At 73.1% G+C, this 54,355-nt stretch carries 51 protein-coding genes and 3 pseudogenes (1 of these 54 running past the window's edge); 28 read left to right on the forward strand and 26 right to left on the reverse strand.

Annotated elements, in window-relative coordinates; genetic code table 11:
* Positions 1 to 1,098 (forward strand): hypothetical protein (locus ACZ4M3_RS18980; protein WP_467734036.1); only part of this gene is annotated, 1,098 nt, incomplete at its 5' end.
* Positions 1,099 to 1,377: 279 nt separating this feature from the next.
* Here the strand turns inward: ACZ4M3_RS18980 and ACZ4M3_RS18985 are convergent.
* Complete coding sequence (locus ACZ4M3_RS18985; protein WP_467734734.1) at positions 1,378 to 2,031, reverse strand: dTDP-4-dehydrorhamnose 3,5-epimerase family protein; 654 nt, start codon at positions 2,029 to 2,031, stop codon at positions 1,378 to 1,380.
* A 2-nt stretch (positions 2,032 to 2,033) separates the two neighbouring features.
* A complete protein-coding gene (rfbA, locus tag ACZ4M3_RS18990) occupies positions 2,034 to 2,906 on the reverse strand; it encodes a glucose-1-phosphate thymidylyltransferase RfbA (protein WP_467734038.1) in 873 nt (290 codons plus the stop codon).
* Between the two features lie 66 nt (positions 2,907 to 2,972).
* On the opposite strand from rfbA, the gene rfbB reads away from it, so the two are divergent.
* Complete coding sequence (gene rfbB, locus ACZ4M3_RS18995; RefSeq protein WP_467734040.1) at positions 2,973 to 3,947, forward strand: dTDP-glucose 4,6-dehydratase; 975 nt, start codon at positions 2,973 to 2,975, stop codon at positions 3,945 to 3,947.
* A gap of 29 nt (positions 3,948 to 3,976) precedes the next feature.
* Positions 3,977 to 4,810, forward strand: a complete 834-nt coding sequence (gene rfbD / locus ACZ4M3_RS19000) for a dTDP-4-dehydrorhamnose reductase (protein ID WP_467734736.1) — start codon at positions 3,977 to 3,979, stop codon at positions 4,808 to 4,810.
* Between the two features lie 229 nt (positions 4,811 to 5,039).
* On the opposite strand, the gene ACZ4M3_RS19005 is transcribed toward rfbD, so the two are convergent.
* The gene (locus tag ACZ4M3_RS19005; RefSeq protein ID WP_467734042.1) at positions 5,040 to 5,690 is read right to left on the reverse strand and encodes a DUF4360 domain-containing protein; all 651 of its coding nucleotides are present in this window, start codon (positions 5,688 to 5,690) and stop codon (positions 5,040 to 5,042) included.
* Between the two features lie 231 nt (positions 5,691 to 5,921).
* Between ACZ4M3_RS19005 and ACZ4M3_RS19010 the strand changes: the two genes are divergently transcribed.
* Positions 5,922 to 7,154, forward strand: a complete 1,233-nt coding sequence (locus ACZ4M3_RS19010) for a cytochrome P450 family protein (RefSeq protein ID WP_467734044.1) — start codon at positions 5,922 to 5,924, stop codon at positions 7,152 to 7,154.
* Here ACZ4M3_RS19010 and ACZ4M3_RS19015 read toward each other — a convergent pair.
* Together ACZ4M3_RS19015 and ACZ4M3_RS19020 are read right to left on the reverse strand one after the other, a co-directional pair.
* Complete coding sequence (locus tag ACZ4M3_RS19015) at positions 7,151 to 9,238, reverse strand: SpoIIE family protein phosphatase (protein WP_467734046.1); 2,088 nt, start codon at positions 9,236 to 9,238, stop codon at positions 7,151 to 7,153. The genes ACZ4M3_RS19010 and ACZ4M3_RS19015 overlap by 4 nt on opposite strands.
* 115 nt (positions 9,239 to 9,353) lie before the next feature.
* Positions 9,354 to 10,043 (reverse strand): aspartate/glutamate racemase family protein, encoded by a 690-nt coding sequence (locus tag ACZ4M3_RS19020; protein WP_467734048.1) that lies wholly within the window; start codon positions 10,041 to 10,043, stop codon positions 9,354 to 9,356.
* 150 nt (positions 10,044 to 10,193) lie between these two features.
* On the opposite strand from ACZ4M3_RS19020, the gene ACZ4M3_RS19025 reads away from it, so the two are divergent.
* Positions 10,194 to 11,495, forward strand: a complete 1,302-nt coding sequence (locus ACZ4M3_RS19025; RefSeq protein ID WP_467734049.1) for an MFS transporter — start codon at positions 10,194 to 10,196, stop codon at positions 11,493 to 11,495.
* Positions 11,492 to 12,682 carry an anhydro-N-acetylmuramic acid kinase gene (locus ACZ4M3_RS19030; protein WP_467734051.1) on the forward strand — a complete coding sequence of 397 codons (1,191 nt, stop codon included), beginning with the start codon at positions 11,492 to 11,494 and terminating at the stop codon, positions 12,680 to 12,682. Before ACZ4M3_RS19025 ends, ACZ4M3_RS19030 begins: the two co-directional genes overlap by 4 nt.
* 11 nt (positions 12,683 to 12,693) lie before the next feature.
* Here the strand turns inward: ACZ4M3_RS19030 and ACZ4M3_RS19035 are convergent, their stop codons facing one another.
* The 3 genes from ACZ4M3_RS19035 to ACZ4M3_RS19045 all read right to left on the reverse strand — a co-directional run bounded on the left by ACZ4M3_RS19035 (position 12,694) and on the right by ACZ4M3_RS19045 (position 14,914).
* Complete coding sequence (locus ACZ4M3_RS19035) at positions 12,694 to 13,284, reverse strand: hypothetical protein (RefSeq protein WP_467734053.1); 591 nt, start codon at positions 13,282 to 13,284, stop codon at positions 12,694 to 12,696.
* 149 nt (positions 13,285 to 13,433) lie between these two features.
* On the reverse strand, positions 13,434 to 13,661 hold the full coding sequence (locus tag ACZ4M3_RS19040; RefSeq protein WP_467734055.1) for an acyl-CoA carboxylase subunit epsilon: 228 nt from the start codon (positions 13,659 to 13,661) through the stop codon (positions 13,434 to 13,436).
* On the reverse strand, positions 13,658 to 14,914 hold the full coding sequence (locus ACZ4M3_RS19045) for a cytochrome P450 (RefSeq protein ID WP_467734057.1): 1,257 nt from the start codon (positions 14,912 to 14,914) through the stop codon (positions 13,658 to 13,660). Before ACZ4M3_RS19045 ends, ACZ4M3_RS19040 begins: the two co-directional genes overlap by 4 nt.
* Before the next feature lie 204 nt (positions 14,915 to 15,118).
* Here ACZ4M3_RS19045 and ACZ4M3_RS19050 point away from each other — a divergent pair, with 204 nt between their 5' ends.
* The 4 genes from ACZ4M3_RS19050 to ACZ4M3_RS19065 all read left to right on the forward strand — a co-directional run bounded on the left by ACZ4M3_RS19050 (position 15,119) and on the right by ACZ4M3_RS19065 (position 18,841).
* Positions 15,119 to 16,180: a type III polyketide synthase gene (locus ACZ4M3_RS19050; protein ID WP_467734059.1), complete on the forward strand. Its 1,062-nt coding sequence runs from the start codon at positions 15,119 to 15,121 to the stop codon at positions 16,178 to 16,180.
* Between the two features lie 16 nt (positions 16,181 to 16,196).
* A complete protein-coding gene (locus ACZ4M3_RS19055; protein WP_467734061.1) occupies positions 16,197 to 17,429 on the forward strand; it encodes a cytochrome P450 in 1,233 nt (410 codons plus the stop codon).
* A complete protein-coding gene (locus tag ACZ4M3_RS19060) occupies positions 17,426 to 17,962 on the forward strand; it encodes a cupin domain-containing protein (protein WP_467734063.1) in 537 nt (178 codons plus the stop codon). Before ACZ4M3_RS19055 ends, ACZ4M3_RS19060 begins: the two co-directional genes overlap by 4 nt.
* 78 nt (positions 17,963 to 18,040) lie before the next feature.
* Positions 18,041 to 18,841, forward strand: coding sequence for a hypothetical protein (locus tag ACZ4M3_RS19065; RefSeq protein ID WP_467734065.1), 801 nt, complete (start codon positions 18,041 to 18,043; stop codon positions 18,839 to 18,841).
* Here ACZ4M3_RS19065 and ACZ4M3_RS19070 read toward each other — a convergent pair.
* On the reverse strand, positions 18,821 to 20,350 hold the full coding sequence (locus tag ACZ4M3_RS19070) for a DHA2 family efflux MFS transporter permease subunit (RefSeq protein WP_467734067.1): 1,530 nt from the start codon (positions 20,348 to 20,350) through the stop codon (positions 18,821 to 18,823). The genes ACZ4M3_RS19065 and ACZ4M3_RS19070 overlap by 21 nt on opposite strands.
* A 211-nt stretch (positions 20,351 to 20,561) precedes the next feature.
* Between ACZ4M3_RS19070 and ACZ4M3_RS19075 the strand changes: the two genes are divergently transcribed.
* Positions 20,562 to 21,182, forward strand: coding sequence for an L-threonylcarbamoyladenylate synthase (locus ACZ4M3_RS19075; protein WP_467734069.1), 621 nt, complete (start codon positions 20,562 to 20,564; stop codon positions 21,180 to 21,182).
* Positions 21,183 to 21,220: 38 nt separating this feature from the next.
* Here ACZ4M3_RS19075 and ACZ4M3_RS19080 read toward each other — a convergent pair whose 3' ends face one another.
* A complete protein-coding gene (locus ACZ4M3_RS19080; RefSeq protein WP_467734071.1) occupies positions 21,221 to 23,122 on the reverse strand; it encodes a galactose oxidase-like domain-containing protein in 1,902 nt (633 codons plus the stop codon).
* Positions 23,123 to 23,377: 255 nt separating this feature from the next.
* Here ACZ4M3_RS19080 and ACZ4M3_RS19085 point away from each other — a divergent pair, with 255 nt between their 5' ends.
* Positions 23,378 to 24,934, forward strand: a complete 1,557-nt coding sequence (locus tag ACZ4M3_RS19085) for an alpha/beta hydrolase (protein ID WP_467734073.1) — start codon at positions 23,378 to 23,380, stop codon at positions 24,932 to 24,934.
* 22 nt (positions 24,935 to 24,956) lie between these two features.
* Here ACZ4M3_RS19085 and ACZ4M3_RS19090 read toward each other — a convergent pair whose 3' ends face one another.
* Both ACZ4M3_RS19090 and ACZ4M3_RS19095 read right to left on the reverse strand, forming a co-directional pair.
* Positions 24,957 to 26,150 carry a cytochrome P450 family protein gene (locus tag ACZ4M3_RS19090; RefSeq protein WP_467734075.1) on the reverse strand — a complete coding sequence of 398 codons (1,194 nt, stop codon included), beginning with the start codon at positions 26,148 to 26,150 and terminating at the stop codon, positions 24,957 to 24,959.
* Positions 26,151 to 26,238: 88 nt separating this feature from the next.
* Positions 26,239 to 26,931 (reverse strand): annotated as a pseudogene (locus tag ACZ4M3_RS19095) (MBL fold metallo-hydrolase); the annotation flags it as partial.
* Here ACZ4M3_RS19095 and ACZ4M3_RS19100 point away from each other — a divergent pair.
* Positions 26,853 to 27,494 (forward strand): annotated as a pseudogene (locus ACZ4M3_RS19100) (AraC family transcriptional regulator); the annotation flags it as partial. The pseudogenes ACZ4M3_RS19095 and ACZ4M3_RS19100 sit on opposite strands and share 79 nt — an antisense overlap.
* On the opposite strand, the gene ACZ4M3_RS19105 reads toward ACZ4M3_RS19100, so the two are convergent.
* Both ACZ4M3_RS19105 and ACZ4M3_RS19110 read right to left on the reverse strand, forming a co-directional pair.
* Complete coding sequence (locus tag ACZ4M3_RS19105; RefSeq protein ID WP_467734076.1) at positions 27,491 to 28,246, reverse strand: carbonic anhydrase; 756 nt, start codon at positions 28,244 to 28,246, stop codon at positions 27,491 to 27,493. The pseudogene ACZ4M3_RS19100 and the gene ACZ4M3_RS19105 overlap by 4 nt on opposite strands.
* 155 nt (positions 28,247 to 28,401) lie before the next feature.
* Positions 28,402 to 29,052, reverse strand: a complete 651-nt coding sequence (locus ACZ4M3_RS19110; RefSeq protein WP_467734078.1) for a DUF4360 domain-containing protein — start codon at positions 29,050 to 29,052, stop codon at positions 28,402 to 28,404.
* A gap of 182 nt (positions 29,053 to 29,234) precedes the next feature.
* Here ACZ4M3_RS19110 and ACZ4M3_RS19115 point away from each other — a divergent pair, with 182 nt between their 5' ends.
* The 4 genes from ACZ4M3_RS19115 (at position 29,235) to ACZ4M3_RS19130 (ending at position 33,204) form a co-directional block, all read left to right on the forward strand.
* Complete coding sequence (locus ACZ4M3_RS19115) at positions 29,235 to 29,594, forward strand: DUF6204 family protein (RefSeq protein ID WP_467734080.1); 360 nt, start codon at positions 29,235 to 29,237, stop codon at positions 29,592 to 29,594.
* 116 nt (positions 29,595 to 29,710) lie between these two features.
* Entirely contained in the window at positions 29,711 to 30,448 is a 738-nt protein-coding gene (locus ACZ4M3_RS19120; protein ID WP_467734082.1) for an SAM-dependent methyltransferase, read from the forward strand.
* Positions 30,449 to 30,665: 217 nt separating this feature from the next.
* Positions 30,666 to 32,078: a glycoside hydrolase family 16 protein gene (locus ACZ4M3_RS19125; protein ID WP_467734084.1), complete on the forward strand. Its 1,413-nt coding sequence runs from the start codon at positions 30,666 to 30,668 to the stop codon at positions 32,076 to 32,078.
* An 88-nt stretch (positions 32,079 to 32,166) separates the two neighbouring features.
* Positions 32,167 to 33,204 carry a LacI family DNA-binding transcriptional regulator gene (locus ACZ4M3_RS19130; RefSeq protein WP_467734086.1) on the forward strand — a complete coding sequence of 346 codons (1,038 nt, stop codon included), beginning with the start codon at positions 32,167 to 32,169 and terminating at the stop codon, positions 33,202 to 33,204.
* 70 nt (positions 33,205 to 33,274) lie between these two features.
* Here the strand turns inward: ACZ4M3_RS19130 and ACZ4M3_RS19135 are convergent, their stop codons facing one another.
* From ACZ4M3_RS19135 to ACZ4M3_RS19145, 3 genes are read right to left on the reverse strand one after another with little or no spacing between them, the layout of a single operon-like run.
* A complete protein-coding gene (locus tag ACZ4M3_RS19135; RefSeq protein WP_467734088.1) occupies positions 33,275 to 34,147 on the reverse strand; it encodes a hypothetical protein in 873 nt (290 codons plus the stop codon).
* Positions 34,144 to 34,800, reverse strand: coding sequence for a response regulator (locus tag ACZ4M3_RS19140; RefSeq protein ID WP_467734090.1), 657 nt, complete (start codon positions 34,798 to 34,800; stop codon positions 34,144 to 34,146). The genes ACZ4M3_RS19135 and ACZ4M3_RS19140 overlap by 4 nt, the downstream gene beginning before the upstream one ends.
* Positions 34,788 to 36,053, reverse strand: a complete 1,266-nt coding sequence (locus ACZ4M3_RS19145) for a sensor histidine kinase (protein ID WP_467734092.1) — start codon at positions 36,051 to 36,053, stop codon at positions 34,788 to 34,790. The genes ACZ4M3_RS19140 and ACZ4M3_RS19145 overlap by 13 nt, the downstream gene beginning before the upstream one ends.
* Positions 36,054 to 36,229: 176 nt before the next feature.
* Between ACZ4M3_RS19145 and ACZ4M3_RS19150 the strand changes: the two genes are divergently transcribed.
* The gene (locus tag ACZ4M3_RS19150; protein WP_467734094.1) at positions 36,230 to 36,673 is read left to right on the forward strand and encodes a hypothetical protein; all 444 of its coding nucleotides are present in this window, start codon (positions 36,230 to 36,232) and stop codon (positions 36,671 to 36,673) included.
* Positions 36,674 to 36,725: 52 nt separating this feature from the next.
* On the opposite strand, the gene ACZ4M3_RS19155 is transcribed toward ACZ4M3_RS19150, so the two are convergent.
* Complete coding sequence (locus ACZ4M3_RS19155; RefSeq protein WP_467734096.1) at positions 36,726 to 37,112, reverse strand: hypothetical protein; 387 nt, start codon at positions 37,110 to 37,112, stop codon at positions 36,726 to 36,728.
* A gap of 173 nt (positions 37,113 to 37,285) precedes the next feature.
* Positions 37,286 to 37,696 (reverse strand): organic hydroperoxide resistance protein, encoded by a 411-nt coding sequence (locus tag ACZ4M3_RS19160; protein ID WP_453356433.1) that lies wholly within the window; start codon positions 37,694 to 37,696, stop codon positions 37,286 to 37,288.
* A 141-nt stretch (positions 37,697 to 37,837) separates the two neighbouring features.
* Between ACZ4M3_RS19160 and ACZ4M3_RS19165 the strand changes: the two genes are divergently transcribed.
* A complete protein-coding gene (locus ACZ4M3_RS19165) occupies positions 37,838 to 38,317 on the forward strand; it encodes a MarR family winged helix-turn-helix transcriptional regulator (protein ID WP_467734098.1) in 480 nt (159 codons plus the stop codon).
* A gap of 31 nt (positions 38,318 to 38,348) precedes the next feature.
* Here ACZ4M3_RS19165 and ACZ4M3_RS19170 read toward each other — a convergent pair whose 3' ends face one another.
* Positions 38,349 to 38,801 (reverse strand): MarR family winged helix-turn-helix transcriptional regulator, encoded by a 453-nt coding sequence (locus ACZ4M3_RS19170; protein WP_467734100.1) that lies wholly within the window; start codon positions 38,799 to 38,801, stop codon positions 38,349 to 38,351.
* 136 nt (positions 38,802 to 38,937) lie between these two features.
* Here ACZ4M3_RS19170 and ACZ4M3_RS19175 point away from each other — a divergent pair, with 136 nt between their 5' ends.
* The 6 genes from ACZ4M3_RS19175 to ACZ4M3_RS19200 all read left to right on the forward strand — a co-directional run bounded on the left by ACZ4M3_RS19175 (position 38,938) and on the right by ACZ4M3_RS19200 (position 43,572).
* Positions 38,938 to 40,449, forward strand: coding sequence for an MFS transporter (locus ACZ4M3_RS19175; protein ID WP_467734102.1), 1,512 nt, complete (start codon positions 38,938 to 38,940; stop codon positions 40,447 to 40,449).
* Positions 40,450 to 40,623: 174 nt separating this feature from the next.
* Complete coding sequence (locus tag ACZ4M3_RS19180) at positions 40,624 to 41,331, forward strand: GmrSD restriction endonuclease domain-containing protein (RefSeq protein WP_467734104.1); 708 nt, start codon at positions 40,624 to 40,626, stop codon at positions 41,329 to 41,331.
* The gene (locus ACZ4M3_RS19185; RefSeq protein WP_467734106.1) at positions 41,328 to 41,603 is read left to right on the forward strand and encodes a hypothetical protein; all 276 of its coding nucleotides are present in this window, start codon (positions 41,328 to 41,330) and stop codon (positions 41,601 to 41,603) included. The genes ACZ4M3_RS19180 and ACZ4M3_RS19185 overlap by 4 nt, the downstream gene beginning before the upstream one ends.
* A gap of 89 nt (positions 41,604 to 41,692) precedes the next feature.
* Positions 41,693 to 41,884: a DUF5302 domain-containing protein gene (locus ACZ4M3_RS19190; protein WP_329192845.1), complete on the forward strand. Its 192-nt coding sequence runs from the start codon at positions 41,693 to 41,695 to the stop codon at positions 41,882 to 41,884.
* Positions 41,885 to 42,061: 177 nt separating this feature from the next.
* Positions 42,062 to 42,472 carry a rodlin gene (locus tag ACZ4M3_RS19195; RefSeq protein ID WP_467734108.1) on the forward strand — a complete coding sequence of 137 codons (411 nt, stop codon included), beginning with the start codon at positions 42,062 to 42,064 and terminating at the stop codon, positions 42,470 to 42,472.
* Positions 42,473 to 42,684: 212 nt separating this feature from the next.
* Positions 42,685 to 43,572: a glycoside hydrolase family 19 protein gene (locus ACZ4M3_RS19200; RefSeq protein WP_467734738.1), complete on the forward strand. Its 888-nt coding sequence runs from the start codon at positions 42,685 to 42,687 to the stop codon at positions 43,570 to 43,572.
* An 18-nt stretch (positions 43,573 to 43,590) separates the two neighbouring features.
* On the opposite strand, the gene ACZ4M3_RS19205 is transcribed toward ACZ4M3_RS19200, so the two are convergent.
* The 3 genes from ACZ4M3_RS19205 to ACZ4M3_RS19215 form a co-directional block, all read right to left on the reverse strand.
* Positions 43,591 to 46,374 carry a helix-turn-helix transcriptional regulator gene (locus ACZ4M3_RS19205; RefSeq protein ID WP_467734110.1) on the reverse strand — a complete coding sequence of 928 codons (2,784 nt, stop codon included), beginning with the start codon at positions 46,372 to 46,374 and terminating at the stop codon, positions 43,591 to 43,593.
* Between the two features lie 247 nt (positions 46,375 to 46,621).
* On the reverse strand, positions 46,622 to 48,397 hold the full coding sequence (locus tag ACZ4M3_RS19210) for a S8 family serine peptidase (RefSeq protein WP_467734740.1): 1,776 nt from the start codon (positions 48,395 to 48,397) through the stop codon (positions 46,622 to 46,624).
* A 370-nt stretch (positions 48,398 to 48,767) separates the two neighbouring features.
* Positions 48,768 to 49,505 carry a DUF1838 family protein gene (locus ACZ4M3_RS19215; RefSeq protein ID WP_467734112.1) on the reverse strand — a complete coding sequence of 246 codons (738 nt, stop codon included), beginning with the start codon at positions 49,503 to 49,505 and terminating at the stop codon, positions 48,768 to 48,770.
* A 227-nt stretch (positions 49,506 to 49,732) separates the two neighbouring features.
* On the opposite strand from ACZ4M3_RS19215, the gene ACZ4M3_RS19220 reads away from it, so the two are divergent.
* From ACZ4M3_RS19220 to ACZ4M3_RS19230, 3 genes are all read left to right on the forward strand, one after another.
* Positions 49,733 to 50,716, forward strand: coding sequence for a DUF1996 domain-containing protein (locus ACZ4M3_RS19220; protein WP_467734114.1), 984 nt, complete (start codon positions 49,733 to 49,735; stop codon positions 50,714 to 50,716).
* Between the two features lie 104 nt (positions 50,717 to 50,820).
* A complete protein-coding gene (locus ACZ4M3_RS19225) occupies positions 50,821 to 51,423 on the forward strand; it encodes a sigma-70 family RNA polymerase sigma factor (RefSeq protein ID WP_467734116.1) in 603 nt (200 codons plus the stop codon).
* A complete protein-coding gene (locus ACZ4M3_RS19230; RefSeq protein WP_467734118.1) occupies positions 51,420 to 52,148 on the forward strand; it encodes an anti-sigma factor family protein in 729 nt (242 codons plus the stop codon). The genes ACZ4M3_RS19225 and ACZ4M3_RS19230 overlap by 4 nt, the downstream gene beginning before the upstream one ends.
* 162 nt (positions 52,149 to 52,310) lie before the next feature.
* Here the strand turns inward: ACZ4M3_RS19230 and ACZ4M3_RS19235 are convergent.
* The 3 genes and pseudogenes from ACZ4M3_RS19235 to ACZ4M3_RS19245 all read right to left on the reverse strand — a co-directional run.
* Positions 52,311 to 52,643 (reverse strand): annotated as a pseudogene (locus ACZ4M3_RS19235) (DUF7873 family protein); the annotation flags it as partial.
* Between the two features lie 82 nt (positions 52,644 to 52,725).
* The gene (locus tag ACZ4M3_RS19240; protein WP_467734120.1) at positions 52,726 to 53,961 is read right to left on the reverse strand and encodes a cytochrome P450 family protein; all 1,236 of its coding nucleotides are present in this window, start codon (positions 53,959 to 53,961) and stop codon (positions 52,726 to 52,728) included.
* Positions 53,958 to 54,355: the end of a cytochrome P450 gene (locus tag ACZ4M3_RS19245; protein ID WP_467734122.1), read on the reverse strand. Its footprint extends 841 nt past the window's final position; only the last 398 of its 1,239 coding nucleotides appear in the window; the start codon falls outside the window, past its right edge — the gene reads right to left on this strand; the stop codon is at positions 53,958 to 53,960. Before ACZ4M3_RS19245 ends, ACZ4M3_RS19240 begins: the two co-directional genes overlap by 4 nt.

The following is a 54,355-nucleotide window of genomic DNA, read 5'->3' on the forward strand; positions in this document are numbered from 1 at the left end:
ACCACCCTGGCTGCCCTGACTGCCCTGGGCTCCGGTACCGCCCTGGTTGCCCTGCGCCCCGGCACCGCCCTGATTTCCTTGGCTGCCCTGGGTTCCCGCAGTCCCCTGATTTCCCTGCGCCCCGGCGTCCCCTTGACTGCCCTGCGCCCCGAGACCACCCTGACTGCCCTGGGCACCGGTACCACCCTGGCTGCCCTGACTGCCCTGGGCTCCGGTACCGCCCTGGTTGCCCTGCGCCCCGGCACCGCCCTGATTTCCTTGGCTGCCCTGGGTTCCGGCGACCCCCTGACTTCCCTGCGGGCCTGCCCCGCCCTGATTGCCCTGGGCCCCGGTTCCCTGAGAACCCTGGCTGCCTTGGGAGCCCTGAATGCCTTGGGAGCCCTGGGACCCGGTGCCCTGGCTGCCCTGCGTGCCCTGGAATCCTTGCGTGCCCTGAAAGCCCTGGCTGCCCTGGGAGCCCTGAGTGCCCTGGGACCCGGTGCCCTGGGAGCCCTGAGTGCCCTGGAATCCTTGCGTGCCTTGGAACCCCTGTGTGCCCTGAAAGCCCTGGCTGCCCTGCGTGCCCTGGAACCCCTGCGTGCCCTGGAACCCCTGTGTGCCCTGAAAGCCCTGGCTGCCCTGCGTGCCCTGGAACCCCTGCGTGCCCTGGTTGCCTTGGGGGCCCTGGGGGCCTGGTGGGTGGGGGTGCGGGCGCGGGTGGTCATGAGGCTTGCCATTGCCCGTCCCATGACCGCCGTCGTCACCATGGCCACCATGGCCACCGTCATCACCAGGCCCGCCTGGTTCGTCAGCATGGCCACCATGACCGCCGTCGTCACCGTGGCCACCGTCACCAGGGCCGCCTGGTTCGTCGCCATGGCCACCGTCGTCACCATGGCCACCATGGCCACCGTCGTCCCGAGGCCCGCCTGGTTCGTCACCGTGGCCACCGTCGTCACCATGGTCCCCATGACCACCGTCGTCACCGTGACCGCCGTCTTCATCGGCCCCCCGCGGTGGGCGGGGCTCGAAGGCGGCACTCACAGCACCGTTCGAGCCTGGCACACCGATGGAGTAATCGACGGACGTGGCTGTCGCGTTGGCCGGAGCGGTCGTTGACGAACCGAGATTGACGAGCAAGCCAAGAGTTCCCGACGCCGCGAGCGTAGTGACGGCCCGGACCCACGATCTACGAAGAGACTGACGCTTCATGACGGAACCTTCCCGCAGGCTGAAAACCGATACGCCGAGGGGGGGTGACGGGTCACACGGGCATGCCACACCATCACGTCGGACGGCATGAATGAGCGCCCAGGCTGTGGCGCAGACGTGCCAGCAGCAGTGTGCCGGGACCCGATTCCACGCCGACCGTTGACAGCGCATGTCGCCGCACTTCATTCAATTGGCGTACGGGCCTGCATTCGGGCTGCTCGTCCTTCGCTCCTGAGGTCTGTCCGGGGCTGAACGACAGGAATAGATGCCCTCCGCCGGGCATGCGTCGTCCGACGGCAGCATCCCCCCCGCCACCACCTCGGCCCACGACGGCGCCGCCGCGTCCCTGTCGGAGAGCAGCGGTGCGTCGGTCGGCCACTGGATGCCCAGGTCAGGATCGAGCGGATGGACCGCGTGCTCGGCGGTCGGCCGGTACGTCGTCGAGCACAGGTACGTCAGGGTCGCGTCGTCGGTGAGTGCGCAGAAACCATGGCCCAGCCCCTCCGAGAGATAGACCGCCCGACGCTCGATGTCGTCCAGCCGGATGCCCTCCCAACGGCCGAAGGTGGCCGAGCCGACCCTCAGGTCGACCACCACGTCCCACACCGCACCGCGCACACAGGTGACGTACTTGGCCTGCCCGGGCGGCACGTCGGCGAAGTGGATGCCGCGCACCACGCCCTTGGCGGATACCGAGAGATTGGCCTGGGCCAGTGGTAGCGGCCTGCCCACCGCCTCCGCCAGCCGGTCGAAGCGGTACCACTCGGTGAACAGCCCGCGCTGGTCGCCGTGCACCTGCGGGACGATCTCGAACGCGCCGGCGATCGTCAACTCGCGGATCTTCACCGCTCACCCTCATCAAGCAGCCCGAGAAGGTACTGGCCGTAGCCGCTGTGGAGCAGCGGTTTTGCCAGCAGGCGCAGTTGGGAGTCGCCGACGAGTCCGGACCGCCAGACCGTCTCTTCGACGCAGCCGACCTTGAGGCCCTGCCGCTCTTCGATCACCCGGACGAACTCCGAGGCCTGCACCATCGAGGCGAAGGTTCCGGTGTCCAGCCAGGCCGTGCCCCGGTCGAGCGGGGTGACGTAGAGCTCACCGGTGTCCAGATAGGCCCGGTTGACCTCCGTGATCTCCAACTCCCCACGAGCGCTGGGGCGAAGGCCCTGGGCGATCTCCACCGCCCGGTTGTCGTAGAAGTACAGTCCGGGCACCGCGTACCTGGATCGCGGACGGGCCGGCTTCTCCTCGATGCTCAGCACCTGGCCCAGCTCGTCGAACTCCACCACCCCGTACGCCGACGGATCGGCGACGGGGTAGGCGAACACCCTGCCCCCCTTCATGTCGGAGTGTTGGGCGAGCCTGGTGCCGAGGCCGCTGCCGTGGAAGATGTTGTCGCCAAGGATCAGCGCGACAGGGCCGTCCCCGATGAAATCCGCACCGAGCACGAGGGCTTGCGCGATGCCCTCCGGGCGTGCCTGCACCGCGTACTCAAGGCGGAGGCCCCATTGGCTGCCGTCGCCGAGCAGGCGGTAGAACTGGGGCTGGTCGTCGGCCGTGGTGACGATCAGGATTTCACTGATGCCGGCCATGACCAGGGTAGAAATAGGATAGTAAATCATCGGTTTGTCGAAGACCGGCAGCAGTTGTTTGGATACCGATCGAGTAAGCGGCCACAAGCGGGAACCAGTGCCACCGGCCAACAGAATGCCTCGCATGGCGACAGCGTATGACTTTGACGGTCGATTCGGCCGCAAGCCGAGTGGCGCTAGAATCTGCCCACTATGCGCATCCTGGTTACCGGCGGCGCCGGGTTTATCGGTTCCGAGTTCGTTCGCTCCGTGCTGAGTGCGGACTCCGAGAGCAGAATTACCGTCCTGGACAACTTCACCTACTCGGGCGTCGAGGAAAACCTCGCGCCGGTGGCTCACCATCCCGGGTACGCCTGCGTGCGCGGTGACATCTGCGACGTGGAGACGGTGGACGCCGTGATGCCGGGCCACGACGCGGTGGTCCACTTCGCCGCCGAGTCCCACGTGGACCGCTCGATCGACGGCGCGGCAGCGTTCGTACGGACCAACGTGACCGGCACCCAGGTGCTGCTGGATGCCGCCCGCAGGCACGGCGTCGGCCGGTTCGTGCACGTCTCCACCGACGAGGTGTACGGCTCGATCGGCAAGGGCTCATGGACGGAGGAGTCGCCGCTCGCCCCCAACTCGCCGTACTCCGCGTCAAAGGCCGGCTCCGACCTGCTGGCCCTCGCCTGCCATCGCACGCACGGCCTGGATGTGGTGGTGACCCGCTGCTCCAACAACTACGGGTCCCACCAGTTCCCGGAGAAGGTCATCCCCCTCTTCACCACGCACCTGCTCGAGGGGAAGAAGGTGCCACTGTACGGGGACGGTGGCAACGTCCGCGACTGGCTGCACGTCTCCGACCACTGCCACGCCATCGAACTGGTGCTCCGCGGAGGCCGGGCCGGCGAGGTCTACCACATCGGCGGCGGAAGCGAGATCACGAACAAGGAGCTCACCGGCATGCTGCTCGAGGCGACCGGAAACGGCTGGGACATGGTCCGGCACGTGCCCGACCGCAAGGGACACGACCGGCGCTACTCCCTCGACATCACCAAGATCCAACGAGAGTTGGGCTACCGGCCGCGGATCTCCTTCGCGGACGGCCTGGCCGCGACCGTCGATTGGTATCGCGACAACCGTGCCTGGTGGGAGCCGCTGAAGAGCCGGGCGGCACTGTCGTGACCCGCTGGCTGGTCACCGGCTCCGGCGGGATGCTCGGTCGCGACGTGCGGACCCTGCTGACAGACCGGCAGTTCACCGCGCTCGATCACGCCGCCCTCGACATCACCGACCCGGAGGCCGTCCGCACCGCAGTCTCCGGTCACGACGTGGTGATCAACTGCGCCGCCTGGACGGACGTCGACGGCGCCGAGGCCGCCGAGGCCACCGCCACCGCCGTCAACGGAACGGGTGTGCGCCACCTGGCTCACGCCTGCCGGGACAGCGGCGCTCGACTGCTGCATGTCTCCACCGACTACGTCCTGCCGGGAGACGGCACCGAGCCGTACTCCGAGTCGGCCCCGACCGGGCCGGTCAACGCGTACGGCCGCAGCAAGCTGGCCGGCGAACGGGCGGTTGCCGAACTTCTGCCCGATACCGGCTACATCGTGCGTACCGCCTGGCTGTACGGCGAGCACGGCCGAAACTTCGTCGCCACCCTGCTCGGCCTGGCCGCCCGCAGGAGTACCGTCGAAGTCGTCAACGACCAGTACGGGCAGCCAACTTGGACGCACGATCTGGCTGGTCTCCTGGTGATGCTCGGCCACGCCGACAAGGCCCCGCCAGGTGTCTACCACGCCACCGCGACCGGCCGCACCACCTGGTACGGCCTGGCCCGCGCGGCATACGAACTCAGCGGACTCGATCCGGACCGCATCCGCCCGACCGCATCGGCGGCGTTCCCGCGCCCTGCCCGCCGGCCCGCCTTCAGCGTCCTCGGCCACGCCCGCTGGGCCGCGGCGGGCCTGCCCGTTCTCCCGCACTGGCGCACATCACTCGCCGAGGCCCTGCACCGACCCTCGTTCACCGCCCTCGTGCACCAGTAGGCGCCGGGAAGAGCGGCGGCGCGGAACTCAGCCTTTGGTCAGGACGAGCTCCGTGTTCCGGCCCTCCGCGGTGCCCGACGGCGTCGACCGGGCGCCCGGTGCGTTGCAGCCCAGTTCCCGGTAGAGCGCCGCCTGGCCCGTCTGGGCGAAGACTGTCGGCCGGACGGACGGCCGGGCACGCCGGGCCGGGGGCCCGGATGCCCGGCCGCCACAGCCGGCCGACGGGAGATCAGCGCTCGGGACAGGTCTTCCAGGCGAAGTGGTAGACGGTCCGGATGTCACCGTCCGCTGAGTCCATCGCGACGAAGCTGTTGGTCTTCGCCGGGTCGGAGGTGCCCGCGTTGACGCGCAGTTCGGTGTTGATGTTGAAGTTGCGCTGCACGCCGCACGGCGCCCACACCAGTTGGTCCCAGTCGGTGGAGTCCGTCACCTGCCAGTCGTTGTCGAACGCGCCGTTGAACGTGTGCGTCCTGCTCGCCGTGTCGGGCGACCCCTGGAAGTAGTAGGACGCCTTCTGCGTCGCTCGCGCGCCGCGCTCCAGATGCGCGTAACCGCGGTAGTCGGCGCTCGCGACGGCGTAGGAGTAGCCCTGCGGGACGTGGACGATCAGGTTGATCTGGCAGTTCTTGCGGAAGTCGGTCGGCTGGGCGCCTACGCCCACCTGCGCCAGGTACTGGCTGTAGGTGACCGTGAAGGCGGTGTGGTCGGGGGCGAGGGCGACCGCCGCGGTGCCGAGCGGGCAGCCGGAGCCGTTGACGGACGCGACGTCGATCACGATCTTGTCGGGCGGCGGGGTGAAGGGGGTGGGAGCGGCCGGGGCCAGTGCTGAGCCGGCGAGGAGCGCGGCGGTCGCACCGCCCACGAATAAGACACCGGGCATGATGCTCCGATCGGTTGTCGGTGGCCTTGCCTGATGTGGGGGACGTCCGGCCGCGTGGCGGAGCGGGTTGCGGACCGCTTCGGATAGTAGGGAGCAAGTCACCGGCGCAGTAGGGCGGATACCGGCCGAAGAACCGGCCCGGGCGCGGTGGTCGCGGGGCCGGCTGTCAAGATCGACGGCATGGACGACCGGTCCGCGATCCGCCGTCCCGGCGGAACAGGAGGAAAGCACATGACGCGGCACACCCACGACGGCCCGCGGACGGACGGGGCGGCTCTCCCCCGGCCCTTCGACGGGGCGTTCGCGGCGGATCCCCACGCCGTGTACCGGCGGCTGCGCGAACAGGGATCGGTCCACCGGATCGCGCTGCCCGACGGCTCGCCGGTATGGCTGGTCACCCACGAGGCGGACGTCCGGGAGGGCCTCGCCGACCCCCGGCTGTCCGTCAACAAGCGTCACTCCACCACCGGTTACACGGGCTTCTCGCTGCCCTCCGCGCTCGACCGCAACCTGCTGAACATCGATCCGGAGGATCACCGGCGGCTGCGCCGCCTCGTGTCCCACGGCTTCACCCCCCGCCGCGTCGAGCAGCTGCGGGACAGCGTGCGGGCCATCGTGGACGACCTGCTGACGGGGCTGGCGGCGGAGCTGGATGCCCGCGGCGAGGCGGATGCCGTCGCCGCCTTCGCCAAACCGCTCCCGCTGCGCGTGATCGGTTCGCTGCTGGGGGTGCCGGACGCCGACCAGGACCGGTTCTCGGGCTGGGTCACCGGCATGCTCGCGCCGCGCGGGCGCGAGGAACTCGTGGAGGCGATCGGCCGGATCCACCGGTTCCTGATCGCTCTCGTGGCCGGCCGCCGCTCCGGTCCCGGGGACGACATGCTCTCCGACCTGATCGCCGCGCGCGACGAGGGGGACCGGCTCAGCGAGGACGAACTCGTCTCGCTGGCCTTCCTGATCCTGCTGGCCGGCAGCGAGAACGTCCAGCACGTCATCGCCAACGGCCTGCTCACCCTGCTCGCGCACCCGGACCAGCTGGCCGAACTGCGCGAGCGGCCCGACCTGTTCCCCGCCGCGGTGGAGGAACTCCTGCGCCACGCCCAGCCCATCCAGACGACCATCCGGCGCTTCGCCACCGAGCCCGTCGAGTTCGGCGGCGTCCTGATCCCGGCCGGGGACACGGTGCTGCTCTGCCTGGCGTCGGCCCACCGGGACCCGGCCCGGTACCCGGACCCCGACCGCTTCGACATCCACCGGGCGGACCCGGCCCACCTGGCCCTCGGGCAGGGCATGCACTACTGCCTCGGCGCCCCGCTCGCCCGGCTCCAGATCACCCTCGCCCTGCGCACCCTGCTCGACCGCTTCCCCGCGCTGCGCACGGCCCGCCCGGCCGGACAGCTCCGCTGGACGACGACGTTCCGCTTCCACGCCCTGCGGGAACTGCCGGTCACGACCGCCCCTTAGGGAGTGTCCGGGTCCACCGGGAGCATCCGGGCCATCAGCAGGGCGACGTCGTCGTGGTCGCCGGGGCGGCGCAGCGCCCGTAGCAGCAGGTCACAGGTGTCCTCCAGGGGGCGGTGCGGGCCGGCCAGGAGGCTGAGCAGGAGATCGAGGCGCTCGTCGAGGGACTGGTCGCGGGTCTCCACGAGCCCGTCGGTGTACAGGACCAGCTGGTCGTCGGGGGCGAGGGCGAGCCGGGTGGTGTGGAAGGGGACGCCACCGACCCCGAGCGGCGCGCCGGTGGGCAGGTCGAGCAGTTCCGGCAGCCGGCCGGGGCGCATCAGGACCGGTGGCAGGTGCCCGGCGAGCGAGATGTGGCATTCGGCGCGCAGCGGGTCGTAGACGGCGTAGGCGCAGGTGGTGATCGTGTGCTCCATCCCGGCGGCGGCCTGGTCGAGGTACTGCAGCACCAGCGCGGGGTCGAGGTCGAGCTGGGTCAGGGTCCGGGTGGCGGTGCGCAGCTGCCCCATCGTGGCGGCGGCCGCGATGCCGCTGCCCATGACGTCACCGATGACGAGGGCGGTCTTCTCGTCGGCCAGCGGGATGACGTCGAACCAGTCGCCGCCGATCTCGCTGGTGGCCCCGGACGGCTGGTAGCGGTGGGCGATCTCCAGGCCCAGCCGGTTCGCCGGCTGGTGCGGAAGCAGGTTGCGCTGGAGGGTGAGGGCGGCGTGCCGCTGGTTCTGGAACAGCCGGGCGTTGTCGACGCAGACGGCCGCGCGGGCGGCCAGTTCGACCGCCAGGGTGACGTCGTCGTCGTCGAACGGGGCGGGCGTACGGGCGCGCATCAGGCCGACGGCGCCGATCACCTCGCCGCGGGCCACCAGCGGCACCGCCAGGTAGGAGTGCAGCCCCGCCGCGGCCAGCAGGGCGGCCGCGTTGTCGTCCCGGGCGATACGGCGCAGGTCCGGTCCGGTCACCCGGGCCACGAGGACGGGGCGGCCGGTGTTCACGCACTTGGTCACCACCCGGTCGGTGTCGTACTGGGCGAGTTCGCCGGTCTGGTCGGTGGCCTGCGCCGCCCCGGTGGGGTAGGCGGCGACCACCGCCAGGGCCCGGAACCGGGCCGGTCCGGCCGGTTCGCCGGTGGTGCGGCGGCCGTGCAGGACGCTGTCGAGGACGTCCACCGTGGCGACGTCGGCGAGCTGCGGAACGCACACCTCGGCCAGTTCCCGTGCGGTCTGTTCCAGGTCGAGGGTGGTGCCGATGCGTACGGAGGCGTCCGCCACCACCGCGAGGCGCCGACGGGCGCGGGCGGCGTCCGCGGCCGCCCGGTGCTGATCGGTCACGTCGACCACGGAGACCGCCACGCCGAGGACGTGCCCGGCCGGGTCGTCGAGCCGGTAGTAGGACACGGACCACGCCCGGTCCTGCGGGTCGGCCGGGGTACGGCCGACCACGAACTGGTCCAGCAGCGGCACGCCCGTGGTGAGCACCTGCCGCATGTCGGACTCGATGGCCTCCGCGTCCAGGAACGGCAGCGCCTCGCCGACGGTCCGGCCGAGGTGCTCGGCGGCGGGCAGGCCGTTGATGTGCTCCAGGGCCGGGTTGACCAGCACGTACCGCAGCTCGGTGTCGGTGACGCCGAGGCCGATCGGGGACTGGGAGACCAGCCGCAGGGAGAGCGCCAGATCGCGCTCGACGCGCCGGAGCGTGGGGTGGTCGGTGGCGATGCCGAGGGCGTAGAAGTCTCCCAGGTCGTCCTGGAGCCGCATGTTGCGGAACTCCACCAGCCGGGTGCTGCCGTCCTTGTGCCGGACGGGGAAGCTCCCGGCCCAGCGCCGGCCGCTCTTCATCACCTGGGTGAACAGCTCGACCACCAGGCCGCGGTTCTCCGTCGACACCAGCAGCGCGGCCGCGGGCCGGCCGAGCGCCTCCTCGGCCGAGAAGCCGAATAGGTCCTCGGCCTGCGGGCTCCAGAACACGATGCGGCCGCGGGCGTCCAGGACCACCGCGGCGAGGCTCAGTACGTCGAGCAGGCCGCCCGGTGCCGCCGGATCCGCCTCCGTGCTGTGGATCTCGGCCCGGAACGCGTCGGACGTGCTCATGGCCCGAACCCTTTCCGCTCACTCCCTGGCGCACCGTGTGCCGGCCCAGACCACCGGCTCCGCTCCTCCAAACCCTCCCACCGTCTCTCCGTACCGGCGACCCGGCTCCCGGCCGTCAGGCCAGTGCCGCCCGGACCGCGGCCTCGGCGTGGATGCGCGCGGTCGGGAAGACCGGTACGGGGCTGTCCTGCGGGCCGATGAGCAGCTCGATCTCGGTGCAGCCGAGCACGATCCCCTGGGCGCCGGCGGCGACCAGTTCCCCGATCACGTTCCGGTACGCCGTCCGTGACTCCGCGCGCACGATGCCCCGGCAGAGCTCCTCGTAGATGACCCGGTGGACCAGGTCCCGTCCGGCGGCGTCGGGGACGAGGACCTGGAGGCCGCCCGCTTCGAGCCGGCCGCGGTAGAAGTCCTGCTCCATGGTGAAGGCGGTCCCCAGCAGCCCGACCCGGCGCGGCCCCTGCTCCCGGACGGCGTCGGCGGTGGCGTCGGCCAGGTGGAGCAGGGGCACGCTGAGCGCCTGCTGGATGCGGTCGGCGACCTTGTGCATGGTGTTCGTGCACAGGAGCACCAGGTCGGCCCCGGCCGCCTCAAGGGACCGGGCGGCCGCTGCGAGGAGTTCGCCCGCGTCGTCCCAGCGGGCCTGCGCCTGGAGTTCCTCGATCTCCGCGAAGTCCACCGAGTAGACGACGCACCGCGCCGAGTGGAGGCCGCCGAAGCGGTCGCGGGTCAGCTCGTTGAGCAGCCGGTAGTACTCGGCGGTCGATTCCCAGCTCATGCCGCCGAGCAACCCGATGGTCTTCATCCGCGTACTCCCGTGCCCGCAGTGGAATCCATAAGGCTGAGAGCGTAACAACCCTCTGTTTATAAGCATCCCTTTGGGATGGGTGCTGCTTTCTGCTGAACCGGCCCGCCGCCCGGCGTCGCGGGTCCGCCCGGCGGGCACGCAGCACGCGTGACCCCTCTCGCCCTGCGCCCGGCGGCCCCGCTCCGCACCGCCTCCCGCCGCGCGCTGCTCGCCGGCTCGGCGGGCAACCTCGTCGAGTGGTACGAGTTCGGGGTCTACGGCTGCTTCGCGACCGTGATCGCGGCCCAGTTCTTCACCCCGCGGGCGGGAACCGCGGCGGGCGCCCCGGCACTGGTGGCGACCTACGCCTCCTTCGCCCTCGCGTTCTTCTTCCGGCCCGTCGGAGCGCTGCTGTTCGGCCGGCTGGGAGACCGGCTCGGCCGGCGGCCCGTGCTGGTCCTGGTGGTGGGCCTCATGACGCTGGCCACCACCTTGATCGGGCTGCTGCCCACCCGGGCCGCCATCGGTCCCGCCGCGCCCTGGCTGCTCACGCTGCTGCGGGTGCTGCAAGGGCTGTCCGCGGGCGGGGAGTTCGGCGGCGCCGTGGCGCTGATGACGGAGTCCGCCCCGTCGGGCCGGCGCGGGCTGTACGGGGCGTGGCAGTCCTTCACGGTCGCCCTCGGGCTGCTCGCGGGCGCGGCGACGGCCGCCGCCGTGGCCTCCGCACTGCCCGGCGAGGCCCTGAACGCGTGGGGGTGGCGGATCCCGTTCCTGCTCGCCCTGCCGCTCGGCGGGGTCGCGCTGTGGCTGCGTACGGCGCTGGAGGAGCCGCCGCCCGCAGCCGCGCCGACGGTGACGGGGGCGCGGGCGCGCCGGGAGCGGCCCGCGCGCGCCGTGGCACTCGCCGTCGCCCGGGTGATGGGGTGGTCGGCGGCCGGGTACACCTTCCTCGTCGTCCTGCCCTCCTACCTCCAGTCCGTCCTGGGCTCCTCGGTACGCGAGGCCCTGGTCGCCACCGCCCTCGCGAACCTCGGCTTCGCGGCCTGCGTACTGCCCGCGGGGCGGCTCAGCGACCGGACCGGCCGGCGGCCGGTGATGCTCGGCGGGGCGCTGGCCGTCGTACTGCTGGCGTTCCCGCTGTTGCACCTGCTGCGCGACCCCGCCCTTCCCCCCGCGGCGCGGGCCGGCTCCCTGTTGGTGGCGGGCGCGCTCGTCGGCCTGATGGCCGGGCCGGGACCGGCGATGCTGGCCGAGATGTTCCCGCGCGACGTGCGCTGCACCGGACTGGGGCTGGCCTACTCGCTCGCCAACGCGGTGTTCTCGGGCTGCGCCGGTCTCGTCATCACCGCGGCCGTCGCGGCGACGGGCGATGCCTCCGTACCGGCCTGGTACGCCGCCTCGGCGTGCGCGGTCAGCGCGCTCGCCCTGTCCACCCTGAGCGCCGACGGCCACCGGGAGCCGCTGCGATGAGGGTGATCGGCCTGATGTCGGGGACCTCGTACGACGCCGTCGACGCCGCGGCCGCCGACCTCGGGCCTGACCGCGGGGACGGGATCCTGCACCTGACACCGCTGGGCATGATCAGCGAACCGTACGCCGCGGACCTACGGGCGGAGCTGGCGGCCGCACTGCCGCCCGCGGCGACCACGATGGCCGGCGTCTGCCGCCTGGACACCCGCATCGGGCAGGCCTTCGCCCGGCTCGCGGTCCGCGCCGACCGGGAACTGTGCGACGGACGGGCGGAGTTGATCGCCTCGCACGGCCAGACCGGGTACCACTGGGTGCAGGACGGCCGGGTGCGCGGCACGCTCCAGCTCGGCGAGCCGGCCTGGATCGCCGAGAGCAGCGGCTGCCCCGTCGTCTCGGGCTTCCGTCCGCGGGACGTGGCGGCGGGCGGTCAGGGCGCACCCCTGGTGAGCCTGGTCGACCTGATGCTGCTGCGCGGGCGGCCCGGCGTCCCGGCCGCACTGAACATCGGGGGGATCGCGAACCTGACGGTGATCCCGCCGGGCGGGGACCCGGTGGCCTTCGACACCGGCCCGGGCAACGCGCTGATCGACGCCGCGGTGCGCGAGCTGAGCGGCGGCCGGCTGGCGTACGACGAGGACGGCGCCCTCGCCGCGGCCGGGCGCGTCCAGCTGCCCCTGCTGGAGCGGCTGCTGGACGAGCCGTACTATGCGATGCCCTGGCCCAAGACGACCGGCAAGGAACTCTTCCACCACGCCTACCTGCGCCGCGCGCTGGCCGGCGCGGGCATCCGCGAGCTCCTGCCCGAGGACCTCGTGGCCACGCTGACCCGGCTCACCGCCACGACGATCGCCGCCGCGCTGCGCCCGTTGGGCGCCACGGAGGTGTTCGCCTCGGGAGGGGGCGTCCGCAATCCGACGCTGACGGCGATGCTGCGGACGGAACTGGGTCCCGTCGCGCTGCGCACCTCGCAGGAGCTGGGCCTGCCGGCCGCGGCGAAGGAGGCGTACGCGTTCGCGGTGCTGGGATACCTCACGCTGCACGGGCTGCCCGGCAACGCTCCCCGGTGCACGGGGGCGGCCGGCCCGCGCGTCCTGGGGTCGATCACCCCGGGCCGCCGCGCCCTGCGCCTGCCCCCGGCCCCGGTGGCCGTCCCGCACTCCCTGGTCGTGCACCCGCCGCGCGCGTGACGGGCCGGGGGTCAGAGGGCCGGCTCGGTGCGGGCGGCCCGGCCGAGGGGGGCGAGGGCGAGCAGGAAGAGCAGGCCGCCCACCGGCAGCAGGTCCAGGCTGACCGCCATGGCCACGACGCCCGCCACGATCAGCGCCGGACGCCGGGCTTCGGTCCGCCGCAGCGCCGCCAGCCACGTCGTCAGCAGCACGAGGCCCACGTAGAAGAGCAGCGGGCCGACGGAGTAGACGGCGGGCGTGACCCCCGGATGGCTCTGCACCCTGTCGAAGAGCTCGTTCATGGCGTCCCGGTCCGCGCTCAGGAAGCCGACGACGAGGTCGATCACGGCTTGCGCCGTGACCGCCACGACACCGGCCAGCCCGGCCGCCGCGCCGGCGCCGGCGAACCACCGGCCGGCCGGCCCGCGCCCGTGGGCCGACCGCCGGCGCAGTTCCAGGAAGACGGGGGCGAAGGCGAGGACGCCCGCGAGGAGGGCGAGATGACCCGCGGACCAGGCGAGGCCGGGGCCGTGGACGTCGTCGGTGAGCCGGATCAGCCCGTAGAGGGTCATGCAGAGCGGTCCTACGGCGAATGCGGCCCCCGGCCACTTGTTCTTGGTCATGCACTGATCATCTTGGGCACGTCCGGACCTCGCGTCGGGGAAGCCCCGGGGCCGACCCCGAGACGTCCCCGAGCCCTCCCGGGGCGGTACCCCCGAGGCCTGCCCCGAAGCCGCGGTACGGGGGCCCGGCGCTCATCTCCTACCGCCCCTCACATCCCGTCCCGCCGCGACGTGTTGAGCGGGGGCCGGGCGCGCCAGGAGTGCGCGGGGTGGACGAGGGGCCAGTGGTGGTCCCAGTGGGCGCGGCGGCGGTGGCGGCCGTGGTGGTGTTCGTGGCGGGCGGGGGCGCTGCGCGCCAGGATGACCAGGGCGGCCGTGAGGGCCGCCAGTTCTATGTGGTCCGGGCGGCCGCGGACCACCTTGATCCGGCGTATCACCAGGTCACCGGGAGGGTCTTGGGTCCGCGGATCAGGGCGCCCGGCTGCCATTGCATCTGCTCCGGCGGCACCGCCAGCGCGAGCTTCGGGTAGCGGTCGAGGAGGGTGGCGACGATGATCTCGGACTCCATCCGGGCCAGCATCGAGCCGACGCAGTGGTGGGGGCCGTTGCCGAAGGCCATGTGCGCGATGGGGCCGCGGTCGAAGTCCAGCGTGTCGGGGTCCGGGAAGACCTCCGGGTCGCGGTTGGCGGCGAGGTACGAGGAGTAGACGACCTCGCCCTGCCGGATCAGCACCCCGCCCAGCTCGACGTCCCGCGTGGCGACCCTCGGGATGCCGACGCCGCTGCGGTGCGGGATGTAGCGCAGCAGTTCGTCGACGGCCTGCGGGATCAGCTCCGGTTCGGCGCGCAGCCGGGCGAGGTGGTCCGGATGGGTGAGCAGGGCGTAGATCATGTTGGCGCTGTTGTTGCGCACCGCGTGGGCCCCGCTCACCAGGATCGCGGTGGCGAGGGAGACCGCCTCCGCCTCGGTGATCTCCCCGGCGTCGGCGGCCGAGGCGAGGACGGCGGCGAGGTCCTCGCCCGGCTCGTCGGCCGGCTCCGCGCGGCGCAGCGCGAGGAGGGCGACGACGCTCTCGCGGACGGTCTTCATCGCGTCGGCGCTGCGCTCCGGGGCCGGACCGGGCGTCATGATCACGTTCGCCCAGGAGGTCATGCCCTCGCGCATGTCCTGCGGCATTCCGAGGAGGTCGGCGACGGCCGCGAGCGGGAAGGGCCCGTGCAGGTGCTCAACGAGGTCGGCGGGCGAGCCGTGGCGTTCCATCTCGTCCAGCAGCCGGTCGGCGGTGGCCTGCACGGTGGGCCGCAGCCGCTGCATGCTCTTGCCGGTGAAGGCCCGCGCCACCACGCGGCGCATGTCGTTCAGGCGCGGGGGGTCGGCGTAGTTCAGGGACGCCTGCTGCGAGGCGATCGCGTGCGGCGAGGAGCTGGTGATCGTGCGCCCGACCAGTTCCTGTCTGCTGAAGCGCGGGTCGGTGGTGGCCGCCTTGACGTCGGCGTAGCGCGCCATCAGCCAGGCGCTGCCCTCACCGAACGGCAACCGCACCCGGGCGGCCTTGCCCTCCCGGAGCCGGGCGTGCAGGAACGGGTCGAATTCCAGGGCTTCGAGGTCATCCAGCTTCCAGCAGTGCACCGGACCGTCCGGAACCGGGTCCGCACGCGTCCCCAGGGCCGTGTCGGGGTCTGTCGTCATGGTTCTCTCCCAGCCTTGATGTCACTCCTGGTAGGCGAATGCGCCGGGGAATCCGGCTCACGATCCCTTCCCGGCACCGGCTCGCTCCGCTGCCTGCGCCCGCGACTCTCACCGCAATGGCCCACGTCACCCGCGGGTCAGTCCGACGAGCGGAACCGGCACGGGTCCGTGAGGCTTTGTCGGGAAATGAAAGGAGAGCCGACTGTGGCGACTCTGTGCAGGCCAACGGTGCACGTGCCCGAGCACGTGATCACCATGGAGCAGACCCTGGATCTGGCCCGGTCCGTTCACGCCGATCACCCGCAGCTCGATCTGGCCCTGCGACTGATCCGGAACACCGGCGTCGAGAAGCGGCACATCGTGCGCCCCATCGAGGAGACCTTGCAGCACCCGGGCCTCGAACAGCGCAACGCCGTGTACGAGGCCGAGGCCAAGGCGCGGGTACCGGCGGTGGTCCGCGCGGCCCTCGACGACGCGCAGCTGCGTCCCCACGACATCGATCTGATCATCTTCGTGTCGTGCACCGGCTTCCTGATGCCGTCGCTGACCGCCTGGATGATCAACTCGATGGGCTTCCGCACCGATACCCGGCAGCTCCCCATCGCCCAGCTGGGGTGCGCGGCGGGCGGTGCGGCGGTGAACCGGGCGCACGACTTCTGCACCGCCTACCCGGAGGCGAACGCGCTCATCGTCTCCTGCGAGTTCTGCTCGCTCTGCTACCAGCCGAGCGACCTGGAGGTCGGCAACCTGCTCTCCAACGGCCTCTTCGGCGACGGCGTCGGCGCCGCCGCCGTCCGCGGCCGGGGCGGCACGGGCGTGGACCTCCACCGCAACGGGTCGTACATCATCCCGGAGACGGAGGACTGGATCATGTACGACGTCAAGGCCACCGGGTTCCACTTCAAGCTCGACCGGCGCGTTCCGGGAACGATGGAACCGCTCGCCCCGTCACTCAAACGCCTCGCCAAGGCACACGGGTGGGACGCCGCCGCACTGGATTTCTACATCATCCACGCAGGTGGCCCAAGGATCCTGGACGACCTCAGCAAGTACCTCGGTGTGCCTGCCGAAGCATTCCGCTTCAGTCGGGCCACACTGACCGAATACGGCAACATCGCAAGCGCCGTGGTCCTGGACGCCCTGCGCCGGCTCTTCGACGAGAACGGCACCGTGGACGCCGCCAAGGGCATGCTCGCCGGGTTCGGGCCCGGCATCACCGCCGAGATCTCACTCGGGAGCTGGGTTTCGGAGCCCGCGGTCCCGTGAGGGAGGAATCCGAACGATGCTGAAGGACGGCCCCGCCACCTCTAGGCCACCCGTCACGCACTGGCCCGCCCTGGACCTGGCCGGGGTCGACTTCGACCCCGTCCTCGCCGAGCTGATGCGCGCGGGGCCGATCACCCGTATCAAACTGCCCAACGGAACCGGGTGGGCCTGGCTCGTCTGCCGGTACGACGACGTGCGGATGGTCGCCAACGACCCCCGGTTCAGCCGCAAGCTCGTCATGGAGCACGACGTCACCCGGCTGGCCCCCCACTTCATTCCGGCTCCCGGCGCGGTCGGTCTCGAGGACCCGCCCGACCACACCCGGCTGCGCCGCACCGTCGCCGCCGCGTTCACCACCGCGGGGGTGGAGCGCCTGCGGGCCCGGGCGCAGCGGATGCTGGACGAACTCGTCGGCGCCATCCTGCGCGACGGCCCGCCCGCGGACCTCACGGAGCGGCTGCTTGCGCCGTTCCCGCTCGCGGTGGTCTGCGAGCTGATGGGCGTTCCGGCCGAGGACCGCCCGCAGGTCCACGAATGGACCACGATGATCCTGTCCTCCGCGCACGGCGCGGAGCGCAGCGAGCAGGCGAAGACGCGGATGTGCGGTTACCTGGGCGAGCGGCTGCGGGCCGGCCGCGGCGCCACCGGCGACGGCGACGAGGCCGGCGACGTGATCGGCCTGCTGGCGGGGGCGGTCGAGGCCGGCGAGGTCACCGAGGAGGAGGCCGTCGGGGTGGCCCTGCTCCTGCAGATCGGCGGCGAGGCCGTCACCAACAACGCCGGCAACATGGTGTACATCCTGCTCACCCGGCCGGAGCTGATGGACAGGCTGCGCGCCGAGCCGGACCTGCGGCCCACCGCGATCAACGAACTCCTGCGCTACATCCCGCACCGCAACTCGGTCGGACTCTCCCGGATCGCCCTGGAGGACGTCGAGGTCGCCGGTCAGGTCATCCGCGCGGGCGAGGCGGTGTACGTCTCCTACCTCGCCGCGAACCGGGACCCGGAGGTCTTCCCAGACCCCGACGAGATCCGGCCGGACCGTACGCCCAACGCACACGTCGCCTTCGGCTACGGGCCGCACTTCTGCCCCGGCAACATGCTGGCCCGGCTGGAGTCCGAGCTCCTCCTGAACGCGCTGCTGGACCGTTTCCCCGACCCGCGGTTCGCGGTGCCGGTGGAGGAACTGGGCTGGCGGCCGGGTGCACTCATCCGCGGCCCCGAGGCGCTGCCGGTGACCTGGTCGTGACGGCGCACGTGGCCCGGGACGGGCTGCTGGTGCCGCCCGGGCACGGCCGCACCCTGCACACCGCCGCCCAGCAGGTCACCTTCAAGGTCACGGGCGAGGACTCACGGGTCGCCTCCAGCTTCGAGGTCGTCGTACCGCCCGGATTCGACGTCGGGGCGCACCTCCACACCCGCAGCGAGGAGCTGTTCTACGTCCTGGAGGGTGAACTCGACGTGATGGCGTTCGAGCCTCGCGTCCGTTCCGGCGACGACTGGCGACGCTGGGAGTCGCTCGACGGCCGCCAGGTCGTCCGGGCGACCCCGGGGACGGTCATCGTCGTACCGCCCGGCTGTCCGCACGCCTTCGCCAACCCCACGGGGGAGCCGGCCCGGATGTTCTTCCAGGCCTCTCCCCCGCCCGACCACGAACGGTACTTCGAGGAGCTCCTCGAACTGCTCGACGGCAACGCCGCACCGGACGCCTCGGCGATCCGGGAACTGCGGGCGCGCTACGACATCGAGCAGCTGACACCACTGCGCCACGGCCCGTCCTGACCGGCCGCGACCGGCTGACCGGTCGCGGCCCGGACACCGCTCACCCTCGCCAACCCATCACCACGCTCGGGAGACTCAATGCTGCGCACCCGCCGTACGCTTCGCACCGCGTCGTACGCACTGGCCGCCACGGTGGTCGCCTCCGCCTCGCTCGCCGCGGGCCCCGCCCAGGCCGCCGCCGAACCCCTGCCGTCCCACTGGTGCTACGTCAACGGCCAGGAGGCCCGTCCCGGACCGGTGGTGGAGGGCACGGACGGCCCGGACACCATCGTGTGCGAGAACGACGTCGAGAACGCCATCATCGACGGCAAGGGCGGCAACGACAACATCCGGGTGAAGGGCATGCTCATCGACGCCCAGGTGCTCGGCGGCGAGGGCGACGACACGCTCCAGGTCAACAACCTCTTCCCGCGCAACGGCAATTCGACGGTGCGCGGCGGCCTGGGCAACGACACGATCATCACCGCCCTCGTCGCCGGCACGGCGGCGCACGGAGCCGCCGTCTACGGCGACCACGGTGACGACAAGATCACCACCGGCAGCGTGATGGGCCAGCCCGGCGAGTACGAGCGCGGCGGCGGCCAGGTCTTCGGCAACGACGGCAACGACGTGATCCGCACGGGCAACGTCGACCTGGGCGGCCGGGTCCTCGGCGGTGCCAACGACGACGTCATCGAGCCCAAGTCGGTGGGCTCGGAATCCGCCGGCATCATCCTGGGCGGTCCCGGCGACGACCAGGTCCGCGGCCAGAACGACGCCGTCCTGACCATCGGACCCGGCTACGGACAGGTCGACGGCGGCATCGGCACCAACCACTGCAAGGTGAAGCACTTCTCGACCGGCGACCGGATCCGCAGCTCAGTCGCGAACTGCCTCTGATCCCCGGTGCTCCCCGGGGCTCGGGTGGCGCCGCGCCACCGAGAGTCCCTCGGGCAGCATGAACCACGTCAGGACGGCTCCGGCGGCGAAGACCGCGGCCGACGCCGTGAACGCGGCGTGACAGCCCTCCACAGCAGCCCGGGCCGCGGTGAGCGGCCCGGGCTGCCGGTGCGTGGCCAGGTAGCCGGCGGTCGCAGCGGCCGCGACCGTGCTCATCAGGGCCGTGCCGATGGAACCGCCGACCTGGCGCATCGAGTTGACGGTGGCGGAGCCGACTCCGGCCTCCCCGGGCGCGATGCCCGCCGTGGCGAGGTTCATGGCCGTCGCGGTCACCACTCCCACACCGAGGCCGGCCGCGATCTGGGCCGGCAGCACCTCGGCCGCGTAGGACCCGTCGACGGAGAGCCGGGTCAGCCAGGCCATCCCGGCCGCCGCCAGCAGCATCCCGGCGGCCACGCGGGTGCGGCCGCCGACCTTGCGGAGCAGGGCCGTGCCGCTGCCCATCGCGCTGAACATGATGGCGCCGGACATCGGCAGGAAGGCCAGACCGGTCCTGGCCGGACCGTAGCCGCGGGTGTGCTGGAGGTAGAACGTCAGGAACAGGAACACCCCGAAGGTGGCGACGCCGGCGATGAACACGGCCAGCAGGGCCGCGCCCCGGACCCGGTCGAGCACGATCCGCAGCGGCAGCAGCGGATGCGGGGAGCGGGCCTGCCACGCGGCGAACGCGGCGAGCAGCAGGACGCCGACGCAGAGCAGACCCCCGGTGCGCACGGAGGCCCAGCCGTCGGAGCCCGCCCCGGCGAGCCCGTAGACGAAGCAGAACAGGCCGGTCGAGGCCAGGGCGGTACCGGGCAGGTCCAGCCGGGTCCGGGCGGCGGCGGGCTGCGGCGGGAGCAGCAGGAGCGCCCCGACCACGGCGGCGACGGCGAAGAGCACGTTCACGTACAGGGTGGAGCGCCAGCTGAGGTGCTCGGTGAGCACGCCGCCCAGCAGCAGTCCCACGGCCCCGCCGGAGGAGGCCAGGGCCCCGAACACGCCGAAGGCCCGGCCCCGGTCCGCGGGGGTGGTGAACGTGGTCGTGAGCAGGGAGAGGGCCGCGGGCGCCAGCAGGGCCGCGAAGACGCCCTGGCAGGCGCGGGCGCCGACCAGCAGACCGAAGGTGGCCGCGGAACCGCCGACCGCGGAGGACACCGCGAAACCGACCTGGCCGATGACGAAGGCCCGGCGGCGGCCGAACAGGTCGGCGAGTCTGCCGCCGAGCAGCAGCAGACTGCCGAAGGCCATGGCGTACGCGGTCACCACCCACTGGCGCTGGCCGTCGGAGAAACCGATGTCGGTCTGGGCCGAGGGCAGGGCGATGTTCACGATGGTGGCGTCCAGGACGACCATGACCTGGGCGAGGCCGATCACCGCCAGGATCCACCAGCGGCGCGGATCGGGCCGCGGTGCGGCGCCCGGCGCGTCGGCGGCGGTGCTGGTTCCGGGACCGGTGGGTTCTGTGGACACGGTGGCCCTCCAAGGATTCCACTCGTACTGGCGGACGGGGTGTCTGCTTCGACAGTGGGCGAGCGGAGCCCCCGGGCCGGGCCCCTGGCCCGTACGCCACGCCACGATGCCGTCCGGACGGACCAGCGCGCCGGGCCGGCAGGGGCCGTGACCGGGGGTGACGCGTGGGCGCGTGGAACGGCGGGGCGGGTCGATCCCGTAGGCTCGGCGGATGGCGAAGTACTTCGATGTGCACCCCGAGAACCCCCAGCAGCGCACGATCGGCAACGTGGCCGACAGCATCCGCTCCGGCGCGCTGGTCGCGTACCCGACCGATTCCCTGTACGCGCTGGGCTGCCAGCTGGGCAACCGTGACGGTCTCGACCGGATCCGCTCCATCCGCGGCCTCGACGACCGGCACCACTTCACCCTGGTCTGCCAGAACTTCGCCCAGCTGGGGCAGTTCGTGCAGATCGACAACGACGTGTTCCGGGCGATCAAGGCGGCCACGCCGGGCAGCTACACCTTCATCCTGCCCGCCACCAAGGAAGTGCCGCGCCAGCTGCTGCACCCGAAGAAGAAGACGGTCGGCGTCCGCATCCCGGACCACACCGTCGTCCAGGCCCTGCTCGCGGAGATCGGCGAACCGCTGCTGTCCAGCAGCCTGCTGCTGCCCGACGAGCCCGAGCCGCTGACGCAGGGCTGGGAGATCAAGGAGCGGCTCGACCACGTCGTGGACATCGTCGTGGACTCGGGCGACTGCGGGACGAAGCCGACCACGGTCATCGACTTCTCGGGCGGCGGAGCCGAGATCGTCCGCTACGGCGCGGGCGACACGGCCCGCTTCGAGTAGCCGCTCCGCGCGGCCCGCCCGGCGCGGCCCGCCGGCCCTTACCGGCTCCCGGGCCTGGGGCCCAGTTTGATCCACTGGGCCGTGCTCGGGACGCCCTTCGCGTTGAGCAGGAACAGCATGTAGTAGCCGGGCGGGGCATCGGCGGCGGTGGGCGGGGTACGCAGCGTGAGGGTGTCGCCGCGGGTCGCGGTCAGGCGCAGCTCCAGGTGCCGCTGGCTGGTGTTCACGGCGTGCGTGACGGTCGTCGGGGCCAGCAGGACGGCGCGCGTCACGTCCCCGGGGGTGGAGGTGCGGACGGTGAACTCGGCGTCGTAGGCCAGTTCGCCGCGCGGCGCCCGGTCGAGGGCGGGCCGGGGGCCCCGGTGCAGGTAGGGCGGCTCGTAGAGCTCCACGCTGCCGTCCATCCCGTCCGCGACGTCGGGGTCGTTGGCGATCTGCTGGAGTTCGTCGCCGGTGATCATCACCCGACCGTCGGGCATGACGAGGGCGTTGGAGTGGTAGCCCCGGGGCAGCCGCTGGGCCGGTCCCAGGGTCCAGCGGCCGTGCGCGTCACGCAGTTCGATCTGCCGGTACTTGAGGTCCGCCTTGGGATTGAACGGCCCGTAACCGTAGTTCCGGGTGTCGAGCGCCCCGTTGACGGTGAGCAGGGTGCCGTCCGGCAGGATCAAGGTGTCGTCCTGGGTGCGGCCGAACGCCCGGGGGGTGTCGGTGCTCCAGGCGCCGCCGGTCAGCCGGTAGGTGGCGGGGTCGTGCGGGTCGCCGCCGAGCACCAGTACGGAGTCCGGGCCGCGCAGGCCCGCGGGCAGCGGTACGGCGGAGCCGTAGCCGCGGAAGTCGGCCGGCCGCCGGGGCAGGTCCGTACGCGTCTGCTTGACCGGGTCGAAGACCCACTGCTGATCGGCGTCGCGGCCGAGCCCGTAGATCATGCCGTCCCGCAGCGAGAACAGGTGCGGGTAGTCGTTGCGGAACGGGGCGTCCGCCGCGAACCGCTCGACGGGGACGCCCGCCGGGATGTCGTACGGACGCCAGGGCACCCGGTGTCCGCGCGCCGGGAAGCGCTCCACCACCGGGGTGGGGTGCCCCGTGCCGCGCTCGTCCTGGCCGGACATGATGAACTGCCGGCCGTCGGCGCCGGTGACCACGGAGGGGTACCAGCGGCCGACCGCCATGTCGCGGTTGCGGAACCAGGTCTCGGTCCAGGGGTCGAAGACGAAGGAGAGCCTGGCGCCCGTACCGCCCTTCCCGCCGCCGTTGCCGCCGAAGACGCCGACCATGCCGTTGGGCAGGAAGGAGTGGCCGGCGCAGAAGAAGGGGGCGGGGCGCGGGGCGTACGTGCCGTCCGGCATCAGTACGGTCGGCGGCGGCACGTTCTTGAACGCCGGGCCGCCGGTGCCCTTGGCCGGGTCCCACAGGTAGGCCCGGCCGGCGTTGGTGCGGCCGATCCGGTCGGTGGGGCCGGTCTCCTTGGTGGGGTTGACCTCCACCCGTTCGAAGGAGAAGAGCAGCACCTTGCCGGTGGGCAGCTGTGCCACGTGCACGCCGAAGTCGGGGGAGGGGAAGTACTCCGTGAAGCGGCCGAAGAGCCGGGCGGCGAAGCCGGCGTTGAGCTGCTGTTGCGAGGCGCGCAGTGCGGCGAGGCCGGCGGTGCGCCTCGACTGCGGGTACTCGCGCATCGCGTCGGCGGCCTTCCTGCGGCCGGCATGGGCCCGGGCGTGGTCCTCGCCGATCACGGCGGCCTCACCGGGTAGCGCGGCCCCGCCCGGACGGGGCCCGGCGCCGCTGCGGTGGTGGGTGTCGTCGTGGGCGGGGGCGGCGGCGAGGGCGGGCGCGGCGGCGGCGAGGACGCCGGAGGCCAGCAGGGCCGTCGCGAGCAGGCGCAGGGACGGGACGGGCCGCCCGCGCGGGGTGGACCGATCGGCGGATCCGGGGGCTTGGGACATGGGACTCCTCGCAGCGACCACCGACAAAGCGCCCATGGTAGGAGGATCCGGGCACTTGCCCGTGTGTGACCCGGCCGGTGACCGGGCCGGTTCCCCGAACGGCCCGCGGCCGCCCGGGTGGGGCTCCGGGAACGGGGGGGCGGGGGGGTGGTCCTGTCGCCACCGCGGATCCGGGTGCCAGCGGGATCGAGGTACCGGGCCGCCGCGCGCGACGATCTGCTGGTCCGGAAGATCTCCGAGGGGGAAGAGGAAGAGATGCGCTCGTTCAGGAAACCCGTGCGGTGGGCGGCGACCGCGCTGTGTGGTGTGCTGGCCGCCGCGGCCCTGCCGGCCGGCGCGGCCCGGGCCGCGACAACGGAGGCCGCTCCTGGCGTACCGGACCGGTACCGCCACCAGTCGCTCGACTGGCACCCGTGCGCGACCGGCCCGGCGGAGTGCGCCACGATGACCGTGCCGCGGGACTGGTACCACCCGGGCTCCGGACCGGACCTCCACGTGGAGGTGGACCGGCTGCGCGCGGCGGATCCGGCCGGGCGCCGGGGCGTGCTCGTGGTGGCGGCGGGCGGCCCCGGCGCTGCGGGGCTCGGCCGGGCCGCGCGACTGGCCTCGTACAGCCCCGGGCTGGCGCGGGCGTACGACATCGTCGGCTTCGACCAGCGCGGTGTCGGCGCGAGCACCCGGGTCGCCTGCTCGGACCAGGGCACGGTCGACGCCCTGTTCGGGAGCGGCGACCTGCGCGACCACTCCCCCGAGGCCGTCCGGCGGACCGTCGAGCGGGCGCGGGGCTTCGTGGCGGACTGCCGGCGCCGCTCCGGCGACCTGCTGCCGTACATCACCACCGATCAGGCGGTGCACGACGTGGACCTGTACCGGGAGCTGCTGGGCGCCGCGAAGGTCTCCTACTACGGTCCGTCCTACGCGAGCTTCCTGGGCGCCTACTACGCCACCGAGTTCCCGCGCCGGGTGGACCGGGTGGTGCTCGACAGCGTCGTGGACTTCACCGGTACCTGGCAGTCCTTCATGACCGGTCAGCCGAGGAGCTTCCAGCGCAGGTTCGAGGAGGACTTCCTGCCGTGGCTGGCGGCGCACGACGCCACCTACCACCAGGGCGCCACCCCCGCCGAGGCCGGGGCCGGTTTCGAGCGGCTGCGGGCCGCCCTGCGCGCGCGGCCGCTCGACATCGAGGGAACGGTCGTCACGCCCAACCACCTCGACGCGGCGGCGACGAACGCGATCTACAACGCGCGGGAGGGATTCCCGGTCCTCGCGACGCTGCTCGGCGTCCTCGCGGACCCCGACGCGGCCGCGGCGGACGTACGCAAGGCCGTCGCCGCGCGGCTCGCGCACCCCTTGGGCGCCGACTTCGCCGCCGACTTCTTCTCGGTCACCTGCGGGGACACCCCGTGGACGCGGGACGCCCGTTACTGGGAGGAGCACAGCGCCCGGGCCACGGACTCCCACCCGCTGGCCGGGGCGCGCGAGCTGGCCTTCGCCTCGGTCTGCGCGAACTGGCCGCGCGCCCGGACGCCCCGCGTCCGGGTCACCGGCGAGGGACTGCCGCCCGTGCTCATGCTGAACTCGACGCACGACCCCGCGACGTACTACGAATCCGCGGTGCGCGCCCACCACGGACTGGCCGGCTCGCGGCTGCTCACGGTGGACGGCGGCGACCACGGCCAGTTCCAGAACCGCAATCCCTGCGTCGACGCCCGGGTGGAAGCCTTCCTGCTGGACGGCGACCTGCCGGCCGAGGGCACCCGCTGCGCGGGCGGGCCGCTGCCGGACCCGGCGGGCGGACCCGCCGGCCCCTGACGACGGCTCCCGGCCGCCGCCGCTACCAGCGGACGGGGAGCCGGCTCACGCCCCTCATCAGGCTGCCCGCCAGCCACACCGGGGAGCCGCCGGCCGGATCCTCGGCCAGATCCGGGAAGCGCTCCAGGAGGCTCCGGATCGCGATCCGGCCCTCCATCCGGGCCAGCGGGGCGCCGAGGCAGAAGTGCAGCCCGTGGCCGAAGGCGAGGTGGCCCTGCGGGGCCCGGTGGATGTCGAAGGTGTCGGGCTCCTCGAACCGCCCGGGGTCGCGGTCGGCGCCGGCCAGCGAGACGAGGACGGTGTCCCCGGCCGGGATGACGACGCCGCCGAGCTCCAGGTCCTGGCCCGCGTAGCGGTAGGTGGCGTTCTGCACGGGGCCGTCGTAGCGGAGCATCTCCTCGACCGCGCCGGGCAGGAGTCCGTCGAAGTCCGCCCGCAGCTCCGCAAGTTGCGCCGGGTGGGCGAGCAGGGCCCGGACGCCGTTGGAGATGAGGTTGACCGTGGTCTCATGGCCCGCGACGAGCAGCAGGAAGGCCATCCCGATCAGCTCCTCCCCGGACAGGGAGTCACCGTCCTCGTCGCGGGTGCGGATCAGGGCGCTGAGCAGGTCCTCGCCGGGGTCCTTCGCCTTGGCCTCGACCAGCTCGGCGAGATAGGCGCTGAGCTGCTCGTGGGCGACGCCGGCCGGGCCGGCCTGGCTGGGGGCCACCACCTCGTTGGACCAGTGGCGGAAGCGCTCGCGGTCCAGGTCGGGCACGCCGAGGAGTTCGCAGATCACGGTCATGGGCAGCGGGAAGGCGAGTGTCTTGATCAGATCGCCGGTGCGCTCCGGCCGGGCCGCCATCACGTCCAGGAGTTCGTCGGTGATCGCCTGGACACGGGGCCGCATGGACTCCATGCGGCGCGCGGTGAACTCGCGCGCGACCAGGCGGCGCAGCCGGGTGTGGTGCGGCGGATCGGCTTCCAGCATGTTCGCGTTGGCCGGCGTCGCCACTATTTCGGGGAACAGGTCCGTCTCGCGCCAGTCCTTGAGCAGGGCGGGGTGGTTGAGCGCCTGGCGCGCCTCCTCGTGCCCCACGACCAACCAGCTCGGCCCGGACAGCCGGTCGTTCATGATGACCTGGTGGACCGGGCCGCTTTCGCGGAGTCCGGCGTAAAAGGTGTACGGATCGGCGTTGAAGTTCTCGGCACCGGAACTGATGTCTACTACAGGCATCGCTCCACAGTACGGCGGCCGGGCCGCCGGGAACGCGCTGTTTCCGGCCAGTCGGCCCGGCCGGCCCACCGTCCGCCGGGCTCACCGCTCAGCAGGCCGCCCACGTACCGAGGGCGAAGCCGGCGCCGGCGCGCCGCACTTCCACGGCACCGGAACCGCCGAAGTGTGCGGGTATCACCAGTTCCCGCTCATCCACGGCCCGTTCGAGGATCCGGCGGCGAGTGGCCGCGGCCTGGGTCCGGTCCAGGCAGAAGCAGCTGTTGTGCTGGGGGTGCAGGATCTGTACCGGGCTGTGCAGCAAGTCACCGACGAACACCGCCCGGTCGCCGCCGGAGTCGAGCCGGAGGACGCTGGAGCCGGGGGTGTGACCGGGTGCGGACTCCAGTACGAGGTGTTCGTCGATGCGGTGGCTGTCCCGCCAGAGCACCGCCTGTCCGGCGCGGTGCACGGGCTGGATGCTGTCCTCGTACATCAGCCGGTCGTCCTCCCGCAGGCCCCCGGCGTACGCGTTGCCCGGCCCGTAGTGGAAATCGTCGGCGGCGGGGATCAGGTACCGGGCGTTCGGAAAGGCAGGGGTCCACTCGCCGGCCGCGCCGACGGTGTTGCCGCCGACGTGATCGCCGTGCACGTGCGTGTTGACGACGACGTCCACGTCCTCGGGGCGGACCCCGGCCCGTGCCAGCCGGCCGAGGAGGTCGCCCCGCCAGTGGTGGAACATCGGCGAGGAGGGCCGCTCGCGCATGTCGCCGACCCCGGTGTCCACCAGTACGGATGCATCCGCTCATGGGGGAGCTGCCGGCCGTCGTCCATCTGCCGAACCGGGTCGGCGCGCACGCGGAACTCCGCTCGGCGATCGACCTGTTGGGCGGCGAGCTGGCCGATCAGCGGCCCGGGGCGTGCGTCGCCGTCCCCAGCCTGCTCGACCTGCTGCTGGTCTACATGATCCGGTCCTGGATGGCGGACGCCGCGACCGGGGCGTGGCCCGCCGTGCTGGGCGACCCCGTGGCGGCCGCGGCGCTGCGGGCGCTGCACTCCGACCCGTCCGCCGCGTCGACCAACGACCGCCTGGCCGCCGAAGCCGGCGTCTCGTGCCCGACGCTGGCCCGCCGGTTCACGGCCCTGGTGGGCCGGCCACCGATGGCCTACCTGACCTGGTGGCGGCTGACGTTGGCGGCGACGCTGCTGCGCGACACCCCGGACCCGCTGGCGGCCATCGCCCGCCGGGTCGGCTACGGCACCCCGTACGCCTTCTCGCACGCCTTCAACCGGGAGTTCGGCACGACCCCGGGGCGCTACCGGGACCGGGCCCGGCGGACCGGCGCGACCGGCTCCGGGACCGCCTAACGCAGCGTGGTCACCCGCTGGTCGACGAGCTGGTAGCGGGCCGCCGCCACCGAGAGCCGGCCGGTGGCTATGCGGTGGGCGATGTCGGGGTCGGCGGCCAGCAGGTCGCGGGTGCGGCGGGCGTGGGCGTCGATGGTGGCGTCCACGCGGGCGTCGCCCTGCTGCGAACGGTCGATCGAGGGACGTATCTGGTCGGCCAGGTACTGGACGTGCGCCGGCAGCGGCTCGCCGGTCTCCTCCGCACGGACGGCGGCCCCGACCGCTCCGCAGGACTGGTGGCCCAGTACCAGCACCAGGGGGATCGCCAGTTCCAGTACGCCGAACGCGATGCTCCCCCGCACGGCTTCGTCCAGCACCTCGCCCGCCGACCGTACGGTGAGCAGGTCGCCGAGCCCCTGGTCGAAGACGAGTTCCGGGGGGACGCGGGAGTCGACGCAGCCCAGCACGATGGCGAACGGGTGCTGGGCCCGGGTGAGCTCGACGCGCAAGGAGGGGGACTCGTGCGGGTGTTCCTGCCGGTACGTGCGCCAGCGCCGGTTGCCCGCCGCCAGTTCGCGCAGGGCCTCGGCGGGGGTGCTCGGGCGCTGCCGTGCCGGCGGGCCGGCCGGGGTGGCGGAGGCCGGGAAGGCCGAACCGAGGCCGAGCACCGAACCGGTGGCCGCCGCTCCCGCGGCGGCGGTGCGCAGCACGGTCCGGCGACTGGGCGCACGGGTGGACGTGCGCTCGGAGCACACGAATGTGTTCGAATCCATCGCCGGACGGTATCCCGGCAGACCCGCGTACCCCCGGCCGCGGCCCCGCTATTGGCGCGATCGTTCCGGGGACTCGGCTCGATCCCGTGCGACGTCTCAACCCGCGGACGGAGCGGCGCCGCGGACGCCGCCCGGATGGGACGGCGTCCACCGGCTCAGCGGGCCGGGCACTGCTTCCAGGCGAAGTGGTACTTCGTGCTGATGCTGCCGTCGGTCGAGTCCACCGTGATGTAACTGGTCTTCGTACTGTCCGAGGTGCCGACCTCGGCCCGTAGTTCGGTGTTGATGTTGAAGTTGCGCTGGGCGCCGCAGGGGGCGAAGACCAGGGACTCGATGCCCGTGGTGTCGGTGGTCTGCCAGTTGTCGGCCATCGCGCCGCGGAAGGTGTGGGTGCGGTAGGCGGTCTGGCTCATGCCCTGGAAGTAGTAGCTGGCCTTCTGGGTGCCGACGGCCCCGGGCTGCAGTTCGCCGTAGCCGCGGTAGTCGACCTTCGACACGGCGTAGGTGTAGCCCTGGGGTACGTGGACGAGCAGGGAAAGGAGGCAGTTCTTGCGGCCCTCGGTCGCGGGGACGCCCCCGCCGGCCTGGGCCAGGTACTCGCTGTAGGTGACGGTGAAGGCCGAATTGTCCGGGGCCACGGCGACGGAGGCGGAGCCGGGCCGGCAGCCCGAGCCGTTGACGGAGGCGACGTCCACGGTCACCTTCTCCGGGGGCGTCGGCACGCTCGCCCCGGCACCCGGGGCGAGCGTGGCGAGGGCGCCGGTCACGACGGCTGCGGTCAGCGTGGTGCGAAGTGAGTTGATCACATCGCCATGGAAGCGTCCGGCAGCGACGCGAGCCCGTCGGCAGGTACGGGGACTCACCCCGATGGACGGCCCCGTTCACCGAAGAAACGATTATGTGGAGCACGGCGATGGTCCGTACGGCCCAGCCCTGTCGCCACCGGAAAACCCGTGGACCTTTCCGGTCACGGCACTAGCCTGGCGGCATGAGTACCCGAACGTTCCGCGTGACCGTCCGAGGCGCCTTCGACCGGCTCACCGACGCCCAGCGCGCCCAACTGGCCGCCGCTGCGCCCGAGCACGACCTGATGCGCGCGGGCTTCACCACCGAGGGCGACCTGACCTACGACCTCTCGCGCGACTGCTTCACCTTCCGCTTCCTCGACTCGGGCGAGGCGGAGGCGGACATCCTGGACGCCACCGCGCGGGCCGAACTGGCGGCGGAGGGCTGGCTCACGGACCGCGGATACGGCTACAAGCGCCTCAAGGTCCAGGCGCAGGACATGTCGCTGGCACCCCTGAGCAAGCGCCAGCGCCGGGCCGCGGCCCGCGAGCACACGGCCTGACGCGGCGGGTCCCGGTCTCCGCACGGCGTGGTCGGGCGGCCCGTTCCGCCTCGAAGCCGCCGACCGAGCCGGAAAATGAGGTGCACCCGGGCCGCACCGGCAGGCAGGCTGCGCCGGTGGACCGTGAACAGATCTCCCGCATCGCCCATGCCGACCATCCGATCAAGGCTCCCCTCGACGACGCATCCGTGCGCCGGCTCCTGGACCGCGGCGTCCCGCGCGCCGACGCCCGGGTGCTCGACCTCGGCTGCGGCACCGCGGAATGGCTGCTGCGCGCCCTGGACGCCCATCCCCGGCTGTACGCCGAGGGCGTCGACATCTCCGCGGAAGCCCTGGCGCAGGCCGGCCGGGCCGCGACCGGCCTCGGCGTACGCGAACGCCTCGTGCTCCACCACCGGCCGGCCGCGGACTTCACCTCGGAGCAGCCGTTCGACCTCGTACTCAGCGTCGGGGCCGCGCACGCCTTCGGCGGCCTGCTCCCCACCCTCGCCGCCGCAGGCGCACACCTGGCCCCCGGCGGCCGGGTCCTGATCGGCGAGGGCTTCTGGGAGCGCGAACCTTCCCGGGAAGCCGTCGAGGTGCTCGGGGACTTCACCGACCTGGCCACCACCGTGGACCGGGTCGTCGCCGCCGGGTGGACCCCCGTCGGCGGGCACGTCAGCACGCGCCGCGAACTGGACGACTACGAATGGGCCTGTTGGGGGTCGCTGGCGTCATGGGCCCTTGACCGTCCCGACGATCCCGACGCCTCCCAGGCCCTCGAAACGGCCGCCACCCGGCGCTCCGAATGGCTGCGCGGCTACCGGGAGTCCTGGGGCTTCGTCTCCCTGATCCTGCGCCGGACGGCGGGCTGACCCGGCGCCGGGCCCCTCGCCGGTCCGCACGCCCCCTTCAACCTCTGAACTCCCTTGCGGATGAGGGGGTTTACCGGCTCCATCTCTTGACGGCCCTCATGGCGGGGAGCACAGTGACGGGCGACCTTCCTTTGAGAGCGCTCTCAGTAGGGGGTCACAGCCAGCCCGCAACTCCCCCCACCGCGCCCCGAGGCGCACGCAGAGAGGGCACCCACCCATGCGCGAGACATCCGGCAGAAGGCGCCGCCCGCCCATCCGGCGTTCCGTCATAGCCGCCCTGAGCACGATGGCCGTCGCGGTGGCGGCCGCCGCCGCGGCGGTGGCCGCCACCCCGCCCGCGAACGCCGCCGCTCCCCCTGCCCCGGCCGGCTGGTCCCAGGTGTTCCTGGACGACTTCAACGGGGCCGCCGGCTCCGGCGTGAACACCGCCGACTGGCAGTACACGACCGGTCGCGGCTACCCGGGCGGCCCCACCGGCTTCGGGACCGGCGAGATCGAGACGATGACGGCGGATCCGGCCAACGTCTCGCTCGACGGCGCCGGCAACCTCCGGATCACTCCCCGCCGGGACGCGGCCGGCAACTGGACCTCGGCCCGGGTGGAGAGCAGGCGCTCCGACTTCCAGCCCCCGGCGGGCGGCACCCTGCGCACCGAGGCCCGGATCCAGCTGCCGAACGTCACCGGCCCGGCGGCGAAGGGGTACTGGCCGGCGTTCTGGATGCTCGGGGCCCCGTACCGGGGCAACTGGTGGAACTGGCCCGGCATCGGCGAGCTGGACATCATGGAGAACGTGCAGGGCCTCAACAACGAGTGGGCCACCATGCACTGCGGCACCAGCCCGGGCGGCCCGTGCAACGAGACCTCCGGGATCGGCGGCCAGCGCGCCTGCTCCGGCACCACCTGCCAGGGCGGCTTCCACACCTACGCGGTGGAGTGGGACCGGTCCACGGCCGTGGAGGAGATGCGCTTCTACCTCGACGGCGTCAACTTCCACACGGTGAAGGCGAATCAGGTCGACGCCGCCACCTGGGCGAACGCCACGAACCACGGCTACTTCATCATCCTGAACGTCGCCATGGGCGGCGGTTTCCCCGACGCCTTCGGCGGCGGCCCGGACGCCGGTACCGAACCCGGTCACCCGATGGTGGTCGACTACGTCTCCGTACTCCAGCGCACGGGCGGCACCACCACACCGCCCACCACACCGCCCACCGGCGCCCGGGACGCCTACGCCGCCATCCAGGCGGAGTCGTACGACGACCAGGCGGGTACGGCCAAGGAGGCCACTTCGGACTCCGGCGGCGGCCAGAACCTCGCCGCGCTGGCGAACGGCGACTGGGCCGTGTACCGGGGCGTCGACTTCGGCGCGGGCGCGGCCCGGCAGTTCTACGGGCGGGTCGCGAGCGGCGCGGCGGCCGGGGTGAGCGGTCTCGTGGAAGTCCGGGTCGACAGCCGTACGAACCCGCCGGTCGGCAGCTTCTCCGTCGCCGGGACCGGTGGCTGGCAGAGCTGGCGTACGGTCCCGGCCAACATCAGCTCCGTCACCGGCACCCACGACGTCTTTCTGACCTTCACCAGCGGCCAGCCCGCCGACTTCGTGAACGTGAACTGGTTCAACTTCGGCCACTGACCGGGCCGTACCGCCGGGCACCCCCGGCGGTACGGGTTAACCTGCTGCGCGGCAAAGGCAACCGCCGTCGGCCACATGAGGAGCGCCCGTGCCTGAACAGCAGCTTCGTGTCCCCGGGGACCGCCCCACCCTGGAGGCCGTTGCGGCATTGGCCGGGGTGTCCCGGGCGACGGTGTCCCGCGTGGTCAACGGCGGCGACGGGGTGCGCGCACACCTGGTGGACAAGGTCCGCGAGGCCGTGCGCGAGCTCGGTTACGTACCCAACCACGCGGCCCGCACCCTGGTCACCCGGCGCACCGGGGCGGTTGCCGTGATCATCCCCGAACCGGAGATACGGATCTTCTCCGACCCGTTCTTCTCCCGCCAGATACGCGGCATCAGCCGGGAACTCACCGCGCACGACGCACAGTTGGTACTGCTGCTGGTGGAGAACCGGGGGGACTACGCCCGGATCGAGCGGTACCTGGCGGGCGGCCACGTCGACGGGGCGCTCGCCTTCTCGCTGCACACGGACGATCCGCTGCCCGAGATCACCCGGCGGATCGGCATGCCCACGGTCTACGGCGGCCGGCCCGGCTGGACGGCCGGCCCCGGAGGCCCGGCCGCGGCCTACGTCGATGCCGACAACCGGGGCGGCGCCCGGGAGGCGGTGCGTCACTTGCTCGCCCGGGGCCGCCGGTGCGTGGCGCACATCGCGGGACCGCTCGACCAGACGTCGGCGATCGACCGGCTCGACGGGTACCGGGACGTACTGGTCGCAGGCGATCCTGCGCTGGTCGAGGCGGGTGACTTCACCACGGCCGGCGGGGCCCGCGCGATGCGGGAGCTGCTGGAGCGCCGGCCGGCCCTGGACGCGGTGTTCGCCGCGAACGACCTGATGGCGACGGGCGCCCTCGCGGTGCTGCGCGAGCGCGGCCTGGACGTGCCCGGGGACGTGGCGGTGGTCGGCTTCGATGACACCGAGCGGGTGGCCGAGGTGGCGGATCCGCCGCTGACGACGGTCCGCCAGGACGTCGAGGGGATGGGACGCCTGATGGCCCGGCTGCTGCTGGGCACGCTGGACTCGCCGCAGCCACCGCAGGCCGTGATCACGCCGACCGTGCTGGTCCGGCGGGCCTCGGCCTGACGCCGGGGCCGCCGGTCAGTCGGGGGCGTCGCTGCTGATGCGGGCCTCGGCCTGACGCCGGGGCCGCCGGTCAGTCGGGGGCGTCGCTGCTGATGCGGGCCTCGGCCCGGCCGGTCCGGGCCGAGACGTCCAGGGTGTGCGGGGAGGCCGGGTCGTCGAGGGCCGGGGCGACCTCGCACATGCCCGAGCCCGCTCGGGCGGTGACCCGGAAGCCGGTGGCCGGGGGGAAGGTGAGGTCGAGCCGGCCCGCGCCGACGCGGGCGGTGACCTGGTCGGGCGGGGCCAGGAACGCGGCCAGCGCGCGGCCGGAGTCCGCCGTGATGTCGGCGCGGGCCGTGGTCAGGCCGGTGGCGGTGATGGTGCCGGAGCCGGCCCGGGCGGTCAGGGCGCCGCGCAGGCCGACGAGGTTCAGGGTGCCGGAGCCGACGGACGCGTCGACGGGGCCCGCCATGCCGCTGATGCGGGCCCGGCCCGAGCCTGCTGACAGCCGTACCGGGATGCCGGCCGGCACGGTCACCGCGAGCCGGATGTCGCAACCGGACCCGGGGTCCGGCCCACCGGCATCACCGGGATGGGCCGGCCCGTCGAGATCGCCGGGATCGCCGGGGCAGCGGGCGGCCAGCCGCAGGGTGTCACCGACCCTGCGCTCCTCGATGACGGGCGGCCGGGCGGACCAGCCGAGCTCCGCCCGGTAGCCGACGGCCTCGCCGTCGCGCGGGGTCACGGTGATGTCCGCGGTGCGGCCGACGATCTCCAGGGCCCGCACGGGCGCCGCGCCGCTGTCGCCGGCCAGGACCCGGCTGTGCCGCAGGGTCTGCGTCCACGCCTGCCGGCCGGCCGGCCCGAGGACCAGCAGCGCGCCGGCCAGCGCCGCGAGGAGCCAGGCCCGCCGGTGCGTCCGGCGGCCCGGGGCCGCCGGCGCGGGCGGGTCGGCCGAGGTCACGGGGTGCCGTCCAGGAAGCGCAGGACCGCGAGCACCCGCCGGTGCGCGCCCTCGGCCGGAGGCAGGTCCAGCTTGGCGAAGATGTTGTTGATGTGCTTGGCCACCGCGCTCTCGCTGACGACGAGTCCGGTGGCGATGCCGGCGTTGGAGCGGCCTTCCGCCATCAGGGCCAGCACCTCGCGTTCGCGCGGGGTCAGCCGCTCCAGCGGGTCCGGTCCGCCGCCCCGGCGCAGCAGGAGCTGGGCGACGACCTGGGGGTCGAGTGCGGTACCGCCGGCCGCGACCCGGCGCAGGGCGTCGATGAACTCCTCGACGTCGGCGACGCGTTGTTTGAGGAGGTAGCCGATGCCCGCGCTGTTCTCACCCGACAGCAGGTCGGCGGCGTAGCGTTCCTCCACGTACTGCGAGAGCAGCAGGACGGCGGTTCCCGGGCTCTGCTGACGGATCATCAGTGCCGCGCGGACCCCTTCGTCGGTGAAACCGGGTGGCATGCGTACGTCGAGCAGCGCGAGGTCGGGCCGGTGTTCCTCGACGGCGGCGAGCACCGCTTCGGCGTCGCCGGCTTCGGCGGCCACTTCGAACCCGGCCATTTCGAGGACTTTGACGAGTCCTATGCGCAGCAGGACGGAATCCTCGGCGATCACGGCGCGCACGGCAGCTCCACGGTGATGACGGTCGGGCCCCCGGGAGGGCTGTCGATCTTGATCGTTCCGTCGACCGACCCTACCCGCTTGCGCAGACCGGTCAGTCCGGTGCCGGAGGCCGGCTCCGCGCCGCCCACCCCGTCGTCGGTGACGGTGACGCGCAGCAGGTCCGTGCGGCCGCCGGGGACCCGCCGCACCCGGACGGTGCAGCGGCCGGCCCGGGCGTGTTTGGCGACGTTGGCGAGGGCCTCGGAGACCACGAAGTAGGCGACGGCCTCCACGGTCGGGCCGGGGCGTTCGGCGATGTGGACGGACAGGTCGACGGGGAGCGGGGCGCGGGCGGCGATGCCGGAGAGCGCCGCGTCGAGCCCGCGGTCCTCCAGTACCGCCGGGTGCAGGCCCCGTACCAGGTTGTTCAGTTCCTCGATCGCCTCCTTCGCCTCGCGGTGGGCCTCGTCGATGACGGCCTTGGCCTCGGGCGGCAGGCCGGGGAGCGCCGCGCGGGCGATCCCGAGGTTCATGGCGAGGGAGACCAGGCGCTGTTGGGCGCCGTCGTGCAGGTCCCGTTCGATGCGGCGGCGTTCGAGGTCGGCGGCGTCCAGTACGCCGGCCCGGCTCTCGGCGAGGTCCTCGACGCGGCGCAGCAGCTCGCTCGCGCGGTTGGGGCCGAGCAGGGCGGCCGCGGCGAGGGCGTCGAGCCGGGTGATCAGGGCGGCCGCCCAGGGGGCGGCGAGGAGGGCCAGGCCGCCGCCGACGGTGATGACGTCGTACTGCCCGGTCCAGCCGGAAGTGCCCCCTGCGCCGTGTCCGGGCAGCAGGAAGGACCATCCGTACACGGTGGCGCAGACGGCGCCGGCGGCCCAGCCGAGGACGAGGGCGGCGCCCGCGACGGCGACGAGTGGGCTGACGAGGAGGTGGTATCCCTGCTGCCGCCACGTCGCCTCGGACCGCAGCCGCTCGGCCGCCCCGCGCGGGGTCCACCACGGGTGCTCGCGCACGACCGCCGGGACGTCGAGGCCGAGCAGCGACCGGAAGCGGCTGCGCTGGAGGGGGGTGAGCAGGGGGCAGAGCACCGGCGCGGCGACCAGCGGCACCGGATCGTGCCCGGGGAACACCGTGAGGACGGTGACCGCGGCGAGGACGGGAAGCGCGGGCAGGATGGCGGCCGCCGCGAAGGCGGTGTTGCGCCAGGCCCACGCCGACCAGGGGGTGTGTGCGGCGGCCCAGGTGAACGAACGCCTCAGCGCGCCGCGAAGTGCCATGTCCCATACGGTAATCGCACTGATCAGGGCGGTGCGACCACGCTGGTACCCGTACGGGGGTGGTGCCGGCACCACCCCCGGTTCGGACCGTGGTGCTACTGATCTCCGCCGCTGCGGGAACGAGAGTAGCGGTGTGCCCCGCGGACGGACCGCCGGGCCGGAAGGACACCTCGGCCATGGCTCTCACCGCCCCGTACTTCCCCGCCGCCCGCCGGACGACCGGCCGCCGGACGCTCGGCGGGACGACTGCCCGCCGCACCGCGCCGGGCGTCGCCGCGGTGTTCACCGGGGCCGGGGTGGCGCTGGTGCCGTGGATGGTCGTGCTGGCGGGGACCCTGCCCGGGACGGCCGGGGTGTCCCACTGGGCCACGGCCTGGATCGGCCTGGACGCGATGCTCGCGGCCGGACTGGTCGGGACCGGGATGCTGCTGCGCCGACGGGATCCCCGCACCGCTCCGGTGGCGGCCGCGACGGCCGCGCTGCTGGCGGTCGACGCCTGGTTCGACGTCACGACCTCGCTCGGCAGCAGCGGCCAGGGGCTGGCGCTGCTGCTGGCGGCGGGGGCGGAGCTGCCGCTCGCGGTGGCCTGCGCCGCGGTGGCCGCTCGGCGCGCCGGCTGACCGGCGCCCCGGCTGACCGGACCGGCAGCACCCGCCCCCCGCGGGGCGCCGGTCAGACCAGGCCCAGTCCGCGCGGCGGGACGAAGAGGTGCGCGGCCCGGTGTTCGGCGGCCACCAGGGCTGCCGCGAGGCCGAATTCCGCGTCCTCGGTCCGTGCCAGTCTGCGTTCGTGGTCACCGCACCGCTCGCACTCCGGCGCCCAGTCGGGCAACAGGCTCTCGTGGCTGGTGGCCAGGTGACGGGCGAGCCGGATCCGCGAGCCCGGGCCGCTGTCGACGGGGTCCCAGTCGACCCCCTGCTGCCCCGTGAGCCACATTTCCTCGGTGACCCGCTCGATGCGCTTCATGGACCGGTAGAGGCGGAAACAGTCGGTGCAGTCGAACATCCAGGCCGGCGGCAGCGGCCACACGTCCCGAGGGTCGAGTTCATCGGCGCTCATGCCGCCACGGTAGTGCCGCCGCCCTGCCGCGTGCAGCCGATCGGCCGCACTTCCCCGTCCCCCAACGGGGGCGCGTCAGCGCGGAGTTGACCGGCGCCGCAGATGCCTGCGGCGCCCCCTGGTACGGGGGCGCCGGCCGGGCCGTCGCGGCGGGTGCGGTGCCGCGCTGCCGACTACTCGATGACGAGCTCGACGGGGATGTTGCCGCGGGTCGCCTTGGAGTACGGGCAGACCTCGTGCGCCTGCTTGACCAGCAGGGCGCCGGTCTCGCCCGCGAGGGACTCGGGGAGCTCGATGCGCAGGGTGACGGCCAGACCGAAGCCGGAGCCGTCCTGGCCGATGGAGGTCTCGGCGGTGACCGAGATGTCCCCGGTGTCGACCTTGGCCTGCCGGCCGACCAGGCCGAGCGCACTGGCGAAGCAGGCGGCGTAGCCGGCCGCGAAGAGCTGCTCGGGGTTGGTGCCCTGCCCGTTGCCGCCGAGCGCCGGCGGCATGGCCAGCGCCAGGTCGATCTGGCCGTCGGAGCTGACTGCGCGGCCCTCACGGCCGTTGGCGGTGGCGACAGCGGTGTACAGCGCTTCCATCGGAGTTCCTCTCGGGAAGGGGCAAGACGGTCCGGGTGAACCTCGGCGACCGGTGACCCGATCGCCTCCATCAGTAGAGCACGCAATTCAGTTGTGCACAACTAAGTCGCTTACAAGTCGCTACGCGGTACACTGGCCGACATGACCCAGCAGCCCGCCGCCCCCCTCCGCGACCAGGACTTCCTGCGACTGGACGGGCAGATCTGCTTCGCGCTCAACGCCGCGAGCCGCGCCTTCGGCGGCCTCTACCGGGTCGTCCTCAAGGATCTCGGCCTGACCTACCCGCAGTACCTGGTGATGCTGGTACTGTGGGAGCACGGCGAGACGCCCGTCAAGCAGCTCGGACAGCACCTGCGGCTCGATTCGGGCACGCTGTCGCCGCTGCTCAAGCGGCTCGAAGCGGCCGGCCTGATCCGGCGCGAGCGCAGCACCGAGGACGAGCGCTCGGTCCACGCCGTACTGACCGACGAGGGCGCCGCACTGCGGGCCCGCGCCGTTGAGGTGCCCCGCCGCATCGCAGCGGCCACCGGGTTCGAGCTGGCGGAGATCCGCGAGCTCCAGACGCGCCTGAGCCGCCTGACGGCAGCCCTCGACGCCGCCGCGCTCGACGCGGAGCTCTGACGCCGGGACGGCCCGGCGGGCGCCGCTCCCGTCAGGCGTCCTTCTCCATGGTGGGCCGCAGCCGCTCCAGCAGGGCGTAGAGCGTCGCGCCCTCCTCCTCGTCCAGGGTGTCGAGCGCGCCGTGGGTCGCCTGCATCTCCTCGCGCACGCGCCGGATGATGTCACGGCCCTCCTGCGTGGCGACGACGTTCTTCACGCGCCGGTCGACCGGAGACGGCTCGCGCCGCACCAGCTCGCGCGCCTCCAGCCGGTCGACGATGCCGGTGACGTTGGACGCGTCACACACCAGCAGGGTGGCGAGACCGCGCATCGGCACCGGCCCCTCCAGCTGGGCGAGGACCCGCGCCTGCGTGGAGGTGAGGCCGTAGCGGGCGGCGGCGGCCGCGAAATCCCGCCACTGGGCGGTACCGATGGCGGCGAGCAGCTCCAGGAGCTGGAGCTTGGTCGGGCGGTGGGGGACGGCCGGTCCGGCGGTGGCACTCATGCCGCCGAGGGTACCAAGAAGGTTGACATTATCAATTGTTTACTTGACCTCCTTAACTATTGGCGTCTACCTTCGTCCAAGTACTTGATGAGATAAAACATCTGCGATCTGAAGCGTTAAGAAGGTCCTGCCAGCCATGAGCACCGCCGCATCCGCCCCCTCCGCCGCCGGGCCCAGGAACGAGACGGTCATCGTCTTCGCCCTGAGCCTCGCCGCCATGGTCGTGTCGATGATGCAGACCCTGCCCGTTCCGATCCTGGGTCTGATCCGCAACGACCTCGGCACCTCGACCGCCAACGTCAGCTGGGTGACCACCGCCACCCTGCTGTCCGCCGCCGTCTTCACCCCGCTGCTGGGCCGCTTCGGCGACCAGCACGGCAAGAAGCCGACCCTGGTGGCCGTACTCGCCGTCATGGTCGCGGGTTCCGTCGTCGCCGCTCTGGCCACCTCGCTGCCGCTGCTCATCCTGGGCCGGGTCCTCCAGGGCGCGGCCACCGCGATCTTCCCGCTGGCCCTCTCGGTACTGCGCGAAGAGGTCCGGCCGCAGAAGCTGCCGGGCGCCATGGCCCTGGTCAGCGGCACGCTCGCGTTCGGCAGCGGCCTGGCGCTGGTCGCCACCGGCCTGCTGACCTCGGGTGACGGTGCCGACTACCGCAACGCCTTCTGGATGGCGACCGGCTTCGCGACGCTCGCCCTCCTGGCGGTCGTGTTCCTGGTCCCGGCCACCCGCCACAAGACCGGCGGCCGCACCGACTTCCTGGGCGCGCTGACCCTGGGCGTCGCCCTGCTGCTGCTCCTGCTGCCCATCTCGCAGGGCCACGAGTGGGGCTGGTCCTCCGGCCGTACGCTCGGCAGCTTCGCCGGCGCCGCCGTCATGACGGCCGTCTGGGTCCTGGTCGAGCGCAAGGTGCGCGAGCCCCTGGTCGACATGCGGATGTTCGTCCACCGCCCGGTGCTGATGGCCAACCTGGCCGGGATCCTCGTCGGCTTCGGCATGTTCGCGAACTTCCTGGGCGTCTCCTACCTCGTGCAGATGCCGAAGGCGCTGACCGGGTACGGATTCGACGCGTCGATCCTGCGCGCCTCCGTCCAGTTCCTGCTGCCCGGTGCGATCGTCTCGCTGCTCGCCTCGCCCATCGGCGGCCAGCTGGTCCGCCACCGCGGCCCGCGCATCGCGCTCGCCCTGGCCGCCGGGCTCGGCGCCGTCGGCTTCGGCTGGCTGGCCCTCGACCACGGCAACACCGTCTCGGTGATCGGCGCCGGCGTCATCGTCGGTGCGGCCGTCAGCTTCGGCTACGCGGCCATGCCCGCCGTCATCATGGCGAGCGTCCCGCACCACCAGAGCGGCATCGCCAACGGCATCAACTCGATCTCCCGCTCGACCGGCAGCGCGATCGGCAGCGCCATCGTCACCACGATCCTGGCCTCCAAGACCATCGAGCACCTCCCGCCGGGCGTTCCCGCCGTGCCCGCCGAGTCCGGTTTCACCCTGACGTTCGGCATCGGCGCGGCGGCCTTCGCCCTGGTCGCCCTGATCAGCTGGATCGGCCTGCGCAAGGGCCACGGCCCCCGCGTGACGGAGCCCGTCGCCTCCGGCGAGGCAACGGCCCCGGCCCCGAAGGTGGCCGAGACGGCCGACGCCGTCTGAGCCCCGCCCGTACACCGAACCGCCCCCGGCCCTCCCGGTCCGGGGGCGGTTCGCGTCTTCCGGCTGGTTCTTCCGGGGCGGCCTGCGCTGCCCGCGCGGGTGGCGCGCGGTGGGACGGGCCCGGCTGGGTAGGCTTCCCGGGACAGCGGGCGGAGTTCGGGGCGGGGTGGGGTCATGGGTCGTCAGGCGGGCCTGCGGGGTGCGGCGGTGGCCGTGGCGCTGCTGCTGGGGCTGTCCGGATGCGGTCAGTCCGGCGGGAGCCCGGCCGACCGGAGCCCCGGCGGCGGTCCCCCGGCCGGCGGTGACGCGAAGCCCGCGGCCGGGGACGTACTGCCCGGGATGGTCAGCGCGGCCGTGGCCCGGACCCAACTGGCGGCCCTGGTGGTCGGCAAGCCCGGTACGATGGCCGGCTACAGCCGCGACAAGTTCACGCACTGGGCCGAGCAGGGCAACAAGTGCGACACCCGCGAGGTCGTCCTCAGGCGCGACGGCAAGAACGTCACCCAGGACGCCGAGTGCCGGGCGGTGTCCGGCACCTGGAAGAGCCTGTACGACGGCGCGGACATCAGCGACGCGGCGAAGCTGGACATCGACCACATGGTCCCGCTCGCCGAGGGCTGGCGCTCCGGCGCCGCCGCCTGGGACGCCGCGAAGCGCAAGGCCTTCGCCAACGACCTGACGCGCCCCCAGCTGCTGGCCGTCTCGGCGGCCGCCAACCGTTCGAAGGGCGACCAGAGCCCGGACCTGTGGCAGCCGCCGGACAAGACGAGCTGGTGCCAGTACGGGCGCGCCTGGACCACCGTCAAGTCCTATTACGGGCTGACCGTCACCCCACCGGAGAAGGCCATGCTCACCACGATGATCGACACCTGCGCCTCATGACCGGGCGGCGGCAGTGGGAGGACACCGTCCCGGCCGGACCCGGCGGCGCCATGACCGACGAGGTAGGCGTGATCACCGGGGACCTCACGCTGCGTACTGTCGCCGGGCCGGACGGGAAGGTCCGCTTCGAGATCCAGTACCTCGACGCCGACGAGTGGTACACGCTCACGGGCAGTCCCGTCGCCCACGGTGACCCGTACGCCCTCCACCTGGCGGCCCTGCGGGCGGTCCGCGCGGGCGGCGGCGCCGTGGCCCCGCACCCCGGCGCCTGACCGGCCCGCCACCGGTCGGCGGGAACGCGCTGGTCAGCGCGACTGCGGGCTGACAGACTGAGGTGGCTCCATCACCCCCAGGAGGACCTATGGCCGACGAGACCGACACCCCGCAGGACGAATCCCCCGCCGAGGAGGCCAAGCGCAAGTTCCGCGAAGCCCTGGAGCGCAACGCGGCGAACGCGCATTCCCAGCAGGCCCACCAGAGCCGGGCGAAGGTACAGGGCGCCAGCAGCGGCCCGGGCGGCAAGAACAAGAAGGTGCGTCGCAAGACCGGCTGACGCGTTCCGCCGGGCGGCCCGGACCCCGCGCGGGGTGCGCCGCCCAGCGGGCGGGTCGCCCACCGGTCCGCGGATCGTTGGGCCGCATGGGTGACGGGCGATAACCCCCGGGCAGGTCGGTAGTTGATCTGGACGTACCCGCCGGGGACAGCTCATGCGACAGAAGGATTCCTCACCATGCTCAAGAAGTTCATGGCCACCGCCGCGGTCACCGCTTCCGTAGTCGGCGCCGGAGCCGTCGCCGCCTCCCCGGCGATGGCGATCGGCAACGACAACGGCGTGAACACCGTCAACGGCAACGGCGCCGCGCAGATCTACGGCAACCAGAAGACCGAGGGCGCCATGAGCCCGCAGCTGAGCCTGGTCCAGGGTTCGCTGAACAAGCTCTGCGTCGGCCTGCCCGCCAAGGTCAACGCCCAGTCGCTGATCGCCCTGCTCAACATCGGTGTCCAGGACATCAACGTCCTGTCCAACCCGCAGAACCAGCAGTGCACCGAGAACTCCACCCAGGCCAAGGGCGACGAGTCCCTGTCTCACATCCTGGACAACATCCCGGTCCTCTCCGGCAACCTGTCCGCCGGCAGCTGACCAGTTCTCACCCCGGACCGGCGTGACGGCCTTCGCCGTCACGCCGGTCCGGCGTTTGCGCAAGCCGGACGCGCCAAAAGCAACAGCTTTGGTCTAGACCTTGACAGGTTCAGACCAGTTTCGCTTCAGTGGCCGTAGTTGCCCCCCACGGCAATTCCCCCCATTGAAGGAGCAGTTCCGTGATCCGTGCGCTACGCCGCCGCGCCCTGTCCATGGCCGCGGCCGCCGCCGTGACCCTCGGCCTCGCCATCGCCCTGCCCGCCTCCCCCGCCGCCGCGGCCCCCGCCTGTGCGGGCTCCTGGGCCGCCTCCGCCGTCTACACGAACGGCATGAGCGCCTCGTACGCCGGGCACAACTGGCAGGCCAAGTGGTGGACCCAGGGCGAGACGCCGGGCACCACCGGACAGTGGGGGGTCTGGTCGGACCAGGGCGCCTGCGCTGGCGGCGGCCAGGACCCGGACCCGGGCCCCGGCGACCCGTCGGGATTCGTCGTCAGCGAGGCCCAGTTCAACCGGATGTTCCCGAACCGGAACCCCTTCTACACCTACAACGGGCTGGTCGCCGCGCTCTCGGCGTACCCCGCCTTCGCGCACACCGGCGACGACACCGTCAAACGGCGCGAGGCCGCCGCCTTCCTCGCCAACGTCTCCCACGAGACCGGCGGGCTGGTCTACATCGTGGAGCAGAACACCGCCAACTACCCGCACTACTGCGACGCCTCCCAGCCCTACGGCTGCCCGGCCGGGCAGGCCGCCTACTACGGCCGCGGCCCCATCCAGCTGAGCTGGAACTTCAACTACAAGGCGGCGGGCGACGCGCTCGGCATCAACCTCCTCGCCAACCCCTACCTGGTCGAACAGGACCCGGCCGTCGCGATGAAGACGGCGCTCTGGTACTGGAACACGCAGAACGGCCCGGGCACCATGACCGCCCACACCGCCATGGTGAGCGGCGCCGGGTTCGGCGAGACGATCCGCTCCATCAACGGCTCCCTGGAGTGCAACGGCGGCAATCCGGCGCAGGTCCAGAGCCGGGTGAACGCCTACCAGAGCTTCACCCAGGTGCTGGGCGTCACCCCGGGCGACCACCTCACCTGCTGACCCGGCCTCAGCCCGGCCTCAGCCCGTGCGCAGGGCCGTCGCCAGCTGGGCCCGGGAACGGACGTCGAGCTTCTGGTAGATGCGGGTCAGCCGGGACTCCACCGTCTTCACGCTGAGGAAGAGCTTCGCGGCCGCCTCCTGGTTGCTGGCGCCCTGGCTGACGAGCAGCGCGAGGCGGGTCTCGGCCTCGGTCAGCGCCGCCACCCCGGGATGCCGGACGGCGGCTTCCGGGGCGCTCTCGCGCGCGAGGTCCAGCCAGGGTTTCGCACCGGCCCGGTCGAACACCTCGGCCGCCTCGCGCAGCGCGGTACGGGCCGGGGCGCGGCGCCGCCGACGGCGTTCGACGCGGGCCAGGGCCAGGAGCGTACGGCCGCGTTCGAGGGGCAGGCCGAGCACGTCGAACCGCCGGGCCGTGGCCTCCAGCAGGGCCACGGCCGCCTCGGCGTCGCCCTGCGCGGACAGGCACAGGCCCCGGGCCCGGTCGAGGGCGGCCAGCACGCTGGGGCGCCCGAGCGAGCGGGCCACCGTACGGACGGAGTCCACCAGTTCGGCGGCCTCCCCGGGGGCGTCGGCCGCGACCAGGGCTTCGGCGAGTTCTCCGTGCCAGCGCAGGATCGAGGGGTCGACCACCTTCTGGGCCGCTTCCAGGCCGGCCACCCGGCGCAGCGTGGCCACCGCCTTCGCGGCGTCACCCGTGGCCAGTTCGACCAGGCCGAGGGCGTACAGGGAGCGGGAGAGGAAGACCTGGTCGTGCTCCTCCTCGGAGGCCTGGATGCCGCGCCGGGCGTAGCCGGCGGCCCGGGCGAAACTGCCGCCGGTGGCCTCGGCCATGGCGGCGACGTACCAGGCGGGACCGGGCGAGAGGCCCGCCTCGATGGTCAGCTCCAGGGCGCGCCGGGCGTGCGCCGCTCCGGCCGCGCACCGGCCGCGCCGCAGTTCGACCTCGGTGAGGCTGCGCAGCACCTCGAAGACGTCCTCGGCGGAGCCGGTGCGCCGTACCGCGGGGAGCAGGACGAGCAGCTGCCGGTGGGCGTCCTCCAGACGGTCGTCGAAGAGGGCGTGGCGGACGGCGAGGTACTGCGGCGCGTTGCGCATGCCGAGCGGTACTTCGGGGGCGGGCAGGGCGAGCGCCTCCGCGAGGATGTCCTCGGCCCCCGGGTCGCCGAGGATGCGGCCCATGCGGGCCCGTACGGTCAGCGCCATGGCTTCGGCCACCTGGTCGCCGCCGAGCGCGGCCAGGGCGCCGGCCTCGGCGGCGGCGTCCCGGGACCGTACGGGGTCGCCGTCGCTGAGGTTGTGCTTCCAGGCGACCCGCAGCCGGACGGCGGCCAGCAGCGCGGGGTCCCCGACGGCGTCGTCGATGGCGTACGCGAAGGTCTCGTCGAGGTCGGCCAGGGCCTGCCCGGCGGCGTCGATCACGGCGAGGCGGGCGCGTACCCGGTCGGCGGGCGAGGCGTCGCGGGCGAGGACGGCGCGGGTGGCGCGCCGGGCGAGGTCGGCGCGGCCCGCCCAGCCCGCGTCCTCGGCGGCCGTGACGAGCCGGGCCAGTTCCTCCCCGGGCCGGCCGGAGGGGGTGCGTTCGGCGGCGAGCAGCCCGAGTTCGGCGGCGAGGGCGCGCTGGCCGCGGCGCCGGCAGGCCGCGGCGGCGTCGCTGATCTCGGCGGCGAGGCGGGCGTCGGGGGTGTCCACGGCCAGCGCCCGGTGCCGTACGGCCTGGACCGGGTCGTCCACGGCGGCGGCGAGCGCGGCGTGCCCGGCGGCCCGCTCGGGCCAGCCCGCGTCGGCGGCCAGTGCCGTGGGCAGCGCGCCGGCGGTGAAGCGGACGGCGCCGTCCTCCCCCACGGTGACCAGTGCGGCCCGTTCCGCCTCGGCGAGTTCGGCTTCGGCGTCGGGACGGCCGGCCCGGCGCAGCAGGGCGGTGGTGGGGCGGGCGGCGAGGGCGGCGAGGAGCAGGGTGCGGCGGGCCCGTGCCGGGGCTTCGGCGAGCAGCCGCCGGGCGACTTCGCGGGCCTGCCCGGAGACCGGCAGGGTATCGGCGTGGTGGGCGCCGGGGCCGCCGCCGTCGCGGGAGCCGGCGGCTTCGGTCAGGGAGTGGCCGAGGGCGAGGGCGAGGCGCGGGTTGCCGCCGCTGGCCTGGTGGATGCGGCCGGCGAGCCGGGCGGGCAGCCCGTGGCGCACGAGCAGTTCGGCGACTTCCTCCGCGCCGAGCGGGGGCACCCGGACGGCTGGGGTGGCGGCCCCGCACAGCGCTCCGGCGACGGGCTCGCCGCCCTGGACGCATTCGGCGACCAGGACCTTGACGCGCGGTGGGGTGAGACGCAGGGCGAAGCGCAGCAGGGCGGTGCTCTCGGCGTCGAGCCACTGGGCGTTGTCGATGACGAGGAGGACGGGATTGCGGGCGGCGAGGGTGCGCAGCACCTCGACGACGGCGAGGCGCAGTGCGACGTGGTCGCGCCCGGCGCCCGGGGTGTCGGTCTCGCGGCGCAACAGGGCGATCGCGGTGCGCTGGGGCCCGGCGAGCCGTTCGAGCACGGCACCGGGGACGGAGGCGAGCAGGGCGGCGGCCGAGGCCTCGGGTATGTGCTGGTCGGCGGCTTCCGGGGCGAGGTGGAGCACCGTCTCCCGGCGGGCTCCGGCGGCGGCCGCGACGGCGCGCACCACCTCGGTCTTGCCGGCGCCGGCCGGTCCGGTGAGGATCGACCGGCCGTGGGTGGTCAGCGCGCGGTCGACCGCCGCGATGAGTTCCCCGTGCCCGACGCTCCCGTGTCCGACGCTTGTGTCAGCGTTCCCCGTCGCCGCCACGCAGAGCCACCAGCCTTTCGCGCCCCTGTCCTGTGCTTTTCCTGTGAGACGCGACAATACGAGGTCGGCCGCCGGGCGGACCCCCTTTGTGACGCAGAAATCAGCCGACCGGCCGGAATGCCCGAAGGACCTGCCGGTACGGGAGGTATCGGCAGGTCCGTGGGCTGGATTGGTCCGTACCAGCGGGTCCGTCAGGGCCGGGGTTGGGGGGCTCCGGCTGCCTGACGGACCGGGGTGGGAGCCGGGCTCAGAAGCCGAGGCTCCAGGAGTCGACGTAGCCGGTGTCGGCGGCGGCGACGTCCTGGACGCGCAGCTGCCAGGTGCCGTTGGCGACCAGGGCGGAGGCGTCCACGGTGTACGTGGTGAACACGTTGTCCGCGCTGTCGCCGGAGGAGCTCTGCAGCCGCTTGACGGTGCCGTTCGGGGCGACCAGGTCGATGACGAGGTCGCCGCGGTAGGTGTGCTTGATGTCGACGTTCACCTTGAGGGCGGCCGGGGCGTTGCCGGTGATGCCGGAGACGGTGACCGAGGAGGTGACGGCGGGGCCGTTGTCCGGGATCGCGACGTCGGTGGTGTTCTCGAACACCGGGGTGACCGGCGTGGAGATGACGGCGTTGACGGTGGCGGCCGCGTCGGCCAGGCCGGCGCCGCAGCCGCCGGTGCAGGTACCGGCGAGCGGCCGGGCGTTGGCCTTGATGGCCGACTTGATCTGCGCCGGAGTGAGGGACGGCTTGGCGGCCACCAGGAGGGCGGCGAGGCCCGCGACGTGCGGGGAGGCCATGCTGGTGCCCTGGTACGGCTTGTAGATCTCCGCGCCCGGGGTGGTGGCACCGTCGTTCAGCGAGGAGAGGATGCCGTTCTCGGGGGTGGTGACGGTGCCGGGAGTGTCGGTGGCGCGGCGCGTCTCACCGCCGGGAGCGGTGATGTCGATGCGGGTACCGAAGTTGGAGTAGAAGGAGCGGTCGCCGGTGCGGTTGGAGGCCGCGACGGTGATCACGTTGTTGCAGCTGGCGGGGGTGAAGCCCGACGCGTCCGCGTTGCTGTTGCCGGCGGCGACCACGACGGTGGTGCCGCGGGCGACGGCCGCGTTGATGGCGTTCTGGTAGCTGGTGCCGCAGGTGCCCGAGCCGCCGAGGCTCATGTTGATGACCTTGGCGGGCGTGGCGTTCGCCGGGACGCCGGGGACGGAGCCGCCGGAGGCCCAGGTGATGGCGTCGACGATGTCCGAGGTGGCGCCGCCGCACTTGCCGAGGACCCGGACGGGCTGGATCTTCGCGTTGTACGCGATGCCGGCGACGCCCTTGGCGTTGTTGGCGGCCGCGGCGATGGTGCCGGCGACGTGGGTGCCGTGCCAGGAGGAACCGCTGGCCGTCGAGCCGGTGCCGCACTCGCCCGCCGCGCTCCAGTCGCCCTGGTCGGCCGGGTTGTTGTCGCGGCCGTTGCCGTCGCGGGCGGCGGTGGAGTCGCTGATGAAGTCGTATCCCGCGACGATGTTGGGGGCGACGTCGGAGTGGGCCACGTAGCCGGTGTCGATCACGGCGACCGTGACGCCGGAGCCGGTCGTCTTGTCCCAGGCGGCGGGCACGTTCATGCCGGCGGTGGACTCGAAGAGGTCCCACTGCTTGGCGTACTCGGTGTCGTTCGGGGTGGCCATGGCGTAGGCGCGGGCGTCCGGCTCGACGTAGGCGACGTCCGGGTCGGAGCGGAACTGGGCCATGACGTCGGCCGCGTCGGCGGGGGCGGTCGCACCGCCCAGGCTGACGAGGGCGGCGCCGGTTCCGAGGCGGCGGTCGAACTTCGCCTTCTTGCCGGCCTTCTTGGCCTTGGCAGCGGCGTCGGCCGCGGCCGCGGTGTTGGAGCCGGCCTCGGCGGCGGAGGGCTTGTAGCCGACGATCAGGTTCTGCACGGGCGCGGCACCCGGGACGGCGGGGGCCGCGGCGGCCCGGAGGGTGGTGGCGGGGTCCGAGGAGCCGGTCACGGCCACGGAGGCGGTGGCGGTGGCTGCCAGCAGGGTGACGGACATGGCCGCCACGGATATGAGCCGGCGTCTGGATGCGTGCACGTGTTCCCTTTCGCGGGCCGTTTCCGGGCAGGCCGGAGCGGCCGGTTCGAGCTGTGTGGGAGGTGAGCCGGCGGCCGGGGCGGGCCGGGAGCGGGCTGGTCAGACCCGCTCCGGACACCACCGCGCGCCGCGTTGCCCGGCCGCGACGGCGGGGCAGGGCAACGGCGGTACCGGCGATCCCGCCCGGCCGCGCAAGGCTTCGCACCATGTGGGGTTGGTACGGGGGCAGTTCGTGGCGGGGGAAGACCGCCGGTGGGCAGACAGTAGGCAACACCGGGATGAACTCGATACGGGGAAAACCCTTGTCCGGCCTCTCTCCTCGGCGAAGAGGCTACCGGGGCGGGTGGAGTGCTCGGAAATACGTCCAGCTGGTCTCGTTGGGCCCGGTCCACTTCTCCGGGGCGCGGGCGAACTCCGGGTGGTGTGCCGCGATGTACGCGCGGGTCCGGTCCGGGGCTTCCTCGTAGGAGGTGAGTTTGCGGCCGCGACAGTGGAAGGTGAGGCCGCCGGGGCGCGGGCCCTGTTCCATCCAGGGCAGCCACGGCGACATGCGGGTCCAGGACATGGTGGCCGGGACGCTGGGCGCGTCGGTGGTCAGGACGGACGCGGGGGCGAAGAACTGGAACAGCTCCAGGGCCCGGTAGGTGTCGTCGGCGGAGTTCAGCGGGTACTGGGCGACGGGCAGCGGCGAGGGGTAGGCCAGGGGGATCTCCAGGCTGAAGCAGACCTGGTCGCCGAGTTCCGTCAGCGGGACGGGGAACGGGCGCCAGCTCTGGTTGGCCGGGTCGTTCCAGACGTGGACGACCGGTTTGTCCTGCCAGGTCTCCAGGATCTCGCGGGTTGCCGGGTCCAGGTAGAAGGCCGCCTCGCGGGTGAGGAGCTGGTACGTGCCCTCCTCCTCGCCCGGCACGAGCCGGGCCAGGTTGAGGCCCTCGAAGCCGAAGAGGTGCCGGTAGGGCTCTCCCGGCGACCAGGAGTGGACATCACCGGTCCACCAGAAGGCCACCTCACCGCCGTCGAGCGAGGCGCGGGTGCGGGCGAAGGCCTGGAAGCTCTCTTCTGGAGTCATACCGGGTACTCTGCGCGGCCGCCACCGGGCCGGGCAAGGACGCCACCGCCAACCGGCCACCGGGCAGACGGATGTGCGACAGGACCGGGGCAGTGACGGGCGGCCGCCGCGGCCGGCGCCGGCGGCCCGGACGCGCACCGGGGAACGGCGCGGCCCGGCAGGCGCTGCCGTCCGGCCCACCGATGCCAGGTTGACTCCGGCGGCGGGCACCGGCAACCGTGGCCGCCATGGGGAACGAACACCGACTGCTCGCGCTGCTGGTCTGCCTGGTCCTGGGGGGCGGGCTGACGGCCGCCGTGCTCGGGGCGTCATGGGCCGCCGGGTCGCGCGCGGGCTCCGTCGCGGCGGACTTCGCCGCCCCGCGCGACATGCTTCCCGAACCCGGCCTGCGGTCCGCCGGGCCGGACGCCTCGACCGGTACGGTGACGCTGGATTGCGGTCGCAACGGCGAAGGGCACTACAACCAGGACAACCTGGTGGTCTCGCCGGGGCTGCGGGCGGGCGCCCACCACACCCACGCCTACGTGGGCAACCTCTCCACCGACGCGCTGTCCACGGACGCCTCCCTCGCGGGCGCTCCCACCAGTTGTGCGGGCGGCGACCGGTCGACGTACTACTGGCCGGTGCTGCGCCGCACCGACCGCCGCCCGGGCCGGGATCCGCACGAGAGCGCGGCGGGGCACGGCAACGCGGGCGAGATCCTGCCGGAGGCGGCGGTGACGGTGGAGTTCCGCGGCAGCCCGGCCGGCAAGGTGGTGCCGATGCCCCGGTTCCTGCGCGCGGTGACCGGCGACGCCGTCGCGTACACGGCGGGCGGCGGCGCTGACGTCCGGGCCCGCTGGGGCTGTTCCGGCTCCCCGGGACTGGCCTCCGCGCACTACCCGCGCTGTCCGGCCGGGCAGCGCGTCACCCGGACCCTGGTGTTCCCGAGCTGCTGGAACGGGCTGGACACCGACAGCCCCGGCCACCGCTCGCACCTGCAGTTCCCCACGTCGAGCGGCGTCTGCCCGCAGGGCACCTTCCCGGTCCCGCAGCTGCGCCTCTCGCTGGCGTACGACGTGCCCGCGGGCGCGCCCTTCGCGCTCGACTCCTTCCCCGAGCAACTGCACAGTCCGAAGACGGACCACGCGATGTTCGTGAACGTGATGACCGACGCGCAGATGCAGGGCGTGACCGACTGCCTCAACGACGGCCGCAGCTGCCGGAACTGAACGCCGCACCCGCCGCTCCGCGTGACGCGGGTCACATGAACCCGCCCGGGCCGGGGTTCGTGTTCGGACCGCACCACGCAAGCGAGGAAGACGGAGAGGGTGAGATGGCCGGACCACTGTGGCCCCGCACTCGGCGGGGCTCGACCGATGAGGCACTGATCACGTCGGTGTACGAGGAGCACGGCCATGCCCTGCTCGCGTACGCCACCCGGCTCACCGGGGACCGGGCCGCCGCCGAGGACATCGTCCAGGAGACCCTGCTGCGGGCCTGGCGGCACTCCGAGGTCCTGGTCAACGGGAAGGGGTCGGTGCGCGGCTGGCTGCTCACGGTGGCCCGCAACATCATCACCGACCGGTACCGTGCGAAGGCGGCCCGGCCGCCGGAGGTGTCGGGCGCGGCGGCCACTCCCCCGGTGGAACTGGACCACGCGGACTCCGTCGTCGACACCATGACGGTGCTCGGGGCGCTGGACCGGCTGACGCCGGAACACCGCGACGTGCTGACCGAGTTGTACTACCGCGAGCACAGCGTCGCCGAGGCGGCCGACCGGCTCGGCATTCCGGCGGGCACGGTCAAATCGCGTGCGCACTACGCGCTCAAGGCCCTGCGCGAGGTCTTCACGGAGAGCGCGGGGGAAGGCAACAGGAACAAACGATCGGGCAGGCCGCCCCAGCAGCCCGGCGGACTGCGGGAGGTGGTGGCATGAGCCGGCAGCGGCACGAGGAGGAACTGCTCGGCCCGTACGTTCTGGGAGTCCTCGACGAGGCGGACGTACGGCGCGTCGAGGAGCACGTCGGCGACTGCGTGCAGTGCCGGGAGGAGGTGGCCGCTTTGCGCGAGATGGAGAGGGCCCTGGGCGAGGTTCCCCCGGAGGCGTTCCTCGACGGACCGCCGCAGGGCGGCGACCTGCTGCTCCGGCGCACGCTGCGGCAGGTCCGCGGCGAACGGGCCGCGCGGGCGCGCCGGCGCTACGGACTGGCGGGAGTGGCCGCCGCGGCCGCGCTGGCGGCCGTGTTCTGGGCCGGTACGCAGCTGGGCACGGACGGGACGCAGAACGTGGCGCAGCCCCCGCCGCCGTCCCCGACCGGCTCGCCCGCGCCCTCGGCGGTGCCCGGGACCCGGGTGGCGTCCGCGACGGACGGCGGCAGCGGCGCGCGGATGACGGTGCAGGTGGTGCCGGCGGCGGCGTGGGTGCGGGTGCACGCAGCCGTGACCGGTGTGCCTGCGGGCGAACGCTGCCGGCTGGTGGTGGTCTCCCGGGACGGGACCCGCAGGACGGCGGGCGGCTGGGTCGTGGGCACCGCGGAGCACGGCGAGGGCAAGGGTGCCTCGCTGGACGGTTCGGCGGCCGTGGCGGCGGCCGACGTCGAGGAGGTCCTGGTCGAGAACGAGTCGGGCAGGACGTTCGTATCGGTGCCGGTGCGGACGTAGCGGCCGGCGGCCGGACGTGACGGAGCCCGGGAACACCTCCAGTTCCCGGGCTCCTGCGTGCCACCCGTTCAGGGGCCGCCTCTGCCAGGCTTGGGCCACCACCGCGTGTGGTGCGGGGGGCGAACGCCCAACTGACGCCCCGTGTCAGCTTCAACATCAGTTTCAGCTCGCGCTCATGGCGTCGCCGATCCGCTGGTCGGTGACCTCGACGCCGTTGGCCTCTTCGCGGGCGGACTTGACGGCCTGCTGGATCTTCTCGACGCGGTCGAGGAGTTCGTTCACCCGGTGCGCGGGCAGCGCCCCGGAGAACTTCACCGTCGTCCGGTAACCGGCCGGGACGTCCTCGTAGTACACCTCGACCGGCGCCGGGTGCTTGTCGGTCGCCTCGGCCTTGACGTGGTTGCGCGGGACCTTCTTGGTCCGGACGGTACGGACCGGGTCCGTCTTCCACGAGTCCGTCGCGGGGTCCGGGTTCCACGACTCCGAGGCGTCCAGCCCCCCGGCCTTGACCTGCACCCGGGTGGACTCGGGCGGCAGCTGCTCGCGGCATTCGTATCTCTTCGCCGCCGGAATCCGCTCAGCCGAGCCGGACCGGCAGGTCGAACAGGTCGTTCTGGGTCAGGATCGGCTTGTTGCGCAGCTCCGCGCGCGGGACGGCGAGCGCGAGGTCCGGGAAGCGGGCGTAGAGCGCGGGGAGCGCCACGAGCGCCTCCAGGCGGGAGAGGGCGGCGCCGGGGCAGACGTGCGGGCCGTGGCCGAAGGAGATGTGCCGGTTGGGGGTACGGGTGACGTCGAACTCGCCCGCGTCCTCGCCGTGCTGGGCCTCGTCTCGGCCGATGGCGCCGAAGGAGACGATCAGGCCCTCGCCCTCGGGCAGGATCCGGTCGCCGACCTCGATGTCCTCGGCGGCGAAGCGGATCAGGACGTGCGAGGTGGGGGTGGACCAGCGCAGGGTCTCCTCGATGACGTTCTCCCACGGCACTTCGCCCTTGAGGACGCGTGCGCGCTGCTCGGGGTGGGTCTCCAGGGCGACGACGGCGTTGACGATGAGGCTGATGGTGGTCTCGTGACCGGCGGCGACCATCAGCTGGAGGGTGTTGGTGATCTCCTCGGTGGTGAGGTGGTCGCCGTTCTCCGATGCCGCGATCAGGGCGCTGGTCAGGTCGTCGCCCGGGTTCGCCCGCTTGGACTCGACGATCCGGGAGAACAGCGCGGACAGGTCGGCCATCATCTGGGGCACTTCCTGCGGCAGCGTCTGCGTCGAGAAGAACTTCTCGAACAGCGCCTTGAGACGCGGGTGTTCGGCGCTGTCGACGCCCATGAGCCCGCTGATGACGTTCATCGGCAGCGGGTAGGCGAACTCCGCCTTGAGGTCCACGGTCTCGCCGGCCGGCAGTCCGGCCAGCCGGTCGAGCATCCCGGTCGTCAGGGCCTCGATGCCCGCGCGCAGCTGCTCCACCCGGCGGACGGTGAGGGCCTGTGCGACGAGGCTGCGCAGCCGCCGGTGCTCGTCGCCGTCGACGGTGAGCATCGAGCGGCCGGGGTTGGCGAGGCCGATCAGCGGCCAGTCCTGGGGGATCTCACCGCGCTGCCAGGCGCCCCAGACACCGATGTCCTTCACCAGGCGGGCGTCGGTGAGCAGCGCCCGCGCCTCGGCGTGGCGGGTGACGGCGTAGACGCCGACGCCGCCCGGCAGGACGACCCGGGCCAGCGGTCCGGCGGCCCGCAGCGCGGCGCTCTCGGCGTCGAGGTCGGTGACGAAGGGGTCCAGGGTGATGGCGGCGGGTCCCGTGTGGTCGATCGGGCACGTCATCTGGAGCCTCCAAGAGCGGGGGTCGGGGTGAAGGTCACGGGCAGGGCGGAGAGGCCGCGCAGCCAGGGCGAGGGCCGCCGGGCGAGGTCGGCGGCGGGGACCGCGAGGTCGACGTCCGGGAGCCGGTCGAGGAGCACCTCGATGCCGGTCCGGGCGATGGCCTCGGCGACCTCCTGGGCGGGGAAGGGGCAGCGGTGTTCGCCGTGGCCGAAGGAGAAGAAGGCGTTGTTGCCGCCGGTCAGGGCCCCCGCGTCGGTGCGTACGTGCGGGTCGGCGTTGGCGGCGGCCAGGCCGAGCAGCACGAGGTCGCCCCGGTTGATGCGCTGGCCGCCGAGGTGGGTGTCACGGGAGGTCCAGCGGCCGGCCACGTTCTGGGTGGGGGTGTCCTCCCACA

It is taken from the genome of Streptomyces sp. NPDC026522 (assembly GCF_055567555.1).

What these genes read in the sequence shown, in the direction of transcription:
- rfbA (WP_467734038.1), bottom strand. Translation starts at nt 2,906, where the DNA reads ATGCGAGGCATTCTGTTGGCCGGTGGCACTGGTTCCCGCTTGTGGCCG.
- rfbB (WP_467734040.1), top strand. Translation starts at nt 2,973, where the DNA reads ATGCGCATCCTGGTTACCGGCGGCGCCGGGTTTATCGGTTCCGAGTTC.
- rfbD (WP_467734736.1), top strand. Translation starts at nt 3,977, where the DNA reads ATGCTCGGTCGCGACGTGCGGACCCTGCTGACAGACCGGCAGTTCACC.
- ACZ4M3_RS19005 (WP_467734042.1), bottom strand. Translation starts at nt 5,690, where the DNA reads ATGCCCGGTGTCTTATTCGTGGGCGGTGCGACCGCCGCGCTCCTCGCC.
- ACZ4M3_RS19010 (WP_467734044.1), top strand. Translation starts at nt 5,922, where the DNA reads ATGACGCGGCACACCCACGACGGCCCGCGGACGGACGGGGCGGCTCTC.
- ACZ4M3_RS19015 (WP_467734046.1), bottom strand. Translation starts at nt 9,238, where the DNA reads ATGAGCACGTCCGACGCGTTCCGGGCCGAGATCCACAGCACGGAGGCG.
- ACZ4M3_RS19020 (WP_467734048.1), bottom strand. Translation starts at nt 10,043, where the DNA reads ATGAAGACCATCGGGTTGCTCGGCGGCATGAGCTGGGAATCGACCGCC.
- ACZ4M3_RS19030 (WP_467734051.1), top strand. Translation starts at nt 11,492, where the DNA reads ATGAGGGTGATCGGCCTGATGTCGGGGACCTCGTACGACGCCGTCGAC.
- ACZ4M3_RS19035 (WP_467734053.1), bottom strand. Translation starts at nt 13,284, where the DNA reads ATGACCAAGAACAAGTGGCCGGGGGCCGCATTCGCCGTAGGACCGCTC.
- ACZ4M3_RS19045 (WP_467734057.1), bottom strand. Translation starts at nt 14,914, where the DNA reads ATGACGACAGACCCCGACACGGCCCTGGGGACGCGTGCGGACCCGGTT.
- ACZ4M3_RS19055 (WP_467734061.1), top strand. Translation starts at nt 16,197, where the DNA reads ATGCTGAAGGACGGCCCCGCCACCTCTAGGCCACCCGTCACGCACTGG.
- ACZ4M3_RS19065 (WP_467734065.1), top strand. Translation starts at nt 18,041, where the DNA reads ATGCTGCGCACCCGCCGTACGCTTCGCACCGCGTCGTACGCACTGGCC.
- ACZ4M3_RS19075 (WP_467734069.1), top strand. Translation starts at nt 20,562, where the DNA reads ATGGCGAAGTACTTCGATGTGCACCCCGAGAACCCCCAGCAGCGCACG.
- ACZ4M3_RS19080 (WP_467734071.1), bottom strand. Translation starts at nt 23,122, where the DNA reads ATGTCCCAAGCCCCCGGATCCGCCGATCGGTCCACCCCGCGCGGGCGG.
- ACZ4M3_RS19085 (WP_467734073.1), top strand. Translation starts at nt 23,378, where the DNA reads ATGCGCTCGTTCAGGAAACCCGTGCGGTGGGCGGCGACCGCGCTGTGT.
- ACZ4M3_RS19090 (WP_467734075.1), bottom strand. Translation starts at nt 26,150, where the DNA reads ATGCCTGTAGTAGACATCAGTTCCGGTGCCGAGAACTTCAACGCCGAT.
- ACZ4M3_RS19105 (WP_467734076.1), bottom strand. Translation starts at nt 28,246, where the DNA reads ATGGATTCGAACACATTCGTGTGCTCCGAGCGCACGTCCACCCGTGCG.
- ACZ4M3_RS19115 (WP_467734080.1), top strand. Translation starts at nt 29,235, where the DNA reads ATGAGTACCCGAACGTTCCGCGTGACCGTCCGAGGCGCCTTCGACCGG.
- ACZ4M3_RS19125 (WP_467734084.1), top strand. Translation starts at nt 30,666, where the DNA reads ATGCGCGAGACATCCGGCAGAAGGCGCCGCCCGCCCATCCGGCGTTCC.
- ACZ4M3_RS19145 (WP_467734092.1), bottom strand. Translation starts at nt 36,053, where the DNA reads ATGGCACTTCGCGGCGCGCTGAGGCGTTCGTTCACCTGGGCCGCCGCA.
- ACZ4M3_RS19150 (WP_467734094.1), top strand. Translation starts at nt 36,230, where the DNA reads ATGGCTCTCACCGCCCCGTACTTCCCCGCCGCCCGCCGGACGACCGGC.
- ACZ4M3_RS19155 (WP_467734096.1), bottom strand. Translation starts at nt 37,112, where the DNA reads ATGAGCGCCGATGAACTCGACCCTCGGGACGTGTGGCCGCTGCCGCCG.
- ACZ4M3_RS19160 (WP_453356433.1), bottom strand. Translation starts at nt 37,696, where the DNA reads ATGGAAGCGCTGTACACCGCTGTCGCCACCGCCAACGGCCGTGAGGGC.
- ACZ4M3_RS19165 (WP_467734098.1), top strand. Translation starts at nt 37,838, where the DNA reads ATGACCCAGCAGCCCGCCGCCCCCCTCCGCGACCAGGACTTCCTGCGA.
- ACZ4M3_RS19170 (WP_467734100.1), bottom strand. Translation starts at nt 38,801, where the DNA reads ATGAGTGCCACCGCCGGACCGGCCGTCCCCCACCGCCCGACCAAGCTC.
- ACZ4M3_RS19175 (WP_467734102.1), top strand. Translation starts at nt 38,938, where the DNA reads ATGAGCACCGCCGCATCCGCCCCCTCCGCCGCCGGGCCCAGGAACGAG.
- ACZ4M3_RS19180 (WP_467734104.1), top strand. Translation starts at nt 40,624, where the DNA reads ATGGGTCGTCAGGCGGGCCTGCGGGGTGCGGCGGTGGCCGTGGCGCTG.
- ACZ4M3_RS19185 (WP_467734106.1), top strand. Translation starts at nt 41,328, where the DNA reads ATGACCGGGCGGCGGCAGTGGGAGGACACCGTCCCGGCCGGACCCGGC.
- ACZ4M3_RS19190 (WP_329192845.1), top strand. Translation starts at nt 41,693, where the DNA reads ATGGCCGACGAGACCGACACCCCGCAGGACGAATCCCCCGCCGAGGAG.
- ACZ4M3_RS19195 (WP_467734108.1), top strand. Translation starts at nt 42,062, where the DNA reads ATGCTCAAGAAGTTCATGGCCACCGCCGCGGTCACCGCTTCCGTAGTC.
- ACZ4M3_RS19200 (WP_467734738.1), top strand. Translation starts at nt 42,685, where the DNA reads ATGGCCGCGGCCGCCGCCGTGACCCTCGGCCTCGCCATCGCCCTGCCC.
- ACZ4M3_RS19210 (WP_467734740.1), bottom strand. Translation starts at nt 48,397, where the DNA reads ATGTCCGTCACCCTGCTGGCAGCCACCGCCACCGCCTCCGTGGCCGTG.
- ACZ4M3_RS19215 (WP_467734112.1), bottom strand. Translation starts at nt 49,505, where the DNA reads ATGACTCCAGAAGAGAGCTTCCAGGCCTTCGCCCGCACCCGCGCCTCG.
- ACZ4M3_RS19220 (WP_467734114.1), top strand. Translation starts at nt 49,733, where the DNA reads ATGGGGAACGAACACCGACTGCTCGCGCTGCTGGTCTGCCTGGTCCTG.
- ACZ4M3_RS19225 (WP_467734116.1), top strand. Translation starts at nt 50,821, where the DNA reads ATGGCCGGACCACTGTGGCCCCGCACTCGGCGGGGCTCGACCGATGAG.
- ACZ4M3_RS19230 (WP_467734118.1), top strand. Translation starts at nt 51,420, where the DNA reads ATGAGCCGGCAGCGGCACGAGGAGGAACTGCTCGGCCCGTACGTTCTG.
- ACZ4M3_RS19240 (WP_467734120.1), bottom strand. Translation starts at nt 53,961, where the DNA reads ATGACGTGCCCGATCGACCACACGGGACCCGCCGCCATCACCCTGGAC.